At 37.9% G+C, this 57,671-nt stretch carries 55 protein-coding genes (2 of these 55 only partly in view); 41 read left to right on the top strand and 14 right to left on the bottom strand.

Annotation, left to right across the window (positions count from 1 at the left end; all coding sequences use genetic code 11):
• The 4 genes from BQ4443_RS02860 to ugpB form a co-directional block, all read right to left on the bottom strand.
• Window positions 1–251 carry the 5' portion of a sn-glycerol-3-phosphate import ATP-binding protein UgpC gene (locus BQ4443_RS02860; protein WP_071057985.1) on the bottom strand. The gene continues 832 nt to the left of window position 1, outside the view, so 251 of the gene's 1,083 nt are visible here — the first part of the coding sequence; its start codon is at window positions 249–251; its stop codon lies off the left edge, out of view.
• A gap of 12 nt (window positions 252–263) precedes the next feature.
• The gene (ugpE, locus tag BQ4443_RS02855; protein ID WP_023952875.1) at window positions 264–1,109 is read right to left on the bottom strand and encodes a sn-glycerol-3-phosphate ABC transporter permease UgpE; all 846 of its coding nucleotides are present in this window, start codon (window positions 1,107–1,109) and stop codon (window positions 264–266) included.
• 11 nt (window positions 1,110–1,120) lie between these two features.
• Entirely contained in the window at window positions 1,121–2,002 is an 882-nt protein-coding gene (ugpA, locus tag BQ4443_RS02850) for a sn-glycerol-3-phosphate ABC transporter permease UgpA (protein ID WP_071057984.1), read from the bottom strand.
• An 81-nt stretch (window positions 2,003–2,083) separates the two neighbouring features.
• A complete protein-coding gene (gene ugpB / locus BQ4443_RS02845; protein ID WP_023952877.1) occupies window positions 2,084–3,391 on the bottom strand; it encodes a sn-glycerol-3-phosphate ABC transporter substrate-binding protein UgpB in 1,308 nt (435 codons plus the stop codon).
• A 226-nt stretch (window positions 3,392–3,617) separates the two neighbouring features.
• Between ugpB and proC the strand changes: the two genes are divergently transcribed.
• From proC to BQ4443_RS02820, 5 genes are all read left to right on the top strand, one after another.
• Complete coding sequence (proC, locus tag BQ4443_RS02840) at window positions 3,618–4,442, top strand: pyrroline-5-carboxylate reductase (RefSeq protein ID WP_023952879.1); 825 nt, start codon at window positions 3,618–3,620, stop codon at window positions 4,440–4,442.
• 210 nt (window positions 4,443–4,652) lie between these two features.
• Window positions 4,653–5,576: a high-affinity branched-chain amino acid ABC transporter permease LivH gene (gene livH, locus BQ4443_RS02835; protein WP_023952881.1), complete on the top strand. Its 924-nt coding sequence runs from the start codon at window positions 4,653–4,655 to the stop codon at window positions 5,574–5,576.
• A complete protein-coding gene (locus BQ4443_RS02830; RefSeq protein ID WP_023952883.1) occupies window positions 5,573–6,805 on the top strand; it encodes a high-affinity branched-chain amino acid ABC transporter permease LivM in 1,233 nt (410 codons plus the stop codon). The genes livH and BQ4443_RS02830 overlap by 4 nt, the downstream gene beginning before the upstream one ends.
• Window positions 6,802–7,566 (top strand): high-affinity branched-chain amino acid ABC transporter ATP-binding protein LivG, encoded by a 765-nt coding sequence (livG, locus tag BQ4443_RS02825; protein ID WP_071057983.1) that lies wholly within the window; start codon window positions 6,802–6,804, stop codon window positions 7,564–7,566. The genes BQ4443_RS02830 and livG overlap by 4 nt, the downstream gene beginning before the upstream one ends.
• Window positions 7,567–7,568: 2 nt before the next feature.
• The gene (locus tag BQ4443_RS02820; protein WP_023952885.1) at window positions 7,569–8,270 is read left to right on the top strand and encodes an ABC transporter ATP-binding protein; all 702 of its coding nucleotides are present in this window, start codon (window positions 7,569–7,571) and stop codon (window positions 8,268–8,270) included.
• Window positions 8,271–8,380: 110 nt separating this feature from the next.
• Here BQ4443_RS02820 and BQ4443_RS02815 read toward each other — a convergent pair whose 3' ends face one another.
• Window positions 8,381–9,133 (bottom strand): glutathione S-transferase family protein, encoded by a 753-nt coding sequence (locus tag BQ4443_RS02815; protein WP_071057982.1) that lies wholly within the window; start codon window positions 9,131–9,133, stop codon window positions 8,381–8,383.
• A 436-nt stretch (window positions 9,134–9,569) separates the two neighbouring features.
• Here BQ4443_RS02815 and BQ4443_RS02810 point away from each other — a divergent pair, with 436 nt between their 5' ends.
• The 15 genes from BQ4443_RS02810 to BQ4443_RS02740 all read left to right on the top strand — a co-directional run bounded on the left by BQ4443_RS02810 (window position 9,570) and on the right by BQ4443_RS02740 (window position 25,168).
• The gene (locus BQ4443_RS02810) at window positions 9,570–10,220 is read left to right on the top strand and encodes a c-type cytochrome (protein ID WP_071057981.1); all 651 of its coding nucleotides are present in this window, start codon (window positions 9,570–9,572) and stop codon (window positions 10,218–10,220) included.
• Between the two features lie 19 nt (window positions 10,221–10,239).
• Window positions 10,240–11,286 carry a c-type cytochrome gene (locus tag BQ4443_RS02805; protein ID WP_071057980.1) on the top strand — a complete coding sequence of 349 codons (1,047 nt, stop codon included), beginning with the start codon at window positions 10,240–10,242 and terminating at the stop codon, window positions 11,284–11,286.
• 264 nt (window positions 11,287–11,550) lie between these two features.
• The gene (ung, locus tag BQ4443_RS02800; protein ID WP_071057979.1) at window positions 11,551–12,207 is read left to right on the top strand and encodes a uracil-DNA glycosylase; all 657 of its coding nucleotides are present in this window, start codon (window positions 11,551–11,553) and stop codon (window positions 12,205–12,207) included.
• Between the two features lie 284 nt (window positions 12,208–12,491).
• Window positions 12,492–13,439, top strand: coding sequence for a hypothetical protein (locus tag BQ4443_RS02795; RefSeq protein WP_143000531.1), 948 nt, complete (start codon window positions 12,492–12,494; stop codon window positions 13,437–13,439).
• 181 nt (window positions 13,440–13,620) lie between these two features.
• Window positions 13,621–13,902, top strand: coding sequence for a hypothetical protein (locus tag BQ4443_RS02790; RefSeq protein WP_071057977.1), 282 nt, complete (start codon window positions 13,621–13,623; stop codon window positions 13,900–13,902).
• Window positions 13,902–15,323, top strand: a complete 1,422-nt coding sequence (locus BQ4443_RS02785) for a Tad domain-containing protein (RefSeq protein ID WP_143000530.1) — start codon at window positions 13,902–13,904, stop codon at window positions 15,321–15,323. The genes BQ4443_RS02790 and BQ4443_RS02785 overlap by 1 nt, the downstream gene beginning before the upstream one ends.
• Window positions 15,310–16,047, top strand: a complete 738-nt coding sequence (locus BQ4443_RS02780) for a hypothetical protein (RefSeq protein WP_023948764.1) — start codon at window positions 15,310–15,312, stop codon at window positions 16,045–16,047. The genes BQ4443_RS02785 and BQ4443_RS02780 overlap by 14 nt, the downstream gene beginning before the upstream one ends.
• Window positions 16,044–16,757 (top strand): hypothetical protein, encoded by a 714-nt coding sequence (locus BQ4443_RS02775; protein ID WP_023948762.1) that lies wholly within the window; start codon window positions 16,044–16,046, stop codon window positions 16,755–16,757. The genes BQ4443_RS02780 and BQ4443_RS02775 overlap by 4 nt, the downstream gene beginning before the upstream one ends.
• 23 nt (window positions 16,758–16,780) lie before the next feature.
• Window positions 16,781–17,758: a Flp pilus assembly protein CpaB gene (cpaB, locus tag BQ4443_RS02770; protein ID WP_256330850.1), complete on the top strand. Its 978-nt coding sequence runs from the start codon at window positions 16,781–16,783 to the stop codon at window positions 17,756–17,758.
• Window positions 17,759–17,854: 96 nt separating this feature from the next.
• On the top strand, window positions 17,855–19,249 hold the full coding sequence (locus BQ4443_RS02765) for a type II and III secretion system protein family protein (RefSeq protein ID WP_071057974.1): 1,395 nt from the start codon (window positions 17,855–17,857) through the stop codon (window positions 19,247–19,249).
• Between the two features lie 12 nt (window positions 19,250–19,261).
• Window positions 19,262–20,914 (top strand): TadA family conjugal transfer-associated ATPase, encoded by a 1,653-nt coding sequence (locus BQ4443_RS02760; protein ID WP_071057973.1) that lies wholly within the window; start codon window positions 19,262–19,264, stop codon window positions 20,912–20,914.
• Window positions 20,915–20,974: 60 nt separating this feature from the next.
• Window positions 20,975–21,811 carry a type II secretion system F family protein gene (locus BQ4443_RS02755; RefSeq protein WP_023948760.1) on the top strand — a complete coding sequence of 279 codons (837 nt, stop codon included), beginning with the start codon at window positions 20,975–20,977 and terminating at the stop codon, window positions 21,809–21,811.
• 31 nt (window positions 21,812–21,842) lie between these two features.
• Window positions 21,843–22,727 (top strand): type II secretion system F family protein, encoded by an 885-nt coding sequence (locus BQ4443_RS02750; protein WP_023948758.1) that lies wholly within the window; start codon window positions 21,843–21,845, stop codon window positions 22,725–22,727.
• A gap of 65 nt (window positions 22,728–22,792) precedes the next feature.
• Window positions 22,793–23,173, top strand: a complete 381-nt coding sequence (locus tag BQ4443_RS02745; RefSeq protein WP_023948756.1) for a DUF192 domain-containing protein — start codon at window positions 22,793–22,795, stop codon at window positions 23,171–23,173.
• A 198-nt stretch (window positions 23,174–23,371) separates the two neighbouring features.
• The gene (locus tag BQ4443_RS02740; protein ID WP_071057972.1) at window positions 23,372–25,168 is read left to right on the top strand and encodes an acyl-CoA dehydrogenase; all 1,797 of its coding nucleotides are present in this window, start codon (window positions 23,372–23,374) and stop codon (window positions 25,166–25,168) included.
• 252 nt (window positions 25,169–25,420) lie between these two features.
• Here BQ4443_RS02740 and BQ4443_RS02735 read toward each other — a convergent pair whose 3' ends face one another.
• Window positions 25,421–25,678, bottom strand: coding sequence for a hypothetical protein (locus BQ4443_RS02735; RefSeq protein ID WP_023948752.1), 258 nt, complete (start codon window positions 25,676–25,678; stop codon window positions 25,421–25,423).
• Window positions 25,679–26,120: 442 nt separating this feature from the next.
• On the opposite strand from BQ4443_RS02735, the gene rplS reads away from it, so the two are divergent.
• Window positions 26,121–26,495 carry a 50S ribosomal protein L19 gene (gene rplS, locus BQ4443_RS02730; protein ID WP_023948751.1) on the top strand — a complete coding sequence of 125 codons (375 nt, stop codon included), beginning with the start codon at window positions 26,121–26,123 and terminating at the stop codon, window positions 26,493–26,495.
• Between the two features lie 132 nt (window positions 26,496–26,627).
• A complete protein-coding gene (locus BQ4443_RS02725; protein WP_083331832.1) occupies window positions 26,628–27,341 on the top strand; it encodes a CoA pyrophosphatase in 714 nt (237 codons plus the stop codon).
• A gap of 15 nt (window positions 27,342–27,356) precedes the next feature.
• Here the strand turns inward: BQ4443_RS02725 and rsgA are convergent, their stop codons facing one another.
• Together rsgA and BQ4443_RS02715 are read right to left on the bottom strand one after the other, a co-directional pair.
• Window positions 27,357–28,247, bottom strand: coding sequence for a ribosome small subunit-dependent GTPase A (gene rsgA / locus BQ4443_RS02720; RefSeq protein ID WP_031273936.1), 891 nt, complete (start codon window positions 28,245–28,247; stop codon window positions 27,357–27,359).
• Entirely contained in the window at window positions 28,247–29,512 is a 1,266-nt protein-coding gene (locus BQ4443_RS02715) for a M48 family metallopeptidase (protein WP_023948801.1), read from the bottom strand. The genes rsgA and BQ4443_RS02715 overlap by 1 nt, the downstream gene beginning before the upstream one ends.
• Window positions 29,513–29,570: 58 nt before the next feature.
• Between BQ4443_RS02715 and orn the strand changes: the two genes are divergently transcribed.
• The 6 genes from orn to BQ4443_RS02685 are packed head-to-tail and all read left to right on the top strand — an operon-like array spanning window position 29,571 to window position 35,250.
• Window positions 29,571–30,119: an oligoribonuclease gene (gene orn / locus BQ4443_RS02710; protein WP_023948800.1), complete on the top strand. Its 549-nt coding sequence runs from the start codon at window positions 29,571–29,573 to the stop codon at window positions 30,117–30,119.
• A gap of 22 nt (window positions 30,120–30,141) precedes the next feature.
• Window positions 30,142–30,564 (top strand): holo-ACP synthase, encoded by a 423-nt coding sequence (acpS, locus tag BQ4443_RS02705; protein ID WP_071057971.1) that lies wholly within the window; start codon window positions 30,142–30,144, stop codon window positions 30,562–30,564.
• 8 nt (window positions 30,565–30,572) lie between these two features.
• A complete protein-coding gene (gene nagZ, locus BQ4443_RS02700) occupies window positions 30,573–31,616 on the top strand; it encodes a beta-N-acetylhexosaminidase (RefSeq protein ID WP_031273933.1) in 1,044 nt (347 codons plus the stop codon).
• A complete protein-coding gene (gene uvrC / locus BQ4443_RS02695; RefSeq protein ID WP_071057970.1) occupies window positions 31,579–33,402 on the top strand; it encodes an excinuclease ABC subunit UvrC in 1,824 nt (607 codons plus the stop codon). Before nagZ ends, uvrC begins: the two co-directional genes overlap by 38 nt.
• A gap of 13 nt (window positions 33,403–33,415) precedes the next feature.
• On the top strand, window positions 33,416–33,988 hold the full coding sequence (gene pgsA, locus BQ4443_RS02690; RefSeq protein WP_023948797.1) for a CDP-diacylglycerol--glycerol-3-phosphate 3-phosphatidyltransferase: 573 nt from the start codon (window positions 33,416–33,418) through the stop codon (window positions 33,986–33,988).
• A 59-nt stretch (window positions 33,989–34,047) separates the two neighbouring features.
• On the top strand, window positions 34,048–35,250 hold the full coding sequence (locus BQ4443_RS02685; RefSeq protein WP_071057969.1) for an MFS transporter: 1,203 nt from the start codon (window positions 34,048–34,050) through the stop codon (window positions 35,248–35,250).
• Between the two features lie 291 nt (window positions 35,251–35,541).
• On the opposite strand, the gene mltB is transcribed toward BQ4443_RS02685, so the two are convergent.
• Window positions 35,542–36,651: a lytic murein transglycosylase B gene (mltB, locus tag BQ4443_RS02680; RefSeq protein WP_071057968.1), complete on the bottom strand. Its 1,110-nt coding sequence runs from the start codon at window positions 36,649–36,651 to the stop codon at window positions 35,542–35,544.
• Between the two features lie 200 nt (window positions 36,652–36,851).
• On the opposite strand from mltB, the gene BQ4443_RS02675 reads away from it, so the two are divergent.
• The 4 genes from BQ4443_RS02675 to BQ4443_RS02660 all read left to right on the top strand — a co-directional run bounded on the left by BQ4443_RS02675 (window position 36,852) and on the right by BQ4443_RS02660 (window position 42,361).
• The gene (locus tag BQ4443_RS02675; protein WP_023948793.1) at window positions 36,852–37,778 is read left to right on the top strand and encodes a histone deacetylase family protein; all 927 of its coding nucleotides are present in this window, start codon (window positions 36,852–36,854) and stop codon (window positions 37,776–37,778) included.
• A gap of 498 nt (window positions 37,779–38,276) precedes the next feature.
• Window positions 38,277–39,026, top strand: coding sequence for an electron transfer flavoprotein subunit beta/FixA family protein (locus BQ4443_RS02670; protein WP_071057967.1), 750 nt, complete (start codon window positions 38,277–38,279; stop codon window positions 39,024–39,026).
• Between the two features lies 1 nt (window position 39,027).
• Window positions 39,028–39,957: an electron transfer flavoprotein subunit alpha/FixB family protein gene (locus BQ4443_RS02665; protein WP_071057966.1), complete on the top strand. Its 930-nt coding sequence runs from the start codon at window positions 39,028–39,030 to the stop codon at window positions 39,955–39,957.
• Window positions 39,958–40,372: 415 nt separating this feature from the next.
• On the top strand, window positions 40,373–42,361 hold the full coding sequence (locus BQ4443_RS02660; protein ID WP_083331831.1) for a TonB-dependent receptor domain-containing protein: 1,989 nt from the start codon (window positions 40,373–40,375) through the stop codon (window positions 42,359–42,361).
• 214 nt (window positions 42,362–42,575) lie between these two features.
• Here the strand turns inward: BQ4443_RS02660 and BQ4443_RS02655 are convergent, their stop codons facing one another.
• The 3 genes from BQ4443_RS02655 to BQ4443_RS02645 all read right to left on the bottom strand — a co-directional run bounded on the left by BQ4443_RS02655 (window position 42,576) and on the right by BQ4443_RS02645 (window position 45,138).
• On the bottom strand, window positions 42,576–43,310 hold the full coding sequence (locus BQ4443_RS02655; protein WP_071057964.1) for a M48 family metallopeptidase: 735 nt from the start codon (window positions 43,308–43,310) through the stop codon (window positions 42,576–42,578).
• A gap of 70 nt (window positions 43,311–43,380) precedes the next feature.
• On the bottom strand, window positions 43,381–44,154 hold the full coding sequence (locus BQ4443_RS02650) for a BPSS1780 family membrane protein (protein WP_071057963.1): 774 nt from the start codon (window positions 44,152–44,154) through the stop codon (window positions 43,381–43,383).
• 12 nt (window positions 44,155–44,166) lie between these two features.
• The gene (locus tag BQ4443_RS02645; RefSeq protein WP_071057962.1) at window positions 44,167–45,138 is read right to left on the bottom strand and encodes a homoserine kinase; all 972 of its coding nucleotides are present in this window, start codon (window positions 45,136–45,138) and stop codon (window positions 44,167–44,169) included.
• 168 nt (window positions 45,139–45,306) lie between these two features.
• On the opposite strand from BQ4443_RS02645, the gene BQ4443_RS02640 reads away from it, so the two are divergent.
• From BQ4443_RS02640 to BQ4443_RS02615, 6 genes are all read left to right on the top strand, one after another.
• A complete protein-coding gene (locus BQ4443_RS02640; protein WP_071057961.1) occupies window positions 45,307–47,091 on the top strand; it encodes a ClcB-like voltage-gated chloride channel protein in 1,785 nt (594 codons plus the stop codon).
• Window positions 47,078–48,091 (top strand): tRNA dihydrouridine(20/20a) synthase DusA, encoded by a 1,014-nt coding sequence (gene dusA, locus BQ4443_RS02635; RefSeq protein ID WP_023948787.1) that lies wholly within the window; start codon window positions 47,078–47,080, stop codon window positions 48,089–48,091. The genes BQ4443_RS02640 and dusA overlap by 14 nt, the downstream gene beginning before the upstream one ends.
• 271 nt (window positions 48,092–48,362) lie before the next feature.
• Window positions 48,363–50,633: a class 1a ribonucleoside-diphosphate reductase subunit alpha gene (gene nrdA, locus BQ4443_RS02630; protein ID WP_023948786.1), complete on the top strand. Its 2,271-nt coding sequence runs from the start codon at window positions 48,363–48,365 to the stop codon at window positions 50,631–50,633.
• 14 nt (window positions 50,634–50,647) lie between these two features.
• Window positions 50,648–51,781, top strand: coding sequence for a class Ia ribonucleoside-diphosphate reductase subunit beta (gene nrdB / locus BQ4443_RS02625; RefSeq protein WP_023948785.1), 1,134 nt, complete (start codon window positions 50,648–50,650; stop codon window positions 51,779–51,781).
• Window positions 51,778–52,077: a class I ribonucleotide reductase maintenance protein YfaE gene (yfaE, locus tag BQ4443_RS02620; protein WP_023948784.1), complete on the top strand. Its 300-nt coding sequence runs from the start codon at window positions 51,778–51,780 to the stop codon at window positions 52,075–52,077. The genes nrdB and yfaE overlap by 4 nt, the downstream gene beginning before the upstream one ends.
• 88 nt (window positions 52,078–52,165) lie before the next feature.
• Window positions 52,166–52,732: a YceI family protein gene (locus BQ4443_RS02615; RefSeq protein WP_071057960.1), complete on the top strand. Its 567-nt coding sequence runs from the start codon at window positions 52,166–52,168 to the stop codon at window positions 52,730–52,732.
• A gap of 303 nt (window positions 52,733–53,035) precedes the next feature.
• On the opposite strand, the gene BQ4443_RS02610 is transcribed toward BQ4443_RS02615, so the two are convergent.
• On the bottom strand, window positions 53,036–53,494 hold the full coding sequence (locus BQ4443_RS02610; RefSeq protein ID WP_071057959.1) for a CBS domain-containing protein: 459 nt from the start codon (window positions 53,492–53,494) through the stop codon (window positions 53,036–53,038).
• Between the two features lie 125 nt (window positions 53,495–53,619).
• Window positions 53,620–54,891: a YihY family inner membrane protein gene (locus BQ4443_RS02605; protein WP_071057958.1), complete on the bottom strand. Its 1,272-nt coding sequence runs from the start codon at window positions 54,889–54,891 to the stop codon at window positions 53,620–53,622.
• A gap of 114 nt (window positions 54,892–55,005) precedes the next feature.
• On the opposite strand from BQ4443_RS02605, the gene BQ4443_RS02600 reads away from it, so the two are divergent.
• The 3 genes from BQ4443_RS02600 to leuC all read left to right on the top strand — a co-directional run.
• Window positions 55,006–55,482 carry a DUF2069 domain-containing protein gene (locus tag BQ4443_RS02600; RefSeq protein WP_023950851.1) on the top strand — a complete coding sequence of 159 codons (477 nt, stop codon included), beginning with the start codon at window positions 55,006–55,008 and terminating at the stop codon, window positions 55,480–55,482.
• 45 nt (window positions 55,483–55,527) lie between these two features.
• Entirely contained in the window at window positions 55,528–56,586 is a 1,059-nt protein-coding gene (gene aroC / locus BQ4443_RS02595; RefSeq protein ID WP_023950853.1) for a chorismate synthase, read from the top strand.
• A 194-nt stretch (window positions 56,587–56,780) separates the two neighbouring features.
• Window positions 56,781–57,671, top strand: partial view of a 3-isopropylmalate dehydratase large subunit gene (gene leuC, locus BQ4443_RS02590; RefSeq protein WP_071057957.1) — the 5' portion only. The gene runs 510 nt beyond the window's last position; 891 of the gene's 1,401 nt are visible here — the first part of the coding sequence; the start codon lies at window positions 56,781–56,783; its stop codon lies beyond the right edge, outside the window.

Raw genomic sequence — 57,671 nt, 5'->3', positions numbered from 1 at the left:
TTTTGGAAAACCATTGCAATATCACGATCAGCAGGCTCTAAGTCATTGACCACTTTACCATCAATCTCGATTTGTCCATCTGATACAGATTCAAGACCAGCAACCATACGCATTAATGTTGATTTACCACAGCCTGAAGGTCCAACAATAACAATAAACTCACCATCTTTAACTTCTAAATCAACGCCATGGATGACCGCGACATTTCCAGGATAAACTTTCTTTACGTTTTTAAAATTTAATGTTGCCATAATTGCATTCCTTTATTTTTCTGTGTCAACAAGGCCTTTAACAAACCATTTCTGCATTAATAAGACGACTAGCCCAGGTGGCAACATCGCTAAAATTGCTGTGGCCATAACTAAATTCCAGCTAGTTACGCCATCACCACCACTAATCATCGTGCGAATACCCAAAACGATAGGGGTATAATCTTCTGAGGTTTTCATGACGAGTGGCCATAGGTATTGATTCCAGCCGTAGGTGAATTGAATAACAAATAAAGCAGCTATACTGGTACGTGATAGAGGAAAAAGGATATCTTTGAAAAAGCGCATTGGTCCAGCACCATCAATGCGTGCAGCCTCTACTAACTCATCTGGAACTGTCAAGAAGAATTGACGGAATAAGAAAGTAGCTGTTGCAGAAGCAATTAATGGTAATGTTAAGCCCGCATAGGTATTGACAAGACCTAGACTAGCTACGACTTCAAATGTTGGAGAAATCCGTACTTCTACAGGTAACATGAGGGTGATAAAAATCAGCCAAAAGCATACCATTCTGAGAGGAAATCTAAAATAAACAATAGCAAAGGCAGATAGCATGGAGATAGTGATTTTACCGACAGCAATAATCATTGCTGTGACAAAACTTACCCATAACATATTGCTGACAGGGGTGGCATTAGCTCTTCCACCACCAATTAAAGCATTGCTGTAGTTTTCGATAAAATGAGAGCCAGGCAATAGTGACATAGGCGCATTCGCTACTTCTTGAGCTGTTTGTGTTGATGCAACAAATGCAATATAAAGAGGGAAGGCCACTAGTGCTAAACCAATAATTAAGGTAGCGTGTGCAACAAAATCTAACCAGGGACGACGTTCAACCATTAAGTATCTCCTTAGTATTGAACTTTACGATCAACGTAACGGAATTGAATGACAGTCAGCACAATAACCATCAATAATAGAATGACAGATTGAGCGCCTGATGAACCGTAATCAAATGATTTGAAGGCGGTTTTGTATACGTTGTAAACAAGAATATTGGTTGATGATCCTGGACCACCTTGCGTGGTGATATCAATAATCGCAAAGGTGTCGAAAAAGGCATAAACCATATTTATCACCAATAAGAAGAATGTTGTTGGTGATAATAACGGAAAAACAATAGTCCAGAAACGTCTGCTAGGCGAAGCACCGTCAATGGCAGCGGCTTCAATGAGAGAGCGAGGGATAGATTGTAATCCAGCTAAAAAGAATAAGAAATTATAGGAAATTTGCTTCCAGATCGCTGCCATGACAACTAATACCATGGCATCTGTTGCATCTAATTGCGGATTCCAATCAATGCCTAATCGAGTTAGGTAAACAGCCACTGTCCCGACAGCAGGGGAGAACATAAATACCCAAAGTACCCCGACGACAGCAGGAGCAACAGCATAAGGCCAAATAATTAAGGTTTTATAGGTAGTCGCAAATTTGACCACTCTATCAGCCATTACGGCAAGTAACAAAGCAACAGATAAACCAATCACGGCGACTAAAGATGAGAAAATCATCGTTACCCAGAATGATTGATAATAATGAGGATCATTGAAGAGAGCAATGTAATTGCTTAGCCCAACAAATTCGGCATCACCACCGAAAGCTCCTTCAATAAAAAAAGATTTCCAAATAGCTTGACCAGCAGGCCAGAAGAAAAAAATAAGCGTAATCGCCAATTGTGGCGTTAATAGTAAATAGGGAAGTGCCTTGTGTGTAAAGACGACTCGTTTTTCCATAAATTGACGAACCTTATAATGAATACTGCGGGAGACATTCCCGCAGTACCTCGAAAAGAGCAATTAATTATATACGAAGAATTACTTATTGCTGTTCTCAAAACGCTCTAATAATTCATTATCACGTTTAGTCATATCAGCTAAAGCATCTTTTACAGATACTTTACCTGCAAATAAGTTTTCCATTTCGCCTTCTTGGATATCACGAATTTGAGGTAAGAAACCTAAACGAACACCACGAGACGCATCTGTTGTTTCTACGTTTAATTGTTCAAATGGAACGTCAGTGCCTGGGTTTTTCTCATAGAAGCCAGATGCTTTTGTTGCTTCATAAGCAGCTTTCACAACAGGAACATAACCTGTCTCTTGATGCCATTTAGCAGCCACTTCTGTACTAGAAATATAGTGGAAGAAAGCCGTTACACCTTTGTAAGTCTCTGCTGATTTTTTATTGAAAACCCATAGTGATGCACCGCCAATCACACTGTTTTGAGGTTTTTGAACGATATCACTATTGTAAGGTAATTTAGAAATACCAAATTCAAATTTAGCATTTTTCATAAACCCAGCACGTGAACCACTAGAACCAGTGAACATAGCACATTTACCAGATGAGAATAGACCATTAGCGGCATCACCACGACCAGCATATGTGAATGTACCATCTTTAGCCATTTGAGCTAAGTACTCAAAGTTTTTCACAAAAGCATCTTGTGTTAAATCAACACGTGCATCTAAACCACCGAAACCGTTATTTTTAGAAGCAAAAGGAACATTATGTAATGCACCGAAGTTTTCTACTAAAACCCATGAAGGCCAAGATGTTGTGTAACCACATTCTGCACCAGCGGCTTTTAATTTTTTCGCTGCTTCGTTGATTTCTTGGTATGTTTTTGGTGGGTTATTAACGTCTAAACCAGCTTTTGCAAATAAGTCCTTGTTATAGTAGAACACTGGAGTAGAGCTGTTAAAAGGCATAGAAGCTAGTTTACCATTAGCTTCTGAGTAGTAACCAGCGATACCAGGTACAAATTTAGCTGGATCGATAGGGTTGCCAGCTTCTTCACTCATTTCTTGAACAGGTTTGATTGCACCTTTTGAGAACATCATTGTTGCTGTACCTACTTCAAATACCTGAATAATGTCTGGTGATTGACCAGCACGATAGGCAGCAATACCAGCATTCATTGATTCGCCATAATTACCTTTGTAGGTGGCTACAACTTTATAGTCAGATTGGCTTTTGTTAAAGCCTTCAACGATTTCGTTTACGCGTTCACCTAAGGCTCCTTCCATAGAATGCCAGAAAGAGATTTCTGTAGCAGCAGAAGCTGTACCAGTTACGGCTAATAGGGTTGCTAATGATAGTGCTTTGGGAAAAAATTTCATGAGTTGTCTCTCCATAATTGAGTGCAAACTTACTAAATAAAGATGCCACATCTTGTAGCTGAGCACCATAATATTACTTGTATGTGACAAATGTGTGAAGTCTTTATTATAAAATTTAAAAAATTTTACATGATTATACGGATTTTATTGTGATACATAATAGGACATACTATAGTAACTGCAAAAAAGTATTTTATTTATCTTATCTATAGAGAGGTTAGGCTATATGAGCGAAAAAGTAACCATTGGTTTTATTGGTGGTGGAAATATGGCAAGAGCATTAGGTAGTGGTATTCTTGCTACAAATGTACAGAATGTAGATTTATATGTAGTAGATCATAGTGAGCGCTCTAAGCAACCTTGGCAAGCCTTGGGGGTTCAAGTACATGCTACACCAACAGCTCAATTATCTAATTGCCAAGTATGGATTTATGCTGTTAAACCTCAAACCATGAAGGAGGCTATTGATCAGACCAAATCCTATCTTAAACCAGATACATTGGTTATTAGTGTGGCAGCTGGCTTAACGACAACAACTCTATGTGAATGGTTAAATCATACTAATTTAATCCGTACGATGCCCAATACTCCTTCAATGATAGGGCAGGGTGTTACTGGTTTATATGCGTGCTCAGGAGTGAGTCAAGAATCTATTGGTTTAGCTACGCAGCTATTAGAGGCTGTTGGACAAGTGGTTCGTGTCAATGATGAAAACTTATTAAATGCAGTGACTGCCTTATCTGGCAGTGGTCCTGCTTATGTATTTCTATTCATAGAATCATTGATCGCAGGAGCAATGAAATTGGGTCTAACTGAAGAAGCGGCTAAAGCATCGGCTATTCAAACCATCCTTGGGTCAGCGCTATTGGCAAAGCAATCACCTGATTCACCAGAGGTATTGAGAAAAAATGTTACTTCTAAGGGAGGGACAACGGCGGCAGCTTTAGCACAATTTGAACAAAAAGGATTTGCTCAAATGGTTGAAGAAGCAATGCTAGCTGCATCAAGACGAGCAGAGGAGTTGTCTCAAGAACTCTCACAACATGGCTGAGGTAGAAGGATATTGTTTAGTGATAAGTTATTTGGCATTAAGTTATTAGTGTGCATTTTTATGGTGCATTTTAAGGGAATTTAATGCATTAATTTTTTAATCGTAACGTAAAATCCTAGCGTTAAACCTAGTATAAATTTTTATTATTAGTTATTAAAATAAGCGATTTACGATTTATTTATTAGTAATTTTGTATTAACTGGAGTAGGAATGGACAACTTTTTACCTCAATTTCTCCAGCAATTATTTAATGGTCTCTCTTTAGGGGCTATTTATGCGATGATTGCAATTGGATATACGATGGTATATGGCATCATTGGTATGATTAACTTTGCCCATGGCGAAATTTATATGATTGGTGCTTATGTTGGGTTAATTACTCTCACCGCTTTAGGTGTGGGGGGAGATATACCTGTGCCTTTATTGATTATGAGCATGATTGTGATTGCAGCGTTCGTGACGGGTTGTTATGGTTATACTGTTGAAAAAGTAGCCTATCGCCCTTTGCGTAATAGCCCACGGCTAGTATCACTCATTTCAGCAATTGGTATGTCTATTTTCTTACAGAACTGGGTGGCTTTAGGGCAAGGTGCAAAAGATGTGGCAGTACCAAATATTCTGCCTGGCGCATATCATATCGAGTGGGGGGATTTTAGTCTAACACTTTCATATGCAAAACTATTGATTATTGTGGTGGTATTTGCATTGATGGTAGCACTGACGCTTTATATCAAAAATTCTAAAATGGGTCGTGCTTCGCGTGCGTGTTCTCAAGATATGCAAATGGCTAATTTGTTAGGCATTGATACTAATAAAGTTATCTCATTCACATTTGTACTGGGTGCTGTATTAGCCGCTGTTGGTGGAGTGCTAATTGCCATTGCCATTGGTAAATTAAATCCATTTATCGGATTTATTGCTGGTATTAAAGCATTTACGGCGGCAGTATTAGGTGGTATTGGTAGCATCCCTGGCGCTATTTTAGGTGGTGTTTTATTAGGTATCGCAGAAACTTTCGCGGCAGCGTATATTTCTTCTGAATATAAAGATATTGTAGCCTTTGGCTTACTTGTTCTTATTCTTTTATTTAGACCTAGTGGTTTACTAGGCAAGCCAGAGGTAGAAAAAGTATGATTAAAAATTTAAAAAACGCTTTTTTTAGTACGGCCTTGACAGCTATTTTAGCTGTACCGATTTTTGGATTAACACTGAAACGTCAAGGTATTGGAACTGTTATTGAACCTCACTATAGTGTTGTTGCTTGGGGATGTTTATTAGTATTTTTATTCCAGCTGTTGGTACAACCTTTATTACAAAAGAGCGCCACTTTTAATAAAATGACTTTGCCACAATGGCCAACATTTAGTCCGAAAAAAATTAATCTAATTTTATTGGTTGTTGTGTCCATTGCCGTTATTTGGCCTTTTTTTAGTAACCGTGTTTCAGTCGATATTGCGACACTCGTGCTTATTTATATCATGCTAGGGTTAGGGCTAAATATTGTAGTGGGCTTTGCGGGCTTATTGGATTTAGGCTTTGTAGGGTTCTATGCGGTAGGCGCTTATACCTATGCCTTGTTATTTCATTGGGCTGGCTGGACATTCTGGGAGGCATTACCTTTATCAGGAGTAATGGCTGCATTATTTGGATTCTTATTGGGGTTCCCTGTGCTACGTTTGCGTGGTGACTATTTGGCCATTGTGACATTGGGGTTTGGTGAAATCATTCGTTTATTATTAGTCAATTTAAATGAATGGACAGGTGGTCCTGACGGAATTAATGGTATTCCTAAACCTTCAGTTTTGGGCTATACCATGGCACGTCGTGCACCAGAAGGTGAGCAAACTTTCCACCAATTGATGGGGTGGAAGTTTGATAATATGGATGTAGTCATTTATTTATATCTAATGGCATTGGCATTGGCCGTTCTTACCTTACTGTTATCTAATCGCTTAGTGAGAATGCCTATTGGTCGTGCATGGGAGGCACTTCGTGAAGATGAAATTGCTTGCCGATCATTAGGACTCAATCCGACTAAAGTTAAATTATCGGCATTTACTTTAGGGGCTATGTGTGCTGGTTTTGGTGGTGCCTTCTTTGCAGCTCGCCAAGGCCTAGTCAATCCAGAATCATTTACATTCATTGAGTCAGCATTAATTTTGGCGATTGTCGTATTAGGTGGTATGGGATCTCAAGTTGGGGTAATTTTTGCTGCAATCTTATTGACTGTTCTCCCTGAAATGGCTCGTCAGTTTGCAGAGTATCGTATGTTAATTTTTGGTTTAGTGATGGTATTAATGATGATGTGGCGTCCACAAGGATTGTTACCTATTAAACGTCCTCACGTGGAGATTTCAGCATGAGTGAAACGATATTATCTGTGCAAAATTTAGTAATGCGTTTCGGAGGATTAGTTGCCGTTGATCAGGTAACCTTCGATGTGCATAAACATGAGATTTTCTCAATTATTGGGCCTAACGGTGCAGGTAAAACGACAGTCTTTAACTGCGTTAGTGGTTTTTATAGTCCTTCTGAGGGGCAGATTTCTTTATTTGGTGAAAATATTACCGGTAAACCGAGTCATGTTGTTGCTAATCACGGTTTGGTGAGAACCTTTCAAAACGTACGACTATTTAAGAATTTGACGGTATTAGAAAATCTCTTAGTTGCTCAACATAACCATTTATCCGCAGGGTTTTTAGCAGGTTTATTTAAGTTACCTTCTTATAAACGTAGTGAAAAAGAAGCGTTAGACAATGCTGTTCGATGGCTTGAGTTTATGGGTTTAAAAGAGTTCGCTAATCGTGAAGCGGGTAATCTTGCCTATGGTCACCAACGTCGCTTGGAAATTGCCCGTTGTATGATTACAAAACCCAAGCTTTTATTGCTTGATGAACCAGCCGCAGGGTTAAATCCTCAAGAGAAGAAAGACTTAGCTAAGATGATTGATCAACTTAGACGAGAATTTGATATATCAGTACTATTAATTGAACATGATATGAGTCTGATTATGGATATTTCGGATCGTATTATGGTGATGGAAATGGGGCGTCCTTTGGTAACTGGTTTACCACAAGAAGTTCAAAATGATCCTCAAGTAATTAAAGCATATTTGGGAGAATAGCCGTGCTAAAGTTAGAAAATGTCAGTGCACATTATGGTGCTATTCAAGCTTTGCATAATGTGAGTATTGAGGTTAATGAAGGTGAGATAGTTACCTTGATTGGTGCTAATGGTGCTGGTAAAACCACTTTATTGAAAACGGTTTGTGGTAATCCAAGAGCATCAGAAGGAAAAATTTTCCTATTTGGTGAAGATGTCACACAACACGAGACACATGTCATTATGCGTAAAGATATCGCAATTTCACCAGAAGGGCGTCGAGTTTTTCCTGCCTTAACCGTAGTAGAAAACTTGAAAATGGGTGGTTTCTTTCTAGATAAACAAGAAATCGAAGAAGGTATCGCACATGTTTTTGCTTTGTTTCCTCGCTTAGAGGAAAGGGCTAATCAACGTGCTGGCACGATGTCTGGTGGTGAGCAACAGATGTTAGCTATTGGTCGTGCATTAATGAGCCGTCCAAAATTATTATTATTAGATGAGCCAACATTAGGACTTGCCCCATTAATTATTGCGCAAATTTTTGAAATTATTCAAACTATTCGTCAGCAGGGTATTACTGTGTTCTTGGTTGAGCAAAATGCTAATAAAGCCTTGCAGGTTGCTGATCGTGGCTATGTGCTAGAAACAGGGCGTGTTGTATTAGAAGATACGGGTGCCAATTTATTAGTGAATGACGATGTTCGTAAAGCTTATCTAGGACATTAATAATCTGGTTATCCATAAACTTATCCCCCATATTGATTCCTAAAGATAGTGTTCATTATGGGGGAAATTTTATATAAAAAATAATTTATTTTTATAGAATAGTTAGGTCATTAAGACTTATTTTCTTCTCTAGCATCACTTTCATCAAGTTCATCATCACCAGTTGCCTTAGTGGTGTTGTCGTCAGTGAGTTCAAGAGGCGTATCAGACTGTATAACTTCGGAAGAAGTGTTGCCAATTTTTTCTTTAGTAATTTTATAAGCAGGACGATTGTTAATAGCTTCTAAAAAATAATAAATATTAGGGAAGCTAGTTTCGTTAATCATTCCTTTTGCTTTAGCTTGTTCAAGAACATAGCTCAATTGAATATCAGCAGCGGTGAAATAGCTACCACAGGTCCAACCATGTTCATTTAAGTTACGCTCAATGTGTTGCAGGCTTTGTTCAATATCAGCAGCACTTGGATTGCTTAGTGCGGTTGTCACTGCTTTTTTAAGAATTGAGCGTGCAAAAAATGGTACACGTGAATTAGCTAGTTTTTCGGATTGAGTATATAAATTAAATAAAGGTATCAAGTCTGCTTCAATATGATTAATCCATTGTTGATAAAGTGTGTATTGAGCAGATGCCATTGGTGGGCGCAATCCCATTCTATCGTAACGACTTAATAAGTAATCAGCAATTGCGTAAGCCCCCACAATCGTTTCAGAACCATCGGTTAAAGCCACTTGTGAGCGGGAAAAAAGGTTCGCATTTGGATTATCCTGTGAAACATGTCCAATTTGATAGGTAAGTTGTAATTCTTCAAGTAACCATACTGTGCGATAAGCTCCAGGCGCTTCTAAACGGTGGATTGTAATCATATGTTCCCTTCAATGTTAATTTGAGAATACCAAACTTTATTTTACGTGAAACTACTTAAAACTTATATAAAACATAGCATTATCACTCAAACTGATGTTAAAAAATGCTAACTTACGATAGTGATGTATTTTTATTACCACAATGAATTTATTTTAGGAATGACAGTGTAATAAAAGTGGTGAGATAGTCTTTGAGTGTTAAAAAATAACTATTATTTTTAATAAATTAATAGGGGATTTTTTAAGTGTTAATAAGTAAATTTTTAGATAAAAATAATAATTTCCAAGGGAAATAAGGATATTCCTTATTGTTATGAAAAAGAATAAAGGCTATCATATTCCTTATATGATAGAAAAGTCTAATAGGGTTATTTGTATTACTTATGGTTATAAGTAACGAATAGTAGATTAGTATTAATTTAGTAGAGGAGAGGTGATGAAAAAATTATTTTTTTTAACTACAATAGTTTCCTTGTTATCCCCATTGCCGAGTATTGCTCAAGATGCTCAATCGATAGAAAGGGGCAAACAAGTTGCTGCCGTTTGCGCAGCCTGTCATATGCCTGATGGAAGAGGTCAGGTTGTTGCTAACGTGGAAGCAAGACCACGTATTACAGGCTTAAATCCTACTTACTTTGTAAAACAACTTCACGCCTTTAAAGATGGTACCCGTGACAATGTCACTATGAAACCAATAGTATCTATGCTTAATGATGAACAAATAAAAGACGTAGCAAATTATTTTGCGAGTTTACCCGTTGTACATGATACATTTACCCCTCAAGAAAGTGATAAAGAGTTACTTGAGTTAGGTCAACAATTGATGACAAAAGGTGATTGGGATCGTTATATTCCTGCCTGTGCACAGTGTCATGGTGAAAATGCGTATGGTAGTGGCGTTAATTTCCCTAATTTGAATGGTCAAGCACCTGAATATATTAAGCAACAATTAGAAGCATGGCAAAAAGGTACACGTAACAATGATTTACTTGGTCTAATGAAGCCTATTGCCAATCGATTATCTGAAAAAGATATTCAAGCTGTATCGCTTTGGTTTGCATCTCAACCTGCAACAGTCGCTAAATAATTAAGTCAGGGGAAAGCATATGTTAAGAAAATTTTCGGTATTAAGTTTTATTCTAGCAGGTGTTTTTGCTTCGCAAGCTCATGCTGTTCAAATTAGTAAAATGGGTAAAGATCTTACGCCAGAAGAGCGAGCAACGTTAAAAGCAATGTTGCCTAATGCGCCTGAGCCTAAAGATGATGAGTTTGTGCATATTCCACCGTCAATGGCTGACTTAGAAGCTTCTAATATTCATCCTAAATTAAAAGAGGCAATCAAAAGAGGGTATGATTTGTTTACAAATACTCAACAGCTTAAAGGTAAGAATGTTTTTAACAATATGAACTGTGTCAGTTGTCATATGGGTGAAGGCCGACGTCCGTTTGCTGGACCTGTTTGGGCTGCAGTTGTGACCTTACCTGATTTTCGTGGCAAAAATGGTCATGTGAATAATCTTGAAGAGCGAATTGTTGGCTGTTTTAGTTTCTCAATGAATGGAAAACCACCTGAGTATGGCAGTGATGATATGGTGGCATTAACAGCGTATCATCAATGGTTGGCTAAAGGTGTGCCGGTGTATCCAGACGTGAAGTTATATGGTCGAGGCTATCCAAAACTTAAAGATCCTGCTGAGAAACCTGATTTTGCGCGAGGTAAGGCATTATATGAACAGAATTGTGCTGCGTGTCACGGTGAAAATGGGGCTGGTTTGGTGCAGAATGGTAAAGTACAATTCCCAGCCTTGTGGGGTGATGACTCATTTAACTGGGGAGCTGGTGCAGCACGTGTATTTACGCTAGCTGCCTTTATTAAATACAATATGCCACTGGGTAAGGCGCCGAGTTTGACGGATCAAGAAGCTTGGGATCTTGCACAGTACGTTAATAGCCAAGAAAGACCACAAGACCCTCGTTATACTGGGGATGTTAAAGAAACTCGTGCTAAATATGAAAAAACGTTCCATAAGGATACGCTTTATGGTTTGGAAGTAAATGGTAAATTATTGGGTGATCATAAGAATGTGGGTCATAAAGACTTCTTAAAGCCTGATGCATTACGATCAAGAGATTTTTCTGGTCAAGCAAAATAATTGCCATGTTTGAACTGTAGATAGTCTTTCTACTATTTAAAGCTAGAGCCTGTAATCAGCCTTGATTACAGGCTCAGATTGTTTATAGAGCGTGGTTGGATTTTGACGAGCCGCTTTTCTTATTCATAAAAATCAGCACGCCGAAAGGACAGCTCTTCATCTACAGTCATAACTCGTAATTATTATTAGTTATAGACTCTATTTTTTCTGGTGTAATTAGTTAAACTTTTGTATGATAGTTCATCTTAGTTATGAGAGAGAAGTATGCAAACTTGGGTAGAAGCGATTGGTGCAGAAAAGCAGAAAGAATACTTTATTCAGTTACTTGATAAAGTTCATCATGCAAGGCAATTAGGGACGATCTATCCTGCCGCTAAAGATGTATTTAATGCTTTTCGTTATACTAATTTTGCAGAGGTGAAAGTCGTCATTTTGGGACAAGATCCTTATCATGGACCTAATCAAGCGCATGGATTGGCTTTCTCCGTTCAAGAGGGGGTAGATATTCCGCCTTCATTAAAAAACATCTATAAAGAGCTATCACGCGATATTTCTGGTTTCAAAATTCCATTACATGGTTATTTAAAAAAATGGGCGGATCAAGGAGTGCTACTATTAAATACTGTTCTTACTGTACAAGCAGGATTGGCACATTCTCATGCCAGTTGGGGATGGGAGAGATTTACTGATAAGGTAATTCAGGTACTAAATGAGGAACGAGAGGGCGTGGTATTTTTATTATGGGGTAGCCATGCACAAAAAAAAGGGGCACTAATAGATAGACAAAAACATTTAGTATTGACAAGTGCTCATCCTTCACCACTATCTGCTCATCGTGGTTTCTTAGGGAATCACCATTTTTCTCAAACAAATGCCTATCTTGTTAATAGAGGAGAGACCCCAATCAATTGGCAAGTGTAGCTAGGTTGAGGTCGCTGTAAATCTTACGAGCAATGAATAGCTTATTAGCATAATGGTATGAATATTAGCTATTTTTAGGGTGAATTTTAGGGTTTTTACTAGTTTTTTTGGGTAATGGAATTTTTATAATTGCTTAGATTAGCATTACTAAAGATAGCTATTAAACGACAATAAATCTATTAAAGACATATAAAAAATAAAAATTATCCTAATTTTGTTAGATAAAGTAATTTTGTTCAAAGGGAGAGCGTTATGCAAAAAAATATTTTGCATACCTTGTAAGCTTGTTTTTTTGTCCTCAACAATTTATTCATTTAATAAAACCTTTTTTCGTCTTTATCCTGCTTTTTTCATTTACTCCTGCCAATGCCTCTATCCAACATGATGTAGTGGGACTTTATCGTTTTCCTGATAGTAGTAGTGACGGGATGGGAGGCAGTACGTTAGCCATTTTAGAAAATCAACAATTTGTTCAGATAGCTTTTGCTACCTTGGTGGTTGGCAAATGGGAAATGGAGCAAACGAATGGATATAAGCTTATTTTAAAGCCAATGAATCCTACATCAAGGTTTCAGGTATATGCTAGAAAAAATCCTGACATTGTTCATGATGTTCGATTTCTTTTTTCTAGAGGTCCTTATGATGAAGTATATTTTGGTTTTCAAGCCGATAAATTACAGAGGGTCGTTAAAGAAACAGAGGAAACTCCTCCCCCTTATAAGTTTCAGCATGCGTTGACATCTAAAGAGTTTTTCTTATTAGCTAAGGGCGAACCAAATGATGAGATAGTCGCTTTTAACCTTGGATTATACAATGATATCTATATTGACTATGTTGGCTCTAGTCAATTTGTTCCTACGACTGAATATCTATTAGTACAAAATGGACTATCTTCACCAGAAAATCCGCAGCAAATCATTTATAAAGAAGCCTTACCACAGGAAGGAGAGGATGCTGAGTTTCTTAAAGAGGCAGAAATGTATTATCAGCAAGCTTTTAACGCTGACTATAAATTGTTAAATACGGATGATATGGAGGTAGAAGATATACAGAGGAGGATTGACTTAGGCGATTATCATATTAATCAACGTAATAATCACTATGAGGCAAACAATAAGATTGATGAGCCAAATGCGTATTTGAAAATTGATGTGCTCAAGAAATATGATAAATTACCCCCAGAAAAATCGTTGATTAAAACCTATAGAGTTGAAAAAGGAAGTGTGTTATAGCCTATTTGTAAAGGAGTCTATCATGAAACGTAAAAGTTTATGGCAACGAGGAGTGATATAAAACCATCTTTGCGAAAATAAGTTTGAGGTATGACAGCTTTATCCAATGCTAATTTTACGAATAGTTTTTAATTGATTTTTACAGGACACTATAAGCTCTGAATATTTCTAAGGAGCTTATATGTCTATCACTACATCCCCCAAATTATCCTCAAAACGACTTGGTCAGGCAATGACAGAGTATATTGTCATTGTGGCACTTGTAGCAGTTGCTGCTATTGGTGTTTATCAATTATTCGGTCAAGTTGTTCGTTCCCAAACTGCCGCCATGGCCAAGGAGTTGGCTGGAGAGGACGGTAGTTCTGAGTCTCAAAATGCACAGACGGCGGCACAAAACGCCTCCGCACAAACAGCGGCTAAATCGTTGAAAAGTTTTACAGGCAATGCGTCTGCTGGAAACTAATGATGTGCAACAAATACGGCATCCAATATCGTCAAGGTCAGGCACTTATACTAGGACTTAGTTTAATGAGTGTATTGATTCTAGCCTTGATTGGTCTTTACAGTAATGGACGCTTAATTGGCGAAAAATTAAGGCAAACTCATTCTGTGGATGCTGCGGCGTACTCTGGTGCGTTGATGCAAGCGAGAGCGTTAAATATGCAAGCCTATATCAATATTGCTCAGATTGGTCACCAGATGGCAATGGCTCATCTGGTGACATTAGGGTCTTGGGCTAAATTAGCTAGTACGGAGAACCGGTCCTTATCATCGGCAAATCCGCCAGTATGGGTAATCGCTACACATTTTGGTGCTAAACATGCAAAAGCTTATCAAGCAGCACAAAAGAGTTTTACTCTGTCCACAATAGCCCATCAGTATCAGCACTTACATCAGCAATTTATTAAGCATGATGAGATCGTTGAAAAAGTTTTATTGGCGAGTAGTTTATACATTCGCAAGACGATGGAGCAAAGCCGAAATCTGACAATTCAAAAAATTCTAGAAAGTAATTACCCAGAAAAACAGGTGATAGGAGACTTAAATAGCCTATCTATTGGGACAAGAGACAGTAGTCTGCCAGCTAAAAACACCTTGTCACTATTTATCAATGAAGCAAAAAAAGCTACTTCAGCTCAGACGCTAACGTGGTCTATAGATAATCAAGATGAGCAACAATTCACGCAACTGTTTAAACCTAAAGCAAATTATCGTTCACTTTTAGCGGATGTAGCTCAGGTATATGATTTTTTGAAACCTAGAAATAACACGAAAAAAAGTCTATTGCCTGTTAGCCATCGTTGCCCTCATTTGCGTCATGAATTACGGCGTAGAGGAGAAACCATTTTGAATGAGCAAGGTAATTGGCAATCTATGGATACGCAGTCATATCATGCCTTGAGATCAAATAAATGGATTGGTTGTTATTACCGAGAGTATCCCATGGGTTGGGGATGGGTGCCAGGACAGTCGGACTCCGTACCAGAAGGTATTGAATATAGTCAGGAGCCTCCAGCTGATTTTTCTAAAGATGATTTTTGGCGGTGGGTTAAAAAAACGACTCAATGGGATATTTTTACCGGTGAAAACAACCCTTTAGCAAATTCTCGAGCAATTAGTGAGAGGCATCGCTGGAAAGGGGGAGGACTAGTTCCATATGTTGATATCGCTGATAGTAAAAATGAACAATTAGCCTTTGTTTTGACCCTAACTCAACCTAAAGTTCAGACACAAACATTAACCGTACAGTCTGCTGCTGAAACCTTTTTTGAGCGTCCTATATCAAGAAATGATGGTTATGTAGAGCGTGCAAATTTATGGCATCCCTATTGGCAAGCTCGTCTTATAAGTCTACCAGAGAGGAGATTTTATGAAAAACCTTAAGTGTTATTTAGGACAAGGCATAGCTGAATCATTAATAGTTTTCTTAGTACTGATTAGTTTGTTTTTTGCGATTTCTTGGCTAGGAAAACTATTGGATATTAGTTATCAACAAAGCAATGCTAGTCGATATGCTGCATTTCAACTCACTCGTCGTTTGGATCATATTGACAGCCAAGAAGTGCAAGACGAATACTTTTTGGGAGCAGCAAGGTATTGGTTAGATAGAAGGCAGCAACGAATTATTCAAGCAAATAATTTGTCTATTGATATTAATCGTCAAGAAAAACTATCGGCGAATATGCAGGTAGGTATGCAACATGAAAAAGCCTCTGTATTGCGTAAAGAGTGGGGAATTGAGGATAAAGGGATTGCTCATGTTAGTGTAACGACTAAACCTCACTATACACAGATTTCTAATGAGAAAACAGCATTGGGTATAGATATTGGTTTTTTTGATCGGCAGCAAATTTCGATGAAAAGGCATACATCAATATTGGTTGATGCGGAACATTCATCTAATGATAGTGAGGCTAATCAACGTGCAGGAATATCGGCTAGAGCATGGAAAGATGTTGCTCTAGAGTCTTATCAGTTAGGTCGACATATTCAGCGATATGCAGAAGGAGTTGATGAAGGATTTGCTAGAGCTAAACCTGTATTTGATTGGTTAAGACCGTGGGCTGGTTTAGTGCCAAAGCATCATTTAGAAAGGAGTAAAGAATGAGAGTTTTCTTTCTATTGCTAAGTGCTGTATTGATGCTGATGGATGCACAAGCACAGCCTAGAGAGATGAATGGTAATAATTCGCTTGTTCAACATACGACTTTGTCTGAACTTAAACAACAAGGAGAGCAATTATTTAATCAATTGCCACTTGAAAAAATACAGTTGTTACAGCAAGCGTATGTTTTCTCTTTGCCTCAAGTTGTCTGGACAATTGAAGGGAAAAGTGGTTTTGAGCAATTATTGAGTTTTTTTGAGTATGGTAAGCATCCGTTTACGTTTATCCATGTTTTCCCCGGTCAACTATTACTAGAAATTAATCAGACGCACTTCCATGGCGTGTTATGGATTAAACGATTGGTAGATCAGGCTTATTCAGGAACGTTTAGTGTGATGTCTTCATATTACAGAACATCAGGTTTACAGCCATTGTCATGGCTAGAACCTACAGCAAAATTACTGTTAGATATCGAAGTTGATAATCCTTCAGCGATGCGACAATGGATTTATGAATTGCCTTCACCACTATCACAAAGTGAGTCTTCTTTAGTTCAAGGACTAAAACGAACGGGCTGGCAGCAAACTCAGACAAACTATTCTTTAAACACTTGGCATAAAGAGGGGTATCAGATTTTTTATACCTTTCATCATCACCAGCAGAAAACATTATTACATCTAATGTTAAGTAATTTGTCGGTGAAGAACCCTTAGGTAAATAAGCGAATTTTGGAGTAATGATGAGAATTCAGTTTAAGCGTACAACCATTATCTTACTAGCGATTGCCCTTGGTGCTGGTATTATCGCTGCACTATCAACACAACAATATATACAGGAAAAAGTAGAAGAACTTGAAGCTAAATCAAAAGTCACTACTGTACAGAGAATAGTCGCTGCTTATGACTTACCACAGGGTACCAAAATAGAAGCAGCTCATATTGCTGTACGAGAGTATCCACAAGATTTAGTGATGAGTGATAGTTTGACACCAGAGCAATTTATTCAAATTGAAGGGCAAGTGCTAACAGCAACATTAAAAAAAGGAGATCCTTTACTGTGGCTTCATATTACCAATCCAACTCAACAACCTTTTTCAGAAAAAATTAATGTTGGGCGTAGAGCGGTCACTATGCCAGTTGATAGTATCAATTCAGTGTCAGGTATGTTAGTTCCCGGCGATTTAATTGATTTATATGTGTCCTTTGAATATCGACAACGCCAAATTACAGCACCTTTATTACAAGGTGTATTAGTGATGGCAACCGGAAAGCAAAGTCGGCAAAGTGACACAGGTGAAGAAAATATTTATTCAACAGTAACCTTGGATACTGCTCCTGAAGAGGCAGCAAAGTTAGTGGCAGCTAGACAGTCAGGGCATATCACCGCCTTACTTAGAAATCCTCATGATAGTAAATCAGTGCAAAAAGGGATAAGAGGTGATTTAGCCACAATACTAGGCATAGCTAATCCAGTAGTTAAGCCAAAGAAAAAGACTAGTGTGATCTATGGGGATACAGACAATAAGAAATTGAATGCCCTGACAAGTCAAAAAGAGACTAGCGTTAATGATAATGAGATGAATAAAGATAAATCTATTATTGAGATACCAGGGCAGGAAGATATTGTGAGTGCATGGATTAATAGTTTACCTAAAAATAATCCTGTATCTGGCTTAACCGAAGAACCTCTTAATAGTGGCTTAGATCAGCCATAGCTTTATAAAAGGGAGCAGATACTGAGTAGTTCTGGATATTTACATGTCATAAATGAAAAACAAATGCTAGGTGATGCATTAGTTTAGGAGGAGAAAATGTTTTTTAAACAAATAGCTTGTGTATGGCTTATGTCTCTGGGAACAACAGTAAGTTATGCACAAGAGTCTATTTCCATGTTAGTGGGCGAAATTAAAGTACTCACCATAGAAAAGATTGCTCGGGTGGCGATTGGAGATAGTAAGGTGCTTAATGCAAGTACGGATGATGAAAAAGAGCTAATACTATTTGGTCGAGCAGAAGGTAAATCTACATTAGAAATATGGAATGAGAGTGGTGAGCGTAAGAGTTATACCGTAGATGTTAACTCAGCAAAAGATAATAAGACCTTATTAGATATTAAAAAAATGCTTAATCGTATTCCTAATGTTAAGGCCACTATTGTAGGAGAAAAAATTATTGTGGAAGGCGATCGTTTGACTGATGCGGATAGAGAAAAAGTTCAAAAATTAGTAACACATTATCCGCAAATTGTTGATATGAGTAGTCAGGTAGGGTGGGATGAGATGGTGATGTTAGATGTGCAGATTTTAGAGTTACCTAGGCATTACCTACAAGAATTGGGCGTGAAATGGGGGAATGGTTCACAAGGAGGCTTTCAATTGGGAACATCTTTAGATGCAGGAGTCTCTTCGATTCTTAATAGGCCGGGTCAAGTTGGAATTGAGGCTCCCTTAGGTAAATTAGTTGGTTTTGCAAGTTTAAATGCGTTGCTGAGTTCATCTATACAGGCATTAGCGAGCCAAGGCAGTGCAGTTATTTTGGCTCAACCACAGTTAATGGCGCGTAGTGGGTCTACGGCAGATTTTTTAGCGGGGGGTGAAGTCCCTTACTCAATGGTTGATGCAAATGGGAATACTCAAACTGTTTTTAAACCTTATGGAGTGAGTTTATTTATTACACCAAGAATTGAGAAAAATGGCACGATCCGCTCAAAAATTCAGGTAGAAGTTAGCTCAGTTGATAGTTCTATTAGTTTAACCGGTGGTCCAGCGTTAAAAACACGCCGTACATCAACTGAGTTTAATGTGAAATCAGGGGAGCCTTTAGTCCTTTCAGGGTTTATTTCACGTGAGCAATTGCAAGGCATGGAACGTATGCCAGGAACGAGCGATATGCCTGTATTAGGCGAATTATTCAGATCACGTAAGTTCCAGCAAAATGAGACAGAACTAGTCATTATTGTTCGACCAGTTATTGTGTCATCGTCTAATCAATCATTGCAAACACGAGTGAATCGTAGCCGAGCTGTGATTAATAGCAGTTTTGAGGAAGCTCCTATATTGAATGTAGATATACAAGCGTCACCTGTTATCGAGAAGAAACCCGTGATTGAGTCTGTGGGGCAAAAATATCAATCATCCATAACGACTGAGGTAAAAAAACGCTTTCCAGTTAATATTCATAAACCATCATCATTTTCTAAACCATAAGGGTAACTTTTTATGAAAGTAGAACTCCTCTATGAAGACGGGCATAGCAGTATTGAATATATCGCTATTCCTTTTAAAGTAGGCAAAACTAAAGAAATGGATTTAGTGTTAAAAAGCTGGCGAGTTTCTAAGCATCATGCCACATTTATACAGAAAGAGGGTGATTATTATGTAGAAGATCATGGCTCTTTGTCAGGGACTTTGTTAAACGGTAATCGTATTGCTATAGGAGGTCCCTTAAAGCGACAAGATGAAATCATTATAGGACCTTGCTTGATTAAAATCTTAGAGATAGAAGAGCCAGAAAGTCCTGATGAGGATGTTCAGATTATTCCTCCTACTGATAGATTAAAAGAATTTATTCAGCCTCATTTTGTTGATGCTGAAAAAGTGATAAATGCTCAATATTTGCAACATCATCAACGGCTACATATAGCATTGCTTGAGGCATTAGAGTTACGTAAAAGGGATATAGCTACATTGAGTGATAGTGCATTAAGAGTGGATGCAGATAAATTATTAAGCCGAATTATTGAAGAAGATACTGAACTAGATGAGCAAATTGATAGACAAGTATTAAAGCAAATTATTCTGGATGAAGCTGTTGGTTTAGGGGCGTTAGAACCATTGCTTAAAGATCAATCAATCACAGAAATTATGGTGAATAAATTTGATGAGATTTATATTGAACGTGCTGGAAAGTTAATGCAAAGTCAAGCTACTTTTAGTAGTGAAAAAGCTGTTTTAAGCATTATTGAGCGTATTGTTTCACCAATAGGACGTCGAATTGATGAGAGTTCGCCAATGGTAGATGCGCGTTTAGCAGACGGTTCACGTGTTAATGCCATTATTCCTCCTATTGCATTGAAGGGGGCAAGTCTCACTATCCGAAAATTTACTCAGCACAGACCACAAATAGCAGAGTTAATTCAGTTAGGGGCACTAGATAACTGTATGGCAGAGTTTTTGCAATTATGTATTGAGCATAAAAAAAATGTCATTGTTTCAGGAGGTACAGGATCTGGAAAGACAACATTACTTAACATACTCTCTCATTTTATACCTAGTCACGAACGTATTATTACGATTGAAGATGCTGCTGAATTGAGATTGAATCATCATCATCTGGTTAGTCTAGAGTCTAGACCAGCTAACAATGAAGGAAAAGGTATTGTCAGTATTCGCGACTTAGTCCGAAATGCTCTACGGATGCGTCCAGATAGGATTATTGTCGGGGAGTGTAGGGGAGCTGAGGCATTTGATATGTTGGGAGCAATGAATACGGGACACGAAGGATCGTTAACTACCTTGCATGCTAACTCCCCACGAGATGCTTTATCGCGTTTAGAGACCATGATTATGATGGCGGATATGGATTTACCACTCATAGCAATAAGAGAGCAAATTTCGAATAGTGTGCATTTTATTGTGCAGCAAGCGAGGTTGCCTTCTGGTAGGCGGGTTATCTCTTCAATTACTGAAATAGGAGGGATGGAAAGTGGTGTTATCAAAGCACAAGAAATATTTTCTTATGATAAATCCACTCAGCGATTTATTGGGAAAGGAATTCTACCAGCATGTTTTGAGCAATTAAGACAAGAAGGAAGTCTTCAATTATCCCCATCGCTGTTTACACAAACAAGCATGGCACCTGCAGGGTGTTAAGTAATAAAGCATTTGAGAATCAACGATAAGAAGATAAAAAATAAGATAGGAGGAGCAAAAATGATTATTTTATCTACAGCAATTTGTTTAAGTTTGGTATTTTTTCTGTTTTTAAAAGCATTTAATAAGGCCATTAGGGATTATGAGCAGCATTTTAAAGGAACAGCCAAATATGGTTTACAAGATATCTTTATTTTTATTGATCCACTACAGTTGTGGCTAGTCGTAGTACTGTTTGCTATAACAATTGGTTTGCTGACATGGATGTTTACTTTAAATATCTTTATTGCGATAGTCTGTGCCCTAATAAGTTTAATTTTACCGCCTATTTTTTTTCATCAATTAAAAAAAAGACGAATTAAGCGCTATGATGATCAGCTTCCAGATATGTTGTTATCACTTTCATCGGCTCTAAAGTCTGGTATCGGGATGCAAAGTGCGTTGAAGATATTGATTCAAGAGGCACCAGCACCATTATCACAAGAGTTTGGTTTGGCTCTTCATGAGCAACGATTAGGATTGAGTTTTGATGAAGCGATGGATAATTTACTCAGACGTATTCCGACAAATGCGAATCAAATGGTTATTTCTTCTCTAAAAGTAGCCTCACAGACAGGAGGTAATCTTTCTGAAGTACTTGAGCGAGTGGCGATGACACTGCGCTCTATTAAGCAAATTGAAGAAAAAATTCAGGCCTTAACGAGTCAGGGAAAAATGCAAGCCAACGTTATGATTGCATTACCTATTTTTTTACTATTGGTGCTAAATATAGGGCAAGAACAGGGGTTACATAGATTATTCACTAGTACGAGTGGTTTAGTGATGTTGGTTGTGGTGGTTATATTAGAAGTTTGTGGTTATTTGTTTATACGCAAGATTACTGCCATTGATATTTAGTTGTCGTACAAATTTTCTGAAAGGTGGGGCAATGATGTGGCTATTATTAAGTATGCTTTTAGCTGGTGTGTCATTATGTATTGGATTTTATTTGATGCTAAGTCCTGGGATTCAACAGCATGCTATACCTCTCGTTGTTTCTCCCTATTTTCAACGATATAGATGGTGTTGGCCATGGGTCAATAAATTTAGCCTTATTGCCTTACCTTTTTGTTCATGGAAATATCAAAAACGCCTGTCTTTATTATTGCAACAAGCTGGTCTGGAGGAAGAAATCTCGCTGCATGATATTGTGGGGTTACAAGTGCTATTTTCTCTGTGTGTGCCATTGTTTTTAGGATGGGTATTGGTAGGAGTTTTATCGCAGTGGTGGCTATTCATGTTTGTCATTTTATTGATAAGTTTAATCGGCGCATATTTACCGCTTATGCATTTGAAGAGGGTTTTACGTCAACGCCAACGATTGCTACTGAAAGATTTTCCTTTTTTGTTAGATATGACGACCTTATGTGTAGAATCTGGTATGAATTTGCACAGTGCGTTAATAGTCGCTACGCAGTCTTTGGTAACTGGTCCACTAAAACGTGAGTTAAGTCATGCATTAAATTTAATGAGGACAGGTAGTAATCGAGCTGATGCATTAAAAGAATTGGCGAAAAGAATGGGTTTAGCAGAAGTCAATCAATGGGTGGCTAGTATGACACAAGCGGAATCCTTGGGAATGAGTATCGGTCCAACATTAAGAGCACAATCAGAACAATTTAGACAAGAACGATTTTTTAGGGCAGAAAAAAAGGCGACCGAGGCGCCAGTAAAAATGTTATTTCCACTGGTTATTTTTATATTTCCTTGTACATTTATCGTTCTTATTCATTATGTAGTGACTTATGTATCGCGTATCGGTATGTTTGAATAAAGAGATTTTAGCCAGATTATTTAGTGCTGTGAACTGAGAAGATTAGTGGATAGCTAGGAATAAGTATGAAGGGGCATAAACCAAGTCAATTACGCTTAAGCATGGCGACATCATTCTGGTCCCGTTTAAAAGGCTTGATTGGTGTCAAGCACTTAGAACATGATGAGGGAATTTGTTTTCCCCAGTGTAAAGGCGTGCATACTTTTTTTATGCATATGCCTATTACTGTTATTTTTTGTGATAAAGAGGGCAAAATTATTCAGATTATTCCTCGGTTAAAACCTTGGTCATGGGCGTATTGTGCTCAGGCTAATATCGTGATTGAAATAGCACCTATAACAAACGAGTTAGATAATAATCCGCAAGACATAATCAATAGTCCATTTATGCAATCATTACAGATGAATATTTACGCGTTTTTTCATTGTCATTTAGTTATTAAATGAGAAAAGTTTTTTCATATCTAGTTAATGGTATTTAAACTACTGAATATGGTAATAACCCTAATAATTTATTGGTTCAGTATGAGAGTAAGTATTTTTTCTTATACTGTAGATGATAAGTTATTTATTGCAAACAAATCATGTATAAGGACACAAAGTCTTGTACAGCATATTTATTTTCGTATTGTTATAGGTGTAAAAATGAGCTTTAAAGCAGCATTAGACGATATTCAGTTTAATTTATTTGAAATGGGCTTGCTAAAACAGATTCAGGTTTTGCCAGGCTTTGAGGAGATAACGGATGATATCGTCCCTGCTGTTTTAGAGGAAAATGCTAAGTTTGTGGAAGAGCAATTAGCACCACTCAATAAAGTGGGCGATATGGAACATGCCCAGTGGTCTAATGGTGAGGTGAAGTCGCCAACAGGTTTTAAAGATGCTTTTAAAGCTTATACGGAAAGTGGCTGGCAAGCGTTGCAACATGAAGTTGAATATGGTGGGCAGGGTTTTCCTAAGTTGATTGCAGCGGCTACCTCTGAAAATTTGCATGCTGCTAATATGTCGTTTGGCTTATGCCCAATGCTGACAGATGGTTGTGTAGAAGCTATCCGTCAAGCGGGATCAGAACAACAAAAAAATCTATTTATTCCTCCCTTATTAGATGGTCGCTGGACTGGTACTATGAATTTAACGGAGCCTCAGGCAGGTTCTGATTTGGCGTTAGTAAATAGTAAAGCTATTAGACAGGAGGATGGAACTTACCGTCTTTTTGGTCAAAAAATATTTATTACTTATGGTGAACATGATATGTCTGAAAATATCATTCACTTGGTATTAGCCCGTACACCAGATGCACCAAAGGGAGTAAAGGGTATCTCATTATTTGTCGTGCCAAAATTCTTAGTGAATGAAGATGGTTCTTTAGGTAAACGGAATGATGTTTTTTGTACATCTATTGAGCATAAGCTAGGTATTCATGCTAGTCCTACAGCTGTACTTGTCTTTGGGGATAATAAAGGTGAGGTAGGAGAGGGTGCTGTTGCTTATTTAGTAGGTGAAGAGAATGCTGGTCTTTCTTATATGTTTATCATGATGAATGAGGCTAGATTTAATGTAGGAATTCAAGGTATTGCTGTATCTGAACGAGCATCCCAACAAGCTCTAGCCTATGCTAAAGAGCGTTTACAAGGAAGTTCTATAGATAGACAAACAGACCGTCAAGCAGGTCCTGTGCCTATTATTCATCATCCAGATGTACAAAGAATGCTACAAACAATGCAATCACTGACACAAGGGGCGCGTGCTATTGCTCTGTATGCAGCGACAGCTCATGATTTATCAACACATCATACAGATGATACTGTTAGAGGTCATAATAAAAAAATCCAAGAATATTTAGTACCTATTGTGAAAGGTTTTTCGACAGAAATGTCTCTGGAAGTCACCTCATTGGGTGTGCAAGTGCATGGAGGCATGGGGTTTATTGAGGAAACTGGTGCTGCTCAGTATTATAGAGATGCACGTATTTTACCTATTTATGAGGGAACAACAGCGATTCAGGCAAATGATTTTATAGGCCGTAAAACTTTGAGAGATAATGGGGAAGTGGCTCTCTATTTTGTCGCTGAAATGAAGAAAACACGTGAGGAATTACAACAATCATCTGTTCAGCATGCTAAACAGATGGCAGACTATTTTTCTAATGCTATCACTGCGTATCAGTCTGCCATCGAAACTATTCTTGATTATGCAGTGCACGATCAGTTGCGTGAAGCTTATGCTGTGAGTGTACCTTTCTTAATGTTAGCAGGATATGTACATTCTGCTTGGCATTTTGCTAAGGCAGCACTGGTTAGTCAAGATAAAGGAACACCATTTAATAAGGAAAAACAACAGTTAGCCTTATTCTATATGACACAAGTCCTACCAAGAGTGACTGGTTTAAGCGAAACGATTAAAGCTAGTCGCTATGTGCCTCAGATGGTTATTAGAGACTAAAGAGTGGCTTATCAACGGGTACGTATTGGCAAATAAGTTTAGTTCGCGTCCTTAATACCCTCTATTAGAATTAGAGGGTATTAAGGTAGAGGTGATGCCAGAGCAGAGCTTGTATTAGCAAATATGATGCACTGGCATGCTATGCTGTTATGACTAGTGCAAGTATAAAAACAATAGCTAGCAATCAATGTTCAGACATTGTGGTATAACTGACGTATTCTCGTGCTCAACGATAAAGTTAATGTCTAGTGATTAATAGCCAGCTAAGGTACCGAAAAGACTAATGGAAGGAATAATACTAATCCACAATAACATCATAAGACCATTGCCTACATTAGAGGAGAGCGATTGGCTCATTTGACGTAAATCATGACGAAGTCCACGTGGCTGAACCTGTTCTGTATAGGTCCAGTCTTGGGCTAGTCGAGTAGAGTAGCTCTCACGATCACTTTTGATCAATCTGTATTGAGCATTCACAGGGGCTGAATTATTGTTATGGTTGGCTTTCATAGAAATTCCCTCTATAATAAGAAAACGGTAAAAACAACTCCGTAACGTACTATTCATATATGCAATGTATCTCATATGTACGAGAGGAGGACCATCTGCCAACAGTAATGCTCATTGTTGACAGATGGAAATCAGGACCCTAAACCTGATTATCAGAACTGTATGTTGCTGATGAATAATACTGTACATTTATACAGTATATTTTGCAAGCTTTTTTTATGCTTTTTTAGGATTGTGGTTTTTTTACCTAAAAGTGTTGCCCTATCTAAAAATTAGCCATATTTTCTCTCTCATTAGGCTAGTTACTTGAATTAAAACTAGAATTCTTTTAAAATTATTGGCTTACCCATCCTCTGGCAACTACTGTATTTTGGGAAATACAGTGATAAGACTTGTCTTATCTCAATGTTAGGGTTGCGAATGATGGTCTTAAGGATAAGAAATGAATTTAATCCAAACTCTAGAGCAAGAAGAAATTGCTCGCTTAACAGGTGGAAAAGAAGTCGTTGACTTTGCTCCTGGTGATACTGTAGTAGTTAATGTAAACGTTGTTGAGGGTAACCGTAAACGCCAACAGGCTTATGAAGGTGTGGTTATTGCAAAACGTAATCGTGGTTTAAACTCTGCATTTATCGTGCGTAAAATTTCTTCAGGTGAAGCAGTAGAGCGTACATTCCAATTATACTCACCACAAATTGCTTCTATCGAAGTTAAACGTCGTGGTGCTGTACGTCGTGCAAAACTTTACTACTTACGTAATCGTTCTGGTAAAGCTGCTCGTATTAAAGAAAAATTATCTGCTCGTAAAGCTGATTAATTCTAGATAGAGTAGTTACTAAAAGGCATCTGCAAGTTATTGTAGATGCCTTTTTTGTCTTTGCTAGCCATCCTATAATTCAACTATAATAAAGAGAAATATTTGTGGTAAATTTTTATATAAGAGGATTCTGTGGATAACAATATTAAATATGGTAATCCTAACTTTAATCCATTGGAGCAATCACGTGAACGTGCAGACAAAGGATTAACAGCATTAGATACGGAGAAGATAAGTTTACCCTTTATTCAACAGAGCTTACAGTACCCTATTAGTGAGTATGCTGATCCAGTAATAGCAACGTGGCATAAAGAAAAACTGGCTATTCATCAACAAAAGCCTTATATTGAAGCGGCTACATTAGTTCCTTTAATTCAAACAACTCACGGATTAGAATTATTATTAACACGCCGTTCTTTGCATCTTAAAAAACACAGTGGACAAATTAGTTTTCCGGGGGGGCGAGTGGATCAGGAGGATGCCTCGGCTGAACAGGCAGCACTTCGTGAAACATTAGAAGAAATAGGTGTAGAGTCGCAGTTTATACAGGTTCTTGGCGCATTACCTGATTTTTTTACCGGGACTGGTTTTGTGATGAAACCATTTGTAGGTATTTTGCAGGATGGGTATCAGTTAAGTATTAACAGAAATGAGGTTGAGGAGGTATTTACCGTTCCTTTATCATTTGTACTCAATCCAAGCAATCATTACTTGCACCATATCCGTGAAACAGATGCAAGCTCTCCGTTAAAGCAGTATTTTTCCATTCCTTATCATGATTATTTTATCTGGGGGGCTACGGCAGCAGTCATCCGGAATTTTTATTATAAATTGGCTCGTCTATAATCAATAAATATCTTCTTAATAACGTTCAGGTGCGGTACATTCCAACAGGATGCGTTCATATAGTGCATGTCTTTCGGCAGCAATTTTATGCTCTGCTAGTGCCTTAAGTACACCACAACCAGGCTCATGTAAGTGCTGACAATTATAGAAGCGACATTGATCTAAATAAGGGGTAAATTCAGGAAAGCCCGCAATCACTTCATTGAGCTGCAAATGTTTTAATCCAAAACTTTGAAAGCCTGGCGAGTCAATGAGATTTGCGTTAATCTCAGGCAATTCATACAGGGTTGTTGTGGTCGTAGTATGTTTACCTGTTCCCAAAGCGACTGAGTATTCTTGTGTGTGAGCTTGTGCGGCAGGTACCAGTACATTAAGAATGCTAGATTTTCCCATAGCACTTTGACCAAGTAAAAGGGAAGTATGATCTTGTAAAATGGGTAATAATTTTTCTTTTAAATCTAAAGGATTTAATGTGCTTACCTCAATCAATTCAATGCCTAAATCAAGATAGGTTTTTAAACGATCTTTGGCTGCTTGATAATTAGAGCTTAAGTCAATTTTATTCAAAATAATGATGGGCTTAATCTGTGCGCTCCATGCACCAACTAAAGCTCTGCCTAACAAGTCTTCAGAAAAATTAGGCTCTACAGCCACGACAATAAATAGAATATCTACATTCGCAGCAAATTGCTTTGAGCGCATTTCATCTGAACGATAAAGAAGGTTTTTGCGCTCTAAAATATCAACAATTCTTGCTTCATCTTGTCCGATTAACTCAACGTGCACATAGTCGCCTACACAGATACCTGTTTTTTTACCCTTGGCGTAACTGTGCCTTGTTGTACCGTCTTGCAGTTTAACCGTAAAATGCCGCCCAAAAGCGGTAATGACTCTACCCGATTGCATCATGTATTAGCAGCCTTTAAATGTTGAATACGAATACTAGCAGGGGGATGGCTATCATAAAACATAGAATGTAGAGGATCTGGAGTTAAGGTAGAAGCATTGTCATTATAAAGTTTCACTAATGCTGAAACTAAATTATCTGCATTAGTTTGTTTAACAGCAAAACGATCTGCCTCAAATTCATCTTTGCGAGAGAAGAAGCTGCTTATTGGCGTATATAAAAAGGTAAAAACAGGTAAGATTAAACTAAATAATACCAGTGCAATACCAAAAATAGGTTGACTAATGCCAGGGAATACTCCCAATCCAGCATAGAACCAGGTTTTATCAATTAAATAGCCTAATACTGCAAAGAAGATAAAACTCATGGTAAAACTGAGAATAATACGCTTGATGATATGTTTATGTTTAAAGTGTCCAAGTTCATGAGCTAAGACTGCTTCAATTTCTGGAGGAGTTAGCTTATTCAATAAGGTATCAAAAAACACAATTCGACGATGTTTACCAAAACCTGTAAAGTAGGCATTACCATGTGCTGAACGCTTAGAGCCATCCATGACATAAAGACCATCTAATCCAAAATCAGTACGTTGTGCTAAATGGTTGATACGTTGTTGAATGTCAGGATTATCTAATGGCGTAAATTTATTAAAAAGTGGCATAATAAATTTTGGCACAATAAACATGAGTAATAAACTTAAAACGGAAAAGGCAGCCCACACCCAAATCCACCAGTATGGTGTATAGAAATTATCTAAAAAAACAAACAAACCATATAACAGCGGAATCCCGATTATTAAGCCTAATAGAGTGCTTTTAATAAAGTCAGCAATAAATAATTTAACCGTCATGCGATTAAAACCAAACGACTCTTCCAATACAAATGTATTGTAAAGACTAAATGGTAAACTTAATAGGCTACTAATCGCAAATACGGCAATAACCAGAGCGACTTGATACCAAATAGGAGATGAAATCATTTCTGCTAAGAATGAATTTAGCCAAGTTAATCCACCAAATAAGGTAAAACCAATTAATACCACAGCCTCAAGTAGGATTTCCCACATACGCAAACGTTGTCTCGCTATCGTATATTTTGCTGCACGCTGATGGCTTTGTAGACTAATCGTTTCTTGGAATTCAGCGGGGACTTTGTCTTGATTCAAACTCACGTATCGAACTTGGCGAAATGATAACCACAATTGTGTGATGGTTTGAATTAATAATAAGATAATAAAAATAATCGTAAAACTTGTAATAGACATCGCTTTAAACTCAAACTATGTGCGAAAATAATAAAAATTTAACAAGGAATAGTAGTTTATGGCAAATAATAATCAACGTTTAGTTTGGCTCGATATGGAAATGAGTGGACTAGACCCTGAAAAAGAAAAAATTCTTGAAGTTGCCGTTATTGTGACTGAACCCGATTTGACTATTGTAGCCGAAGCGCCCGTTTTCGTGATACATCAGAGCGATGAAGTCCTAAATGGTATGGATAGTTGGAATACAGGAACACATGGTCGTTCTGGATTAACCGCTAAAGTAAAATCATCCACAATGACTGAACAACAAGCAGAAGAAGAGCTGTTGATGTTTTTAAAACAATATGTTCCTGAAAAAACAGCTCCTTTATGCGGTAATTCTGTCAGTCAGGATAGACGGTTTATGTATAAATATATGCCTAAATTAGAGGCATATTTACATTATCGTACTGTAGATGTGAGTACGTTTAAGGAATTAGCGAAGCGTTGGGCACCTGATGTATATAAAGGTTTCCAAAAGAAAAGTAAGCATGAAGCGTTGGCAGATATTCATGAATCTATTGATGAATTGAAATATTATCGCGAACACTTTATTAAAACGATATAGTGATTAGTGATTTTTATACATAATGGATGCTTTTGTTAAGAACAAAGCCATTGCTGGCATAGGAACAGATATTTTATATCTTAATCATATCCAAAAAGTATACTCTCGGTTTGGAGAGAGGTTTCCTAGGCGTATTCTTGGTGAACAAGAGTTAGAGAAATTTTTTTCTCGTTCTAGTCGAGACTTTCAGCGAGGGTTACGGTTTCTGGCTACACGGTTTGCAGCAAAAGAAGCTTTTTCGAAAGCTATTGGTTTAGGGATGCATATGCCCATGTATTGGTCAGGTATGCAAGTATTAAATGCACCAAGTGGCAAACCTATTGTTGTCTTATCAGAGCCACTCAAATCGTGGTATGAAGAACGTTTCGGAGTTGCTCATGTGTCGTTGACGGATGAAGCGGATATTGTGATGGCTTTTGTGATTGTGGAAAGTAAATCAGCATAATAGGGGGGATGATGAAAAAATTACAACCAGGACCAGTATTAATTGATGTACAAGGAACTCAGTTAACTAAGGAAGAGAAAAAGCGATTAAAACATCCGTTGGTGGGCGGTGTAATTCTTTTTTCACGTAACTATGAAAATCCTGAGCAATTACGCCACCTAACAAAACAGATAAAAAAAGCACGTTCAGGGCCTTTATTAATTGCAGTTGATCATGAGGGTGGGCGTGTGCAACGCTTTAAGGATAAAGGATTTACTCATTTACCGTCTATGCAATTATTAGGGGAATATTGGAATCGTAATCCTTTATGGGCGATGAGAGTGTCCACAGAAATCGGCTATATTTTGGCTGCTGAACTACGATCTTGTGGTGTTGATTTTACGTTTGCCCCTGTATTGGATTTGGATTATGGCGTCAGTACTGTGATTGGGACACGTTCTTTCCACAGAGACCCTAAGGTTGTGGCTATGTTGGCAAGAGCTGTCATTCAGGGAATGTCATTAGCGGGTATGGCAGCATGTGGAAAGCACTTCCCCGGTCATGGTTTTATTGATGTTGACTCACATATTGATATTCCTGTTGATGAGCGTGATTTGGAAACTATTCTCCAAGAGGATGTGATGCCATTTGAGTGGTTAGGTGATATGCTATTACCAGCCATTATGCCTGCTCATGTTATTTATCCCAAAGTGGATGCAAAAAATGCTGGTTTTTCTAAGGTTTGGATTCAGGATATTCTACGTGAACGTTTAAATTATCAAGGTATGATTTTTTCTGACGATTTAACCATGGAAGGGGCTAGCGTTGCAGGTAATATTACCGATAGAGCAAAAGCCGCTTTAACCGCAGGTTGTGATATGGTATTGGTATGTAACCGTCCTGATTTAGCTGACCAATTGCTGGCAGAATTAGATGTTAAGGTGAATCCTCTATCGGTAAGGAGATTATTACGCCTTATTCCTGAGAAGAAATTTAGTTCTTGGGATAAATTACAAAAGAATTCTCGGTATCAGTATGCAAGATCCTTCCAAACTCAAATCTTTTCTAGCTGAGTTACCTCATTTGCCAGGTGTTTATCGGCATATTTCAGCGGATGGTGAGGTTCTGTATGTGGGGAAAGCCCGTGATTTAAAAAAACGGGTTTCTTCGTATTTTCAGAAAACCAATTTAAGCCCCCGTATTGCTCATATGGTGGCTAGAGTTGACCACACTGATGTGACGGTGACACGATCTGAAGCAGAAGCACTTATTCTGGAAAATAATTTAATCAAGAGTTTACACCCTAAATACAATATTTTATTTAGGGATGATAAGTCTTATCCCTATTTGATGTTTACTGCACATGATTTTCCAAGGATGGCATATTATCGTGGCTCTACAAATAAACCGGGTAAGTTCTTTGGTCCTTTTCCGAACTCCTATGCGGTGAGGGATTCCATTCAGATTCTACAAAAAGTCTTTCGTCTACGTACCTGTGAGGATAGTGTCTACAGCAATCGCTCCAGACCTTGTTTACAGTATCAAATTAATCGTTGTACTGCACCATGTGTAGGACTTATCTCTAAAGAAGATTATGCTGAGGATATTCAGCATGCTGTCCAGTTTTTAGAGGGACAAGCTAGTGATGTGATTAAACAAATAGAGACAAAAATGCTAAAAGCATCAGATGAGTTAGCTTTTGAGCAGGCGGCTGTTTTTCGAGATCAAATGCAGTCTTTGGCAACTGTTATGCATAGTCAATCAATGGAATTAACTGCTCAAGTAGATGTTGATATTATTGTGATTGAATTTGCCGAGGGGAAATGCTGTATCAATTTAGCCATGGTACGAGGTGGGCGACACCTAGGGGATAAAGCTGTTTTTCCTACACAGGTAAATGGTGATCAAGCAGAAGATATTCTCAGTGCTTTTATCGCTGCTCATTATTTAGAAAATCAATTGCCTGATCAGTTGCTCTTATCTCATCCACTTGTAGATAATAGCCTATTAAGTCTATTAATGGAGCAGCAACAACGAAAAGTAAAACTTATACAACGCCCTAATGAAAAGCAAAAAATATGGTTAGAGTTGGCGCAACAAAATGCGAGCCTAGCATTAGCTAGGATTCTATCTGATACTAGTTCTAAAGAGTCTAGAACATTAGCTTTAGCCGAGCTATTAGATTTACCTCAGGATCCTGATGCCTTAAATCAGTTATGGATTGAATGTTTTGACATTAGTCATAGCTCGGGAGAAGCAACGCAGGCTTCCTGTGTCGTTTATCAGCATCATGATATGCAATCATCTCGCTATAGACGATTTAATATCAATGGTATTACACCAGGTGATGATTATGCCGCAATGAGACAGGCGTTAGAACGTCGATACGCTAAAGTAGGAGAGAACCAAGAATTAATGCCTGATCTGGTGCTTATTGACGGAGGGAAGGGGCAGATTGATGTTGCTAGACAAGTTTTTGAAGAATATGGTCTAGATATGAGTAAAATAATTGGTGTTACCAAAGGTGAAGGCAGAAAAGTTGGGTTAGAAACATTGAATTTTGTGGATGGTCGTAAACAACTAACCTTAGGTATAGGTTCGGCAGCATTGATGCTAATTGCTCATATTAGGGATGAAGCTCACCGTTTTGCTGTAACAGGAATGCGTGCTAAACGAGCTAAACAGCGTAATGTCTCAAGGTTGGAACAGATAGAGGGTGTTGGTGCAAAACGACGACAAAAATTATTAGCGCGTTTTGGTGGATTTAATGGTGTAGTCAATGCTAGTATTGAAGATTTAAAATCAGTTGATGGTATTTCTCAACAATTAGCAGAAAAAATTTATGAATCGTTAAGGTAATTAAGTGATTAAAATGAAGAAATGGAATATTCCTTTAGCGTTAACATGGATGCGAATCGGTATGATTCCCCTAGTGGTTGCTTTATATTATTTGCCTACAGATTGGATGGGGATTCATAATAGGGATACGATAGGTGCAATAGCCTTTATTTTTGCTGCATTAACAGATTGGTTGGATGGCTGGTTGGCTCGCCGTTGGAACCAAACAACGTCATTTGGAGCCTTTCTTGACCCTGTCGCTGATAAATTAATGGTTTGTGCTGCACTATTGATTTTATTGGATTTAAATCGTGTTGATTCATTTATTGTACTGATTATTATTGGTCGAGAAATTACTATTACAGCGTTACGTGAATGGATGGCGACAATTGGTGCCAGAGGTAGTGTGGCAGTACATTGGTTAGGTAAATTTAAAACTGCTGCACAGATGACAGCTATTCCTTTATTGATGTTTGCGCAACCTATTTTTGAGATAGATAGTTTGGTATTAGGTGAAATCTTAATTTATGTCGCTGCCGTATTGACAATTTGGTCTATGTGTTATTACTTATACAAAGCTTGGCCAATCATTAAACATCAAGAGTGAGTCACTCAATAAAATCTACGTATGCCTGCGTATAAAAAATACTTAAGAGACAGAACAATATGGAAAAAACAGCACAAATTCCTTTAAAACAATTACTCATCTGTGGTTCGTTGATTGTGACTCTTTCAATGGGGATTCGCCATGGGTTTGGATTATGGCAGCTTCCCATTATCACAGCCAACGGCTGGTCTAGAGAAACCTTTTCTTTTGCGATTGCGTTCCAAAATCTTAGTTGGGGGTTTCTGGGTATTTTTATGGGCATGATGGCCGACAGGTTTGGGGCTTATAAAGTACTTTGTATTGGTGCATTGGCTTATTGTTTAGGCTTATTGGGTATGGCGTATAGTACCCAGCCAATTAGTTTTCTTCTGACTACAGGTTTATTGATTGGTTTAGCACAAGCAGGCACGACTTATGCTATTGTCTATGGTGTATTGGGGCGTAATGTTAGTTCTGATAAACGCTCATGGGCGATGGGGATTATTGCTGCAGCGGGTTCATTTGGGCAGTTTTTCATGGTGCCCGTAGAAAATGTGTTAATTGATTGGTTTAATTGGCAAAATGCCTTGGTGATTTGTGCCATATTAAGCTTGCTGATTATTGTTCTAGGGATGGGGCTAAGAGAGCCTTCAAGAGAGATTGTTGGACACCAAACGGAGCAAAGTATTCTACATGCTTTACAAGAAGCATTTACATACCCTAGTTTTATTTTATTAGTACTGGGCTATTTTACCTGTGGCTTCCAAGTGGTCTTTATTGGTGTGCATTTGCCATCTTATATTAAAGACTTTGGCTTGCCTCCACACGTAGGCAGTATAGCCTTAGCACTGATTGGTTTATTCAATATTTTTGGTACTTATGCGGTAGGCGTATTAGGACAAAAATATCAAAAGCGTTTCTTGTTGATGGGGATATATACGTTACGAGCCATTGTGATTATTATTTTCATTAGTGCGCCATTAAGTGCGATAAGTGTATATCTATTCGCTGCTGTGATGGGGGTATTATGGCTTTCAACGGTACCTGCCACTAATGCTATTGTTGCTCAGGTTTTTGGCATTCGACATTTCTCTATGCTAAGTGGATGCGTCTTTTTTAGTCATCAAGTAGGAGCCTTTTTTGGTGTTTGGTTAGGTGGCTATTTATATGATAAATATGGCAGTTATGATTTGGTTTGGTATATTGCTATTGGCTTGAGCGTGGTTTCGGCACTAGTACATGTTCCAATGAATGAAGGTCCTATTAAAAGAGCAGCTGCTTAAACTATCGTTTTAACATAGGGTGAAAGGCTGTGAGGAGGTATAAATGGTCATACGATCTGTATTAATAATTTTGCTGCTACTCATTTTAGTGGGTATCTTCTTGATGTACACAGAACCAAGTCTAATGATTAACTTAGCTGATAAAGTCTGGTCTTGTTTTGGTTAACATGGACGCTTGTAGTATTTGTCTTTGGTACAACAAGGCAGGATAGATAGTCAAAAAGTCTTATTAATAGTTATTAATAAGACTTTTTGTTTTAATGGTTTAGCAGAAGTTTGAAAGAGCCTAATTTATGGCAGAGTAATCATTTTCCCTTGAGAGATTTGTTGGCGTGCAAGTACGGAGGCTAAATCAGCTACAGAAGCTGCATAAAAATAACTACGGTTATATTTAGTAATAACAAAGAAGTTTTGGGTTGCTATACGATACTCTGTATTGCCATTTACCTCATCTTTTAAATCAATGACCCCTAAGTTTTTTCCATGTTGCCATGCCTGACCTTGAGCAGATGTTGTAGCTCCTTGGTTTTGTAATTCTTGCCAGCTCATACTCGGTTCTAAGCCTCCATTGACCAATCGAGCTGGAGAGGAGGGTAAGCGAGCTGGAGCAAAGACGGGCATATTGGCTTGCCATCCATGTTGAGATAGGAAATTGGCGACAGAGTAAATAGCATCTTTTGTACTATTACGTAAATCAACTTTACCATCTTTATCTGCATCTACGCCATAATGAAGAATGCTAATTGGCATAAACTGCCCTAGGCCTGACGCCCCAGCAAAAGAACCTAATGCGCTAAACCCATCGAATTTACCTTTGTGGGTAAGTTCAATTAAGGCGGCTAATTGGTTACGGAACATCTGTGCTTTTTCTGGGCGAGATGGATCAGGGTGATAAAAACCTAAGCTATATAAGGCATCTAATACACTGAAATTGCCCATTTGTTCACCATAGACAGTTTCAACGCCAATGATACCAGCAATAATTGCGGCTGGAACACCATAGTGTTTTTCAGCGGCAGCTAATGTGCTTTGATTGTTGTGCCAGAAGGCTGTTCCTTTACGTATCCGAATTGGCTCAACAAAGCGATTTCGATAAGTTGGCCAGTGTCGTTTGATGGAAGAGGTCTTTTTAGGGCTCATTAAGGCAATGGCACGGTTATTGATTTGAGCACGAGCAAGCATATCCTCGACAAAGGATTTAGGAATATTGTAGCGATTAGAGACTTGTTTGATAAAAGTTGCTTTGTCGCTACTTAAGGTTGAATTTTCGACTTGCCAGCCTGTTTTTGCGGGAGGGGTTGAATCTCTATTATCGATATCAGGAGATGAAGTTTGAGAAGCACAAGCACTTAATAATAATGACGATAATACTAAAAGAGCAAAATGAGCTGTTTTTTTCATATTCTTATTCCTTAAAATCCTTAAATGTTCCTGTTAGTTTACCAGAAGCAAATTTGATAATAGTCAAAATTGTTTAAGAAAATACTGTAATGGTTTTTAAATGGGTAGAAATACTAAAGGAAAAAAGGCTAAAAATCTTATATGCTCTAAAGATTAGAAAAGAATGGCTATATTTAAGATTAAGGAAGGGGATTAGGCGTATGGAAACCTTATTTATAACCCATCCAGTTTGTCGTTTACACATGATGCATAAATGGCACCCTGAGTCGCCAAAACGGTTAGATGCAATCAATGATAGATTACTTGCGAGTGGTATTAGTACCTATTTGACGCATTTAGATGCACCAAAGGCTACGGTAGTGGATCTTTCTCGTGTTCATGAGATAGCTTATATTGATTTTATTCGAGAAAATATTCCAGAAGATGGCTATTTTAACGTGGATACCGAGGAAACTTGTTTGAATCCACATACGTATAATGCGGCTTTACATGCAGCCGGTGCAGGTATTTTGGCACTGGATCAGATGATGAGCAAACAAGCAAAAAATGCTTTTTGCAGTGTTAGACCACCGGGGCATCATGCCGAACCTAATCGGAGTACAGGTTTTTGTTTTTTTAATAATGCAGCGGTGACGGCAGCTTATGCGATTGAAAAATATGGCTTTAAGCGCATTGCTATTATTGATTTTGATGTGCATCATGGTAATGGGACAGAGAAAATTTTTCAAAACCATCCCTATGTAAAAATGTATAGTTTTTTCCAACACCCATTGTTTCCTTATTCAGGAACTGAAAATGTGGCTAAGAATATGCTTAATACCCCTTTACCAGCTTATTCAGGCATGGCGGCAGTAGAAAAAGTGGTGACTGAGCATTGGTTGCCTGATATGCATGACTATAAGCCCGAATTAGTATTGATTTGTGCTGGTTTCGATGCCCATAGAGAAGATGAAATGGGGCAAATGGACTTAGTTGAAAAAGACTTTGTCTGGTTAACCAAAGAATTAATGAAAATTGCGGATACCTATAGTGAGGGAAGAATTATAAGCTTTCTCGAGGGGGGATATGAACTATCCTCTCTAGGAAGAAGTGCGGTGGAGCATATTAAGACCTTAGCTGATTTATAATCAGCTAAGGTAGGTTGTATTTTCGGCGTGCCGGTTTTCTAAGTTATAGAAAAGCTGCACGTCAAAAGCCCAAAAAGTATAGTGATGGTGCAAACCTTAGCTGATTTATAATCAGCTAAGGTGAGTGGCGTTTCGGCGTGCCGGTTTTCTTCGTTATAGAAAAGCTGCACGTCAAAAGCCCAAAAAGTATAGTGATGGTGCAAACCTTAGCTGATTTATAATCAGCTAAGGTAGGTTGTATTTTCGGCGTGCCGGTTTTCTAAGTTATAGAAAAGCTGCACGTCAAAAGCCCAAAAAGTATAGTGATGGTGCAAACCTTAGCTGATTTATAATCAGCTAAGGTGAGTAGCGTTTCGGCGTGCAGGTTTTCATAGCTCTGGTGAGCTGTGTTGATAAATTCGAGCTGATTTATATATAATCAGCAAGTTTTGTTTTTTTTATAGATAGAATGTTATTATTAAGGATATTTAAACAAAAGTTATCCTAGGAGATAGATGGATGAAGGTATTAGTACCGGTTAAACGTGTAGTTGATTACAACGTCAAAGTACGAGTGAAATCAGACCAGACGGATGTTGATATTGCCAATGTAAAAATGTCAATGAATCCTTTTGACGAAATCGCTGTTGAAGAGGCGACTCGTTTAAAAGAAAAAGGCACAGTGACAGAAATTGTAGCTGTATCATGTGGTGTCACTCAATGCCAAGAGCAAATTCGCTCTGCAATGGCGATTGGTGCTGATCGTGGTGTATTGGTTGAAACTGATGTTGCTCTTCAACCTTTAGCCGTTGCCAAATTGTTAAAAGCCGTGGCAGATAAAGAACAGCCTCAATTGATTATTTTAGGCAAGCAAGCTATTGATGATGACTCAAACCAAACGGGTCAAATGCTAGCCGCATTACTTGGATGGCCTCAAGCTACGTTTGCTAGTAAGGTAGAAGTAGAAGGCGACCATGTTAAAGTAACGCGTGAAATTGATGGTGGTTTAGAAACCTTAAGTTTAAAATTACCTGCCATTATTACCACAGATTTACGTCTAAATGAGCCACGCTATGCTACTTTACCTAAGATTATGCAAGCGAAGAAAAAGCAATTGGATACATTCAAACCTGAAGATTTAGGCGTAGATGTGACTCCTCGCTTAACCGTAGTAAAAGTGGCAGAACCAGCTGCTCGTAAGGCAGGTATCAAGGTTCCTGACGTTGCAGCTCTTGTTGATAAATTAAAAAATGAAGCAAAGGTGATTTAATATGACGGTACTTGTAATTGCAGAACATGATAATAACTCAATTAAGAGTGCTACGTTAAATACAGTAGCTGCAGCTAGTAAGTTGGGTGCAGATATCCACGTGTTAGTAGCAGGTAAAGATGTTTCTAGCGCAGCAGGACAGGCTGCACAGATTGCAGGTGTGAGTAAAGTTTTAGTGGCTGACGGTGATGCATTAGCTAATGATTTAGCAGAAAATTTAGCAGAGCAAGTGCTACAGGTTGCAGGCAATTATTCGCATATTCTTTTCCCGGCAACAGCATCGGGTAAGAATACAGCGCCTCGCGTGGCTGCAAAATTAGATGTTGCCCAGATTTCAGAAATTACCGCTATTATTGATGCAGATACGTTCGAACGCCCAATCTATGCTGGTAACGCTATCGCTACAGTGAAAAGTGCTGATGCCAAAAAAGTAATCACTGTGCGTACGACAGCATTTGATGCTGTGGCAAATACTGGTGGTTCAGCAGCACAAGAGTCTTTAGCTGTTGTAGCAGATAGTGGTTTAAGTACTTTTGTTGGTCGTGAAATTGCTAAGAGTGCTCGTCCAGAATTAACAGCCGCATCAGTGATTGTTTCTGGCGGTCGTGGTTTAGGTAGTGCAGAAAACTTCAAAATCTTAGATGGATTAGCGGATAAGTTAGGTGCAGCAGTAGGGGCATCTCGTGCTGCAGTTGATGCTGGTTATGCACCGAATGATTTACAAGTTGGACAAACTGGTAAAGTTGTCGCACCACAGTTATATATTGCAGTAGGTATTTCTGGAGCTATTCAGCACCTAGCAGGTATGAAAGACTCTAAAGTTATTGTTGCAATTAATAAAGATCCTGAAGCGCCCATTTTTGGTGTGGCGGACTACGGATTAGTGGCAGATTTATTTACTGCTGTTCCTGAATTGGAAAAATCTATCTAATTATTATCTTTTGCATATCACGCAAAATAGTAATTAACCTTATATAAGCTAGATTGGATTAACAAATCAATCTAGCTTATATTTTTGATAGGGTAGAGTTTTTGACGTGTAGGGTTTCATTATTCATCTTAAGTAAAGAATTTTTCCTTTCTGATAGGAAAGTGGGACGTTAAAATTATTAAAATTTTGTCAGCATAATTAGCTTAATTTGAGCTGGGTTGTTTTTTAAACCAATTCAGCTTTTTTGTTTTTAATCAAAATAAGCAGAAGATAGCTAATAAAGTCGTGCATTTACAACAATATTTAACATATATTAGATAAAATTTACTAATTCCTTAACAATATAAATAAAAATGGTTATCATTATTATTTATTTATTTGAATGATAATTAATACTATTTATAAAGAGGAAGTAATGATGGTTAAATATGATAAGTTCAAGGTGTTGTCTTTGACATTATTATTGACAAATGGGTTTGCATATGCGCAAGAGAGCAAAGAAAACACAGAACAAGTCACGACATTGAGTACTATTCAAGCAGGCTATTTTGAGGGTGCTAAATCGCAAACAAATGTAGTTGAGCTCAGAGGGATAGAAAAATCAACAGCAACAGATTTGAGAGGCATCTTAGCGGCAGAGCCTGCGATTAACTTTGGTGGTGGTAACTCTACATCGCAATGGTATTCTATCCGTGGCATGGGGCAGGATCAAATTGATGTAAAAGTAGATAATACCTATTCTGATACACAGATTTTCCATCATCAAGGTCGTTTTCTATTTGACCCAGCGTTAGTTAAAATTATTGATGTCCAAAAAGGCACGGGTTCTGCTTCTGCAGGTCTAGGGGCCACTTCAGGCGCTATTGTTGCAACAACTGTTGATGCTGCTGATTTATTACGAGACGGTCAGAATATTGGTGTAAAAGTGAATACCGGTTATTCAAGCAATAAAGGTGCTAATGCTGGTGGAGCGGTTTATGGACGTTTTGGTAAAGTAGATGCTTTATTTGCAACTAACTTTGTACGTGAAGAAGACTATAAGGATGGTTCTGGCTACAAAGTTAATGCATCTGGTATTCATCAACGTGGTGTTTTAGCTAAAATTGGTCTAAATTTCAATGAAAATCATCGTTTGGCCTTTAGTTATCGTCAAGAGAAATCATGGGGAGTTCGTAATCTTCGTGAAGAGTTTGATTTTGCCCTAGCAGACAACCCAAGCAATAACCGCCCGAGCTACCGTGTTCTTGATCAAGAGACATTTAATCTAGAGTATCATGGTAAGAAAATCGGTTTTATTGATCACTTAGATGCTAATGTTTATCAACTGAATAATCGTCGTTTACAAGATGGTGGCAATTCTATTACTAAAGTGGAAACGACAGGAGCAAACTTTAATTTCAATACGCAAATCTTTGGTAAACACTGGCTAAAATATGGTCTGAATTATCGTCGTCAAACAGGTGAGGCTCCAACTGTCGCTAGATTTGCGACAGGAACTCATGGGAAGGACGAAATTGGTGCTTATTTAGAGGGCATTTGGAATTTTGATCCGATTACGTTGACAACTGGTCTGCGCTATGATCACTTTGACTATAAAGGAACAATTGGGCAATCAGTTTCTGATGGAGCATGGAGTCCAAGTATTGGCTTAATCTGGGATGCAACACATGATTTAAGCTTTAATATGAGCTATAACATTGCAACACGTAGTCCTCGTTTATTTGAAGTAGCATTGGTGTCAACAGGGCGTGGTGGTGCACAATATATTGCGGCAGGTAATGGTCTAAAGGCAGAGCGTTCTCGTAACTTTGAAGTAGGGTTTGATTATCGCTTTAATGACCAATTCTCTGCACATGGTAGTTATTTTGTTCAAAAAATTACCAATCTAACAGAATTTGAAACTTCACGTTATCGTGGTGCCGCTTTACAAACAGCGATTAACGGCGGTGAATTAAAAAATCGTGGTTATGAGTTAGGGTTAGCGTATAAATATGCTGGCTTACAAGCGCGTGTGGGTGTTGCTTACTCTAAGCCAGAACAAAATGGTTCTTTAGCTGATATTGTTCAAACAGCTATTCCTATGGGGCGTACATGGACCGCTTCTCTAAGTTATACCTTTGAAAATCCAAGTTTAGAGCTTGGTTGGCAAGGGCGCTTTGTTCAACGCTCAGAGGGTCAAGCAAGCCGCGGATCTGGTGGTGCTGAAGTTCAACCACGCCCAGGTTATGGTGTAAGCGATATTTATTTGAATTGGCAACCAACAGGCAAGGATGACATCAATGTTAACGTCTCGGTAAACAATGTCTTTAATAAATATTACAAGCCACATAGCCAACGTACAGGTATCAATGCCTTACCCGCGGCTGGTCGTGATTATCGTTTAAATATTAGTTATCGCTACTAATCTTAACGTTTTACTAAATAATTTTCTTTAAGTTGTTTAGTAGTAATAAAAAATTAAATCTCCTAAGTAAATGCCATGCTCTAATGAGCATGGCATTTTTTGATATTGATTCACTTTTTAGTGTTGGCAGAATGTTTTATAAGAGTAATCAATCAGTAAATTGGTATTGATTATAAAACTTATACGCCAAAAGTATATTTTATCGATAGCCTGACTAATTCATATTAGCAATACGTTCAGCACGTTTGTCAGAATCAGGATGTGATGAGAAAATAGTTGATTGTCCGCCACTGATGGCAGCAATTTTACGTAGGGCTGAGACAGCAGCATCTTTGCTACGGCCATTTTCTTTAAGCACTTTGAGCCCATGAGCATCTGCTTCGTACTCATCAGATTGCGAATATTGGGCATCAATTAATTTGTGCGCTAAATTACCAATTTGTCCTGAGGATAGGGATGCAACGATAGAATTGCCACTAGCTGCGGCAGCTTGACGAGCAGCTGTTGTTAATAAAGAGCTACGCATTTGTGATTTAGAATGCCCATAGACCACATGACCCATTTCATGTCCGACAACAAAAAGAACCTCATCATCGGTCATCTTATCAAGTAAGCCAGAGTAAACACGAATATCCCCATTAGGAAGTGCGAACGCATTCATATCATTATTCATATACACTTTGAAGTTCATGGGCTGACCATTATAAGAGCGTAAGTTTTTGGTGATACGGTTTAATCGTTGAGAATATTTACTATTACTAGTAGCTATTTTATTTTCAGCATCTAATTTTGCGGCAGATTGGGCACCAAGAGCCTTTACATCGGCATCACTAATTGATGCTGCTTGGAATAGGGTACTACCTACCTGTAATACTCCCATTGGATCCATATTACTACAAGCACTTAGCGTTACTGCCATCAAAGAAGTAAGTAATAATTTTTTTGACATGAGTAATTCCTTAAAAGAGTGAGTATTAATGTATTAAGTATTAGTCTAATAATAATTTATGAAAAAAGTATTATTTTTGATTGGAAGCGCCATAAAAAATTTCCATATGTGCAACAAATAGGCTTAAATATAGGGCAATCACAAGTGTATGCATTATAAATAAACTTACCATAGAGGCTAGGGTACTGGCAGCGCTTAAAAGTACTGTCTGCATAACAAAAATTCCTAGCATAAAAATAAAGCAGAAAGTAGCAAATAAAAAAGTTAAGGGAAGTGCATTAGCCATACTGGCTCTAAATGAGTTTTTAAAAGCAGGTATGACACGGCTATCTTCCCAAGAGATTAGTGGATAAACCCAAATAGTCAGCAACATATATACTGAAACACAAAAAACTGGCATTAACATAGCCGAAAAGGTATAGGTCTGCAAAATGACTTTTGCCATTTCTTCAGAGCTAAGTGCCATAAATTCATCTATTGCGATAGGAATGCTAGGCAAAGTAATGGTTAAGATTGTGTAGATAAAAATAAAATTAATTAATGTTGCCCCAAAGAGACGTAGAATTGTTTGCTGGGAGCGTATTTTTTGAGAAATATCACTTAGTTGTAAACGCCCCCTCAAGCGAATACCGTAGCCCGCATTAAAAAGAATCATTTGTGTGATAGGTAAAGAAATCAGTGCGATAAAGATACCAATCAAAGGAAGCATTGTGCCGATAGAAAATGCTAAAGAAACAATAACAAATAGCAGAGATAAAGGGATAAATTGTTTTAATAATAAACTAAAACCTTCCTTAATCCAGTGAAAAGCAATAGTAGGTTTGTGTGAATGTATCAAAGGCATAGATTAAAACTGTTATAGAGGTAATTCAGGGATATAGCCATTAAAGCGTTGTTTGAGTACACGCTCAAAATGGGTTGGATCATGGGGTTTTAATGTTTCTGCCGCTCTAGGAAGATAAAAGTCATACAGGCGTGATGTCCAAAAGCGTAACGCCGCTGCTCGTAAAGCTTGTGGCCAAATTTCACGTTCTTCTTCTGTGAAAGGTCTTATTTGATGATAATTTTCTAACCACGCTTTAACATGAGGACGAATAAATTCGCCAGTATCACGTTGAATACACCAATCATTTACAGCGACAGCCACATCGAAAATCCACTTGTCAACGCCAGCAAAGTAAAAATCAATAACGCCACCCATACTAGGTGATTGATAGGTGCCTGCAAACAGTACGTTATCGCGAAATAGGTCGCAATGGCATGCGCCTTGAGGCAAATTTTTCCACGTATCACTATTTTGCACGCTGATTTGTTCTGTTAAGGCTTGTTGATAAAGAGCATTAAGCTCTGTAGATAAAAATGGCTGTATTTTGGGATAGTTTTCTTGCCACCAGGATAAACCACGTAAATTTGGTTGCTGTAACGCATAATCTTTTGTGGCTAAATGAATATGTGCTTGAATATCAGCAGCTAGAATACAATGAGCCTTACTCGGGGTTGCCTCATAACCGCCATGAAGACGTGTGACGATACAACAAGGCTTTCCCATTAATTGACCAATCAGTGAGCCATCTTTGCGCTGTTGTGGCATGGGAACTTTGATTCCCTTACTAGCGAGATGGTGCATTAACTTAATATAAAAGGGTAATTGCTCAAAAGTCAGTACTTCAAAAATAGTGATAACGTACTCACCCTTAGTTGTGGTAAGGAAAAAGTTAGTATTTTCAATACCCGCCGTAATGCCTTGTAAAGAAACAAGTTCACCAAGATTGTATTCAAGTAAATATTGAGCAACTTGTTCATTGCTTAAAGGAGTAAAAACAGCCATAGGATTATTTATCTTTCATGTAATTCATTTGATATTCATATTCTATAGGAAAAAAATGATGAATTTGCTATTCCTATGGTTTTCAAATAATCGTGTTGAGATGTTTTATAATATGACATTTAATAGTAAGTGCTTTCCAATTTTTCCAATCATCTTTAATCATCAACAGTGAAGTCATACGTTCAGTCAATTCGTACTTATTTGAGCTCATTTCCGCAACTATTTTCCCAGCCAGCTATTTTAGTATGGGCGGTTGTCTTGGGTATTGCAGGAGCACTAACTACTATTAGCTTTCATGAGACAGTTAAGTTTTTACAGTACCTACATAGTCACCAGTACGGTGATCCCACTAAACTTGCGGAACAGTGGTCTTCACTTAAAAAAATTCTTGTTCCTACAATTGCTGGCTTTATCGCAGCGATGGGGCTTTATTGGGCATCTAAAATAAAGGTTGATGCTAACTCTGACTATATGGAAGCAGTAGCTATTGGTAATGGGCGTCTATCTATGCGACAAGGGTTGCTACGGGTTGCCTCGGCACTGAGTGTAGCAGGTGCTGGATGGTCGTTAGGGAGAGAGGGGCCAATTATTCACTTGGCAGCTATGACAGGTTCATTTTTGGGGCGTTTTTTTCGTTTAGATACGAATCATCATCGGCTACTTGTGGCATGTGGTGCGGCAGCTGGTGTTTCATCAGCGTATTTTGCCCCCATAGCTGGTGCTCTATTTGTCGCTGAAATTGTCTTAGGTAGTATGGCTAGCCATGTGCTGGGGCCACTAATGATTTCATCAGCAACGGCTTTTATTACGATGCGCAGCCTAGGTTTTGATTCATGGCTGTATTCTATTCCTGAGATTACTGTTATCGGTGATAAATATCTATTAGTTACCATTGCTATTGGCTTTTTATCTGGGATTTTTGCTCCTTTGTTTTTAAAATACCTAGAAATTTGCCGCCAACTTTTTGCTAAACTTGGTAATACCTTATTTGTGTCAATGACGCTAGGTGGTTTTTTACTTGGTTGCTTGATTATTATTGAGCCATGGGTGACAGGAAAAGGGGATACGATTATTCATTCATATCTTACAGCTCCTTGGACACTGAGTGCTATTGCCACTATCTTGTTATTGAAAATTTTATCAACAGGTATTAGTGTCGGTTGTGGTGCTGTTGGTGGGGTTATCACGCCAGTGATGCTAATGGGAGCTAGTATGGCGATGTTATTAACGCAAATGCTAGCTTTAATTTTTCCTGATGTTACGACTTTTGCTCCCTTGTTTGTCTTAGTGGGAATGGGTGCTTTCTTAGGGGCGGCGACTAGTGCACCTTTGGTCGCCATGGTGTTAGTCGTGGAGATGAGTCATAGTTTTAATGTGATTGCTCCTTTAATGATTGCGACAGTCACTTCATTTTTTATCTCACGCATCATCACTGGTACGGTAATGTTTGAAGTTACCGAACAAAGAGAGAAAAATGAGTTAGTCCGTAATCAGTTAAGTAAACTCAAGGTGAAAAATTTTCTTAATAAAAATGTTAATGTGCTTACGCCGGAGAGTACTTTACAAGATGTTGTCAATATGTTTTCAGAAGAAAACGTACGGTATATCTATGTAGTAAATGCACATAATGAGTTTTTGGGCGTGATTGAAAGTAAGACAATGACTCGTATTTTGCTGACTAATCCAGATTTAAATGCACCAATATCGCCAGAATTGATTCAACGTTCTTATATAGAGCCGTTAACAACCTCTATGAATTTAGATCAGGCACAAGAGTGTTTTCTGTCCTCTAATGGGGAACGTTTACCAGTGGTCGATTTGCAAGATCCTCCGCATTTGGTTGGGATTGTTTATAAATCGGATGTGCTACGTAAACTAAGTGAAATTAAAAAAATTGTTGACCAAAGTGGACCAACCGTTGTTGATATTCGAGATAAAAATGATAAATCATAAAACAACACCAGAATTTAAGGGTATTTATCAATCTACGGATCAACCATGGCGGTTATCTGTAGCACCAATGCTAGATGTTACTGATAGGCATTGCCGTTTTTTTCACCGATTACTAGCACCTAAAGCATTGCTATATACCGAAATGATAACAACGGGAGCGTTAATTTATGGTGATGTAGCTAGGCATCTGCAGTTTAATGATTCAGAGCATCCTGTCGCCTTGCAATTAGGGGGAAGTGAAAGAGACGCTCTTGTGCATTGTGCAAAATTGGGTGAGCAGTGGGGATATGACGAAATCAATTTGAATTGTGGGTGTCCATCTGAAAGAGTACAGAGAGGTGCTTTTGGGGCTTGTTTAATGGCAGAGGCAGATTTGGTGGCTGACTGTATAAAAGCGATGCAAGATGCTGTTGATATTCCAGTAACAGTAAAACACCGCTTAGGTCTAGATTATGATGATAGTTATGCGTTTGTACATGATTTTGTGGCAAAGCTATATGAGATTGGGTGCCGTGTTTTTGTGACCCATGCCCGTAATGCGGTGTTAAAAGGCCTGTCTCCTAAAGATAATCGAGAAATTCCTCCTTTGCGTTATGAGGTGGTTGCACAACTGAAAAAAGACTTTCCTGAGGCAATTTTTGTCTTAAATGGGGGCATTCACCAAGTAGAGCAAAGTAGGGAGTTACTTAGTCAATTTGATGGGATTATGCTTGGTAGAGTAGCGTGGCATGAACCTTATATACTTAGAGAAGTAAGCCAGCTTATCTGGCCGGATAAGCCAACCGCCACTAATCAGCAAATATGTGAAACAATGATCTCATACGCTCAAAACATGACTACTCAAGGGGTACCATTACGTGCAGTAGTTAAGCCTTTACTAGGGCTGATGAATGGACAACAAGGGGCTAAGATATTCCGCAGAACCTTGTCTGATGTCCAACGATTAAATGCCAACGATATTTCATTAATAGAAGAGGCTTTTAGACCTTTTTTGAAATAAAGATTATTTTTTGTGTCAATAGATTGGCTGGAATCTGACTATTTTGTGTTGTAAAAAAAGCAAATATATATTTTTTTATAATTTAAATTTTGCTAAAAGGGGCTTTAATCCCAGTGAAAGAAAATTTTTATATAATTTTCTTAATTATTTGTGATTGAAATTAATCTAATATTTTTATACTATATATGGTATAAAAAAACCTTAACATTACTAAATATAGATTTTAACAAAAGTCTATATTTAGTCCTGTAAACAACAACTGGACGAAATTATGACAAATCAGCTCTACGTTATCAAGCGCAGTGGTGAGAAGGAACCATTGAACTTAGATAAAATTCATCGTGTGATCACTTGGGCAGCGGAAGGGTTAAATAACGTTTCTGTCTCGCAGGTAGAATTAAAATCACAGATCCAATTTTATGATGGCATCCATACAGAAAGTATTCACGAGACAATTATTAAAGCGGCAGCTGATTTAATTTCATCTGCAACGCCTGATTATCAATTCTTAGCTGCTCGTCTTGCTATTTTCCATTTGCGTAAAAAGGCATTTGGCGACTTTGATCCACCAAGTTTGTATGATCATGTCAAACGTCTAGTGGAACTCAAAAAATACGATGCTCATTTGCTAGCAGACTATACCAAAGAGGAATTGGATGAGTTGGATGGTTATATCCAGCATTCAAGAGATTTAACCTTTTCATATGCTGCTGTTAAGCAATTAGAAGGTAAGTATTTAGTTCAAAATCGTGTTACTAATGAAATTTATGAAAGCCCCCAATTTTTATATATTTTGGTGGGAGCCTGCTTGTTTGCGAAATACCCAAAAGAAACTCGTTTACGTTATGTCAAAGACTTTTATGATGCAGTTTCTACTTTCAAAATTTCATTACCCACGCCAATTATGGCTGGTGTTCGTACGCCAACACGTCAATTTAGTTCTTGTGTGTTAATTGAGTGTGGTGATAGCCTTGATTCAATTAATGCAACTAGTGCCGCCATTGTTCGTTATGTCTCTCAGCGCGCCGGAATTGGTGTTAATGCAGGACGTATTCGTGCTGTAGGTAGTCCAATTCGTGGAGGCGAAGCGCAGCATACAGGATGTATTCCTTTTTATAAACACTTCCAAACAGCGGTTAAATGTTGCTCTCAAGGTGGTGTTCGAGGGGGTGCAGCGACCTTGTTTTATCCGATTTGGCACTTAGAGGTTGAATCTTTATTAGTACTTAAAAATAATCGTGGGGTTGAGGAAAATCGTGTACGTCATATGGATTATGGGGTGCAGATTAATCAATTAATGTATCAACGTTTGATTAAAGGTGGCAATATTACTTTATTTTCACCTTCTGATGTACCCGGTTTATATGATGCATTTTTTGAGGATCAAGCGAAATTTGAACAACTTTATCTTCAGTATGAAAATGATCCTGCTATTCGTAAACGTACCGTCAAGGCGGTAGACTTATTCTCATTGATGATGCAAGAGCGTGCAGGGACAGGGCGTATTTATATTCAAAACGTTGACCATTGTAATACCCATAGTGCCTTTGATTCTAAGGTTGCACCAATTCGTCAAAGTAATTTATGCCTAGAAATTACATTACCAACCAAACCATTGAGTGATATCAATGATGAAAATGGTGAAATTGCTTTATGTACTTTATCTGCTTTTAATCTTGGTGCAATAGATGATTTGCACGAGTTAGAACATTTGGCTGATTTAGCTGTTCGTGCTTTAGATGCTTTATTAGATTATCAGGATTATCCAATTCGTGCCGCCTATCTTGGTAGTATGAATAGACGTACTTTAGGGATAGGTGTGATCAATTATGCTTATTACTTAGCCAAAAATAATGCCAAATATTCTGACGGTAGTGGTAATGCGTTAACCCATAGAACATTTGAAGCAATTCAATATTATTTATTGAAAGCGTCTATGAATTTGGCAAAAGAGTTTGGTCCTTGCCTAGCTTTTAATGAAACAAATTATGCCAAAGGTATTTTACCTATTGATACGTATAAAAAAGCGATTGATGATGTTTGTCCTGAACCATTGCATTTGGACTGGGAATGGTTACGTGCAGAAATTGTGGAAAATGGCTTACGTAACTCAACTTTAACAGCATTAATGCCGTCGGAAACATCTAGTCAGATTTCTAATGCCACTAATGGTATTGAGCCTCCTCGAGGATTAGTGACTGTTAAAGCCTCGAAAGATGGTATCTTGAAACAAGTGGTGCCAGAATATGAGAGACTCAAAGATAAATACGAAACATTGTGGAATATGCCAAACATGGACGGTTATCTACAATTGGTTGGTATTATGCAAAAATTTGTTGATCAAGCCATTTCTGCCAATACGTCATATGATCCAAAACGCTATGAAGGTGGACGTGTTCCAATGCAACAATTACTTAAAGACTTATTATTAGCCTATAAGTATGGTCTAAAAACACTTTATTACCATAATACACGTGATGGTGCTGATGATACACAAGGTGACGGTGCCGATGATTGTGCCGGTGGTGCATGTAAAATTTAAACATTGAGAATAATATGTCTTATAGTACTTTTTGCCAAACTCCTAATGATGCTTTAAAAGAACCTATGTTCTTTGGGCAAAGTGTGAATGTTGCTCGTTATGACCAGCAAAAATATGAAACATTTGAAAAATTAATTGAGAAACAACTTTCTTTTTTCTGGCGCCCAGAGGAGATTGATGTTTCTCAGGACCGTATTGATTATGCTGGTTTACCAGATCATGAAAAGCATATTTTCATTAGTAATCTAAAATACCAAACGTTATTGGATTCTATTCAAGGACGTAGTCCAAACGTAGCCTTATTGCCATTAGTTTCCTTACCTGAGTTAGAGACTTGGATTGAGACTTGGGCTTTTTCAGAAACGATACACTCTCGTTCGTATACACATATTATTCGTAATATTACGAATAATCCGGGTATTGTTTTTGATGATATCGTCACTAACGAACATATTCTTGCTCGTGCTAGCGATATTTCTAAATATTATGATGATCTCATTCAATTGACTCAATTATATGATCGCTTTGGTGAAGGCAAGCATACTATTAATGGACAAGAATACAAGGTTAGTCTTTATGAATTAAAGAAAAAATTGTATCTTTGCTTAATGGCGGTGAATGCCTTAGAGGCAATTCGTTTCTATGTTAGCTTTGCATGTTCTTTTGCTTTTGCTGAACGTAAATTAATGGAAGGTAATGCCAAAATTATTAAGTTAATTGCTCGTGATGAGGCATTACATCTGACAGGCACTCAACATATGTTGAATATTATGCGCAGCGGTAATGATGATCCTGAAATGGCTTTTGTGGCGCGTGATTTAGAAGAAGAGTGCTTTAACTTATTTAAAGTAGCAGCAGAGCAAGAAAAAGAGTGGGCGGCCTATCTATTCAAAGATGGATCAATGATTGGTTTAAATAAAGACATTCTGATTCAATATGTGGAATATATTACCAATATTCGCATGCAAGCTGTCGGTTTAGCACCAGCTTTCCCTGGCGCTTCTCAAAATCCAATTCCTTGGATTAATGCTTGGTTAACCTCTGATAATGTTCAGGTTGCTCCACAAGAAGTTGAAATTTCATCTTATCTAGTGGGACAAATTGATGCTGAAGTTAATACAGATGATTTAGGCGACTTTGATCTATGAGTTTAGTTATTACGCGAGCAAGAAGTTTTAGCTTGCAGCAGGGAGAAACATTGCTAGAAGGACTTGAGAGAACTGGGCATGCAGTTGAATATCAATGTCGTTCTGGTTATTGTGGCTCTTGTCGTACTCGAGTAATTACAGGTGATGTGGATTATTTAACTGAGCCATTGGCATATATTGCCAATGGTGAAATTTTGCCATGTTGTTGCGTACCTGCGGGAACACTTACGCTAGATGTCACTACTGAGAAAGAAGAGAGTAAGACAGAAGATCTTATTCAAGAGAGTTTTTTCTAATTATTTGTAAAATATGAGTGATAGTCATTCTCAATTAATATTTTAATGGTATAGTGAAGAGTCTTTCACTTTTTATAAGGAATGGTATATGAAATTATTCAGCACTCTTTCTCTGTCTATCTTAGTAGCCACAGCAAAACCCGCAATAGCAGCGGAGTATGAATTTGATCCTGCACACACCAATGTGTTTTTTACTATTGACCATTTCGGAACTTCGACAAACCATGGTGCATTTCATGGTATTGAAGGCGTAGTGGAAGTTGATCGTGCTGCTAAAACAGGCAATGTTTCTGTTGCTGTTCCATTGAGTAAATTAAGTACAGGTAATTCAGGATTCGATGGTCATTTAAAATCAGCGGATTTATTTAATGCGGAGAAATTTCCAGAAATTACTTTTAAATCAAATGAATGGGAATTTGATGGTGATAAAGTCAAAAGCATTAAAGGTGATTTAACATTATTAGGCAAAACTCAGCCTGTGGTGTTTGAGGCTACAAAATTCAACTGTTATGATAGTCCTAAACTCAAAAAAGAAGTTTGTGGTGGTGATTTTAAAACTACTTTAGATCGTCATCAATTTGGTATGGACTTTCTAAAAGGTGCGATTACACCGACGGTGGAGGTTACTCTTCAGGTCGAAGCTGTTAAGAAATAGATAATCAGTATTAACTGTCTAAAATAATAAAAGCAGGCATTCATTATTTATAGAATGCCTCAGATTGTTGACAAACTTTTATAGTTGATTTTGACGTGCAGGTTTTTATGTAAAATTACAAAAAAATCAATCTATTAGAATTCATCATAAAAACCTGCACGCCGAAAGTATAACTTTACCAACAGTCTGAGACATTCATTATTTATAGAATGCCTGCTTTTTTAATAAGAATTGCACTATTAGTAAGTAGTCTACACGCTAAGAATGATAGGCGTAGTGACTAACTAGATATGCTTGAAAAAGTTATTCATCTGCCTCATTAACATCATCTGGCCAATGTTTAATATAAGCTTTGAGCATACTATTTTCAAATTGTTCAAGCTCAATTAATGCTTTAGCCATATCGTAAAATGAAATAACGCCTAGTAATGTAGGACCATCAACCACAGGGACATAACGTGCATGATGCTCTAGCATTAGACGCTGTACCTCAGTTGCCTCGGTATTCGGTGTGACGCTGACTGTATAAGTGTCCATGATACTGCGTACAGTGGAATTAAAAAAATCAGTCTTTTTCTTATTAAGATGGCGCATGATTTCTCGGAAAGTAAGCATACCGGCCAATTCACCATGTTCAATTACCACTAGTGAACCAATGTCTTGTTCGCTCATCGTTTGAATGGCGATTTCAATACTTTCATCTGGGCTAATGGTGTAAAGTACTTTACCTTTTACGCGTAAAATTTCACTTACTTTTAACATGCCTAAAACTCCGACTATATGGTGTCTTTAAAATATTTCAGTTAATCAGCGTTTATTAAAACTGCCAAACAACGGTTACATTCTATCAAAATCTTTTGTCAACCAATATTATCAATTCAATAAATCTATAAAATATCGGTGATATGAACATCTTCTTTTAGTAGCAATTTGCTCATAGCGATACGAATTTTTTCATCTCCCATGGATTCAGCAATTTCTGGATTGAGTAAAAATAAATCACTGAGAGAATGTAAGTCTTTTTCTAAGCTACTTGCTAATACCCATCGCTCTGAGCGTTGACCTTGAGTATTAACAATATACCCTAGACTATTAAGCTCTTCGAGAATGTGCAAAGTATGTGTTGCGTTACCATGCATTGTCTTGACTAAGTATTGCGTACTTTTTCCTGGTGGATTTTTATTTTGACTTTCTGCTAATGTTCGTAAAATACGAACAGCCTGAATAAAATTAGCACCTGCTTTATTTTTGGTTTCGATATGACCGAAACGGATTTGAGGGACAATAGACGCAATAATAGCGCCAAATAGGACGATAAGCCAAGAAATGTAAATCCACATCAAAAATAATGGGATACTGGCAAATGCACCATAAATCACAGTATAAGAAGGGAATTTAGCAATATAGTAAGCAAATCCCATTTTTAATAATTCAAAAAGTACAGCAGCAATAATGCCACCAATCATAGCATCACGTAGATAAACGGTACGGTTAGGAACGACGTAGTATAGTAAGCTAAAGCTGACAAACGATAAAAGCATAGGGAAGAGCGTCGCAAATAGGTTTTGAATAAAGCTGAGGTCAACACCAATTCCTAATTGTGCTCTAGTAATAAATGAGCTAGCCCAAATACTGGCAGCTAGCATAAATGGTCCGATTGAAAGAATAGCCCAATAAATCAGTACACGGATAGAAAGTGGGCGCTGTTTTTTTACACGCCAAATCCTATTGAGCACTTCATCAATCGTTTTCATCAAAAGAATTGAGGTAATTAGCAGGCCAATTGCACCCACTGCCGTCATATTTCTAGCCTTTTCCACAAAGGTATTAAGATACTGCATAATATTGTGAGACATGGCTTCTGGCATTAAACTAGTTGTCAAGAAATGATCAAGTTCAACTTGTAATTCCTTAAAAATAGGGAAGGCAGTAAATAGCGACAGAATAACGGCTAGCAAAGGTACAATGGCTAAAACAGTTGTGAAGGTTAAACTACTAGCCACTTGCGTTAGATTGTCACTTGTTAGACGATGAAAAGCAGTAACAACAGCCTGTTTTAAAAACGGCTTAGTATTTTGTTCTACTTGCTGTTCTTCTGATTGTTCTTCTGTTTTTTGAATTTCATCAAAACGTTTGCTGTCGTTCTCTTTGTCTTGCATTATTGATTAGGGTATTTGTTAATCAGCTAAGTATAACAAGATTAAGAGCGTTTCCATAAAAAAATACGTATAATAATTTCAAAACAGCATCTATCTCTTTTTTCTTTATTTTATATGACAGCTCATCCAACACAGGCAACAACACAAACAAGGTCTCAGGCAATAGAGGGGACGGTAGCACTCAATCCTGTATTACATTACGGTGCTTTTATAGCGTTGTTAGCGTTATTTATTTTGTGTATTGTCTGGGAACTTTGGCTAGATCCTATTGTCCCTGGGGGGAGTATATATTTTTTAAAAGCACTCCCTTTGATGTTTCCTTTGTATGGTGTATATAAAGGGAATCTTTATACTATGCAGTGGTCTTCAATGCTGGTATTACTCTATATTTTAGAAGGGACTACGCGGTGGTATTCGGATGTATCGCCACTTTCGCAAAAACTGGGGATGATTGAGTTTTTCTTGGCATTTATCGTCTTTTGTTTTGCCATTTTTTATGTTAGACCAGCTAAGAAAATAGCCAAGCAAAGAAAACGCTTACAAGAGCAAGCAGAGCAGTCACAACAAACTTCAAGCAAGAATAACGTATAAATTTACAGTTTTATTTACAATCTATTGGATATTGATAGGGAACATATGACGGGAAGTATTTTAGGTAAACTCTTTACGGTAACTAATTTTGGCGAGTCTCATGGCATCGCTATTGGCTGTGTGGTTGATGGTTGCCCGGCAGGGTTGAGTCTATCGGAAGAGGATATACAAAAAGAGTTAGATCGTCGTAAACCAGGTACTTCACGCCATGTTACACAGAGACGAGAGCCGGATTTAGTTAAAATTTTATCGGGTGTTTATCAAGGTAAAACAACAGGGACGCCTATTGCATTGCTAATTGAAAATCAAGATCAACGAAGTAAAGATTATACTAATATCAGTGAGTCTTTCCGACCAGGACATGCTGATTATACTTATTGGAATAAATTTGGCATTCGCGACCCTCGTGGCGGAGGGCGCTCATCCGCACGTTTGACAGCTCCTACTGTAGCAGCGGGTGCAATTGCCAAAAAGTGGTTAAAAGAGCGCTATGGAATTGAAGTTATGGGCTATATGAGCCAACTAGGTCCTATTAAAATTCCGTTTGTCAGTTGGTCAGAAGTAGCTAATAACCCATTTTTTGCTCCAAATGCAGAAATTATCCCAGAATTAGAAAACTATATGGATATATTGCGTAAAGAGGGGGATTCGATTGGTGCACGAATCGAAGTTGTAGCCAAAAATATTCCGGTTGGTTTAGGTGAGCCAATATACCATCGATTAGACGCGCAGATTGCTTATGTGATGATGGGATTGAATGCTGTAAAAGGTATCTCTATTGGGGCGGGTTTTGATTGCATAGATCAGAAAGGATCTGTTCATGGTGATGAAATTACGCCACAAGGTTTTTTAAGTAATCATGCAGGCGGAATTTTAGGGGGGATTTCGAGTGGGCAAGATATTACGGTATCTCTAGCCATTAAACCAACCTCTAGTATTCGTATCGAACGACAATCTATCAATACCAATAATGAGCCTGTAATCGTTCAAACATTAGGGCGTCATGACCCTTGTGTAGGTATCCGTGCAACACCTATCGCTGAAGCATTATTAGCACTAGTTTTAATCGATAATCTTTTAATGCACAGGGCATATCGTCAATAAGCTTATTGCTAAGGTTATAAAAATTTATAGAGGGACAAGTAAGCTACGACACATGCAGTGATTTGCTTAGGTAGTGGCTTATGGTTGATATTATAGTAGTATTAGTACTAGTATATTTAATTGTCTTGTTAAGTTTTCTTAGACTGGCATAATCATTACAGTCACATACTGTATTTTTTAATATGAGGTTTTAAATGGCTAAAACACTTTACGATAAATTATGGGATGCTCATGTGGTGAGCCAAGAAGAGGATGGGACCTGTCTTATCTATATCGATCGTCAATTATTGCATGAAGTTACCAGTCCACAAGCATTTGAAGGATTGACAATGGCTAATCGCCAACCTTGGCGACTTAGTGCCAATCTAGCAGTAGCCGATCATAACGTTCCAACGAGTAATCGTAAAGAGGGGATCACAGACCCAATCTCTAAATTGCAGGTTGATACGCTTGATCAAAATTGTGCAACATATGGTATTACTGAATTTCGTATGGATGATATAAGACAAGGTATTGTCCATGTTGTTGGGCCAGAGCAAGGTGCTACTTTACCAGGAATGACAGTTGTTTGCGGTGATTCTCATACGAGTACACATGGTGCAATGGGTGCTTTGGCTTTTGGTATTGGTACCTCAGAAGTAGAGCACGTTCTTGCTACACAAACGCTGCTAATGAAAAAAAATAAAAATATGCTCATAAAAGTAGAGGGTACATTACCAATTGGTTGTACTGCAAAAGACGTGGTATTGCATATTATCGGTGTAATTGGTACGGCGGGTGGTACTGGCCATGCCATTGAATTTGCGGGTAGTACTATTCGTGATTTATCAATGGAGGGGCGACTAACTGTTTGTAATATGGCAATTGAAGCTGGAGCTCGTTCAGGACTAGTTGCTGTAGATGATAAAACGATTGAGTATTTCAAAAATAAACCTTATTCACCAAAAGGTGAGTTATGGGATCAAGCCGTAGAATATTGGAAAACATTGCACTCAGATAAGGATGCTCATTTTGATGCAGTGATTGAAATTAATGCGGAAGATATCCGTCCACAAGTAACGTGGGGAACATCACCTGAAATGGTA

Origin of the sequence: Pelistega sp. MC2 (assembly GCF_900099475.1) — a bacterium.
Classification (GTDB): domain Bacteria; phylum Pseudomonadota; class Gammaproteobacteria; order Burkholderiales; family Burkholderiaceae_B; genus Taylorella; species Taylorella indica.
This window is presented reverse-complemented; position numbering and strand designations above follow the sequence as displayed.

What these genes read in the sequence shown, in the direction of transcription:
- cpaB (WP_256330850.1), top strand. Translation starts at nt 16,781, where the DNA reads ATGATGAGAATTCAGTTTAAGCGTACAACCATTATCTTACTAGCGATT.
- orn (WP_023948800.1), top strand. Translation starts at nt 29,571, where the DNA reads ATGGCAAATAATAATCAACGTTTAGTTTGGCTCGATATGGAAATGAGT.
- BQ4443_RS02645 (WP_071057962.1), bottom strand. Translation starts at nt 45,138, where the DNA reads ATGGCTGTTTTTACTCCTTTAAGCAATGAACAAGTTGCTCAATATTTA.
- nagZ (WP_031273933.1), top strand. Translation starts at nt 30,573, where the DNA reads ATGATGAAAAAATTACAACCAGGACCAGTATTAATTGATGTACAAGGA.
- BQ4443_RS02755 (WP_023948760.1), top strand. Translation starts at nt 20,975, where the DNA reads ATGATTATTTTATCTACAGCAATTTGTTTAAGTTTGGTATTTTTTCTG.
- BQ4443_RS02615 (WP_071057960.1), top strand. Translation starts at nt 52,166, where the DNA reads ATGAAATTATTCAGCACTCTTTCTCTGTCTATCTTAGTAGCCACAGCA.
- ugpE (WP_023952875.1), bottom strand. Translation starts at nt 1,109, where the DNA reads ATGGTTGAACGTCGTCCCTGGTTAGATTTTGTTGCACACGCTACCTTA.
- aroC (WP_023950853.1), top strand. Translation starts at nt 55,528, where the DNA reads ATGACGGGAAGTATTTTAGGTAAACTCTTTACGGTAACTAATTTTGGC.
- livH (WP_023952881.1), top strand. Translation starts at nt 4,653, where the DNA reads ATGGACAACTTTTTACCTCAATTTCTCCAGCAATTATTTAATGGTCTC.
- BQ4443_RS02605 (WP_071057958.1), bottom strand. Translation starts at nt 54,891, where the DNA reads ATGCAAGACAAAGAGAACGACAGCAAACGTTTTGATGAAATTCAAAAA.
- BQ4443_RS02740 (WP_071057972.1), top strand. Translation starts at nt 23,372, where the DNA reads ATGAGCTTTAAAGCAGCATTAGACGATATTCAGTTTAATTTATTTGAA.
- rplS (WP_023948751.1), top strand. Translation starts at nt 26,121, where the DNA reads ATGAATTTAATCCAAACTCTAGAGCAAGAAGAAATTGCTCGCTTAACA.
- BQ4443_RS02790 (WP_071057977.1), top strand. Translation starts at nt 13,621, where the DNA reads ATGTCTATCACTACATCCCCCAAATTATCCTCAAAACGACTTGGTCAG.
- BQ4443_RS02665 (WP_071057966.1), top strand. Translation starts at nt 39,028, where the DNA reads ATGACGGTACTTGTAATTGCAGAACATGATAATAACTCAATTAAGAGT.
- BQ4443_RS02675 (WP_023948793.1), top strand. Translation starts at nt 36,852, where the DNA reads ATGGAAACCTTATTTATAACCCATCCAGTTTGTCGTTTACACATGATG.
- uvrC (WP_071057970.1), top strand. Translation starts at nt 31,579, where the DNA reads ATGCAAGATCCTTCCAAACTCAAATCTTTTCTAGCTGAGTTACCTCAT.
- BQ4443_RS02735 (WP_023948752.1), bottom strand. Translation starts at nt 25,678, where the DNA reads ATGAAAGCCAACCATAACAATAATTCAGCCCCTGTGAATGCTCAATAC.
- BQ4443_RS02715 (WP_023948801.1), bottom strand. Translation starts at nt 29,512, where the DNA reads ATGTCTATTACAAGTTTTACGATTATTTTTATTATCTTATTATTAATT.
- BQ4443_RS02760 (WP_071057973.1), top strand. Translation starts at nt 19,262, where the DNA reads ATGAAAGTAGAACTCCTCTATGAAGACGGGCATAGCAGTATTGAATAT.
- BQ4443_RS02775 (WP_023948762.1), top strand. Translation starts at nt 16,044, where the DNA reads ATGAGAGTTTTCTTTCTATTGCTAAGTGCTGTATTGATGCTGATGGAT.
- ung (WP_071057979.1), top strand. Translation starts at nt 11,551, where the DNA reads ATGCAAACTTGGGTAGAAGCGATTGGTGCAGAAAAGCAGAAAGAATAC.
- BQ4443_RS02685 (WP_071057969.1), top strand. Translation starts at nt 34,048, where the DNA reads ATGGAAAAAACAGCACAAATTCCTTTAAAACAATTACTCATCTGTGGT.
- BQ4443_RS02830 (WP_023952883.1), top strand. Translation starts at nt 5,573, where the DNA reads ATGATTAAAAATTTAAAAAACGCTTTTTTTAGTACGGCCTTGACAGCT.
- BQ4443_RS02805 (WP_071057980.1), top strand. Translation starts at nt 10,240, where the DNA reads ATGTTAAGAAAATTTTCGGTATTAAGTTTTATTCTAGCAGGTGTTTTT.
- BQ4443_RS02670 (WP_071057967.1), top strand. Translation starts at nt 38,277, where the DNA reads ATGAAGGTATTAGTACCGGTTAAACGTGTAGTTGATTACAACGTCAAA.
- pgsA (WP_023948797.1), top strand. Translation starts at nt 33,416, where the DNA reads ATGAAGAAATGGAATATTCCTTTAGCGTTAACATGGATGCGAATCGGT.
- mltB (WP_071057968.1), bottom strand. Translation starts at nt 36,651, where the DNA reads ATGAAAAAAACAGCTCATTTTGCTCTTTTAGTATTATCGTCATTATTA.
- BQ4443_RS02765 (WP_071057974.1), top strand. Translation starts at nt 17,855, where the DNA reads ATGTTTTTTAAACAAATAGCTTGTGTATGGCTTATGTCTCTGGGAACA.
- acpS (WP_071057971.1), top strand. Translation starts at nt 30,142, where the DNA reads ATGGATGCTTTTGTTAAGAACAAAGCCATTGCTGGCATAGGAACAGAT.
- proC (WP_023952879.1), top strand. Translation starts at nt 3,618, where the DNA reads ATGAGCGAAAAAGTAACCATTGGTTTTATTGGTGGTGGAAATATGGCA.
- BQ4443_RS02785 (WP_143000530.1), top strand. Translation starts at nt 13,902, where the DNA reads ATGATGTGCAACAAATACGGCATCCAATATCGTCAAGGTCAGGCACTT.
- dusA (WP_023948787.1), top strand. Translation starts at nt 47,078, where the DNA reads ATGATAAATCATAAAACAACACCAGAATTTAAGGGTATTTATCAATCT.
- BQ4443_RS02750 (WP_023948758.1), top strand. Translation starts at nt 21,843, where the DNA reads ATGATGTGGCTATTATTAAGTATGCTTTTAGCTGGTGTGTCATTATGT.
- BQ4443_RS02745 (WP_023948756.1), top strand. Translation starts at nt 22,793, where the DNA reads ATGAAGGGGCATAAACCAAGTCAATTACGCTTAAGCATGGCGACATCA.
- BQ4443_RS02780 (WP_023948764.1), top strand. Translation starts at nt 15,310, where the DNA reads ATGAAAAACCTTAAGTGTTATTTAGGACAAGGCATAGCTGAATCATTA.
- ugpB (WP_023952877.1), bottom strand. Translation starts at nt 3,391, where the DNA reads ATGAAATTTTTTCCCAAAGCACTATCATTAGCAACCCTATTAGCCGTA.
- ugpA (WP_071057984.1), bottom strand. Translation starts at nt 2,002, where the DNA reads ATGGAAAAACGAGTCGTCTTTACACACAAGGCACTTCCCTATTTACTA.
- nrdB (WP_023948785.1), top strand. Translation starts at nt 50,648, where the DNA reads ATGTCTTATAGTACTTTTTGCCAAACTCCTAATGATGCTTTAAAAGAA.
- BQ4443_RS02610 (WP_071057959.1), bottom strand. Translation starts at nt 53,494, where the DNA reads ATGTTAAAAGTAAGTGAAATTTTACGCGTAAAAGGTAAAGTACTTTAC.
- rsgA (WP_031273936.1), bottom strand. Translation starts at nt 28,247, where the DNA reads ATGCAATCGGGTAGAGTCATTACCGCTTTTGGGCGGCATTTTACGGTT.
- livG (WP_071057983.1), top strand. Translation starts at nt 6,802, where the DNA reads ATGAGTGAAACGATATTATCTGTGCAAAATTTAGTAATGCGTTTCGGA.
- yfaE (WP_023948784.1), top strand. Translation starts at nt 51,778, where the DNA reads ATGAGTTTAGTTATTACGCGAGCAAGAAGTTTTAGCTTGCAGCAGGGA.
- nrdA (WP_023948786.1), top strand. Translation starts at nt 48,363, where the DNA reads ATGACAAATCAGCTCTACGTTATCAAGCGCAGTGGTGAGAAGGAACCA.
- BQ4443_RS02600 (WP_023950851.1), top strand. Translation starts at nt 55,006, where the DNA reads ATGACAGCTCATCCAACACAGGCAACAACACAAACAAGGTCTCAGGCA.
- BQ4443_RS02655 (WP_071057964.1), bottom strand. Translation starts at nt 43,310, where the DNA reads ATGTCAAAAAAATTATTACTTACTTCTTTGATGGCAGTAACGCTAAGT.
- BQ4443_RS02660 (WP_083331831.1), top strand. Translation starts at nt 40,373, where the DNA reads ATGATGGTTAAATATGATAAGTTCAAGGTGTTGTCTTTGACATTATTA.
- BQ4443_RS02650 (WP_071057963.1), bottom strand. Translation starts at nt 44,154, where the DNA reads ATGCCTTTGATACATTCACACAAACCTACTATTGCTTTTCACTGGATT.
- BQ4443_RS02810 (WP_071057981.1), top strand. Translation starts at nt 9,570, where the DNA reads ATGAAAAAATTATTTTTTTTAACTACAATAGTTTCCTTGTTATCCCCA.
- BQ4443_RS02815 (WP_071057982.1), bottom strand. Translation starts at nt 9,133, where the DNA reads ATGATTACAATCCACCGTTTAGAAGCGCCTGGAGCTTATCGCACAGTA.